51 protein-coding genes, 4 tRNA genes and 1 pseudogene (2 of these 56 cut by a window edge) are annotated in these 55876 nt (G+C 65.8%); 16 read left to right on the forward strand and 40 right to left on the reverse strand.

The window, feature by feature from the left end; all coding sequences use genetic code 11:
- Positions 1-796: the 3' portion of an O-acetylhomoserine aminocarboxypropyltransferase/cysteine synthase family protein gene (locus ACXR2W_RS05985; protein ID WP_458813476.1), read on the forward strand. Its footprint begins 578 nt before the window's first position; the window shows 796 of its 1374 coding nt (coding positions 579-1374); its start codon lies off the left edge, out of view; its stop codon occupies positions 794-796.
- A gap of 17 nt (positions 797-813) precedes the next feature.
- Here the strand turns inward: ACXR2W_RS05985 and panB are convergent, their stop codons facing one another.
- From panB to ACXR2W_RS06015, 6 genes are read right to left on the reverse strand one after another with little or no spacing between them, the layout of a single operon-like run.
- A complete protein-coding gene (gene panB, locus ACXR2W_RS05990; protein WP_458813197.1) occupies positions 814-1659 on the reverse strand; it encodes a 3-methyl-2-oxobutanoate hydroxymethyltransferase in 846 nt (281 codons plus the stop codon).
- Between the two features lie 44 nt (positions 1660-1703).
- Positions 1704-2552: a pantoate--beta-alanine ligase gene (panC, locus tag ACXR2W_RS05995; protein ID WP_458813199.1), complete on the reverse strand. Its 849-nt coding sequence runs from the start codon at positions 2550-2552 to the stop codon at positions 1704-1706.
- Positions 2549-3460, reverse strand: coding sequence for a DUF2520 domain-containing protein (locus ACXR2W_RS06000; protein ID WP_458813201.1), 912 nt, complete (start codon positions 3458-3460; stop codon positions 2549-2551). The genes panC and ACXR2W_RS06000 overlap by 4 nt, the downstream gene beginning before the upstream one ends.
- Before the next feature lie 21 nt (positions 3461-3481).
- On the reverse strand, positions 3482-4627 hold the full coding sequence (locus ACXR2W_RS06005) for a UDP-N-acetylmuramate dehydrogenase (protein WP_458813478.1): 1146 nt from the start codon (positions 4625-4627) through the stop codon (positions 3482-3484).
- Positions 4628-4659: 32 nt separating this feature from the next.
- Positions 4660-5121 carry a MaoC/PaaZ C-terminal domain-containing protein gene (locus tag ACXR2W_RS06010; RefSeq protein ID WP_458813203.1) on the reverse strand — a complete coding sequence of 154 codons (462 nt, stop codon included), beginning with the start codon at positions 5119-5121 and terminating at the stop codon, positions 4660-4662.
- Positions 5122-5129: 8 nt separating this feature from the next.
- Complete coding sequence (locus ACXR2W_RS06015; protein WP_458813205.1) at positions 5130-5576, reverse strand: FAS1-like dehydratase domain-containing protein; 447 nt, start codon at positions 5574-5576, stop codon at positions 5130-5132.
- A gap of 156 nt (positions 5577-5732) precedes the next feature.
- On the opposite strand from ACXR2W_RS06015, the gene ACXR2W_RS06020 reads away from it, so the two are divergent.
- Positions 5733-7508, forward strand: a complete 1776-nt coding sequence (locus ACXR2W_RS06020; protein ID WP_458813207.1) for an acetyl/propionyl/methylcrotonyl-CoA carboxylase subunit alpha — start codon at positions 5733-5735, stop codon at positions 7506-7508.
- Between the two features lie 163 nt (positions 7509-7671).
- Here the strand turns inward: ACXR2W_RS06020 and ACXR2W_RS06025 are convergent, their stop codons facing one another.
- Positions 7672-9027 (reverse strand): GNAT family N-acetyltransferase, encoded by a 1356-nt coding sequence (locus tag ACXR2W_RS06025; protein WP_458813209.1) that lies wholly within the window; start codon positions 9025-9027, stop codon positions 7672-7674.
- 50 nt (positions 9028-9077) lie between these two features.
- Here ACXR2W_RS06025 and ACXR2W_RS06030 point away from each other — a divergent pair, with 50 nt between their 5' ends.
- Positions 9078-10121, forward strand: coding sequence for an LLM class flavin-dependent oxidoreductase (locus ACXR2W_RS06030; RefSeq protein ID WP_458813211.1), 1044 nt, complete (start codon positions 9078-9080; stop codon positions 10119-10121).
- 57 nt (positions 10122-10178) lie between these two features.
- Here the strand turns inward: ACXR2W_RS06030 and ACXR2W_RS06035 are convergent, their stop codons facing one another.
- The 3 genes from ACXR2W_RS06035 to ACXR2W_RS06045 all read right to left on the reverse strand — a co-directional run bounded on the left by ACXR2W_RS06035 (position 10179) and on the right by ACXR2W_RS06045 (position 11131).
- Positions 10179-10871, reverse strand: a complete 693-nt coding sequence (locus ACXR2W_RS06035) for a DUF1345 domain-containing protein (protein ID WP_458813213.1) — start codon at positions 10869-10871, stop codon at positions 10179-10181.
- 86 nt (positions 10872-10957) lie between these two features.
- Positions 10958-11031: transfer RNA gene (locus tag ACXR2W_RS06040), tRNA-Met, on the reverse strand.
- Between the two features lie 28 nt (positions 11032-11059).
- Positions 11060-11131 (reverse strand) — tRNA-Thr (locus tag ACXR2W_RS06045).
- Positions 11132-11285: 154 nt separating this feature from the next.
- On the opposite strand from ACXR2W_RS06045, the gene ACXR2W_RS06050 reads away from it, so the two are divergent.
- Positions 11286-11765: a hypothetical protein gene (locus ACXR2W_RS06050; RefSeq protein WP_458813215.1), complete on the forward strand. Its 480-nt coding sequence runs from the start codon at positions 11286-11288 to the stop codon at positions 11763-11765.
- Between the two features lie 38 nt (positions 11766-11803).
- Here the strand turns inward: ACXR2W_RS06050 and ribA are convergent.
- From ribA to serS, 7 genes and pseudogenes are all read right to left on the reverse strand, one after another.
- Positions 11804-12412 (reverse strand): annotated as a pseudogene (gene ribA, locus ACXR2W_RS06055) (GTP cyclohydrolase II); the annotation flags it as partial.
- Between the two features lie 215 nt (positions 12413-12627).
- Positions 12628-13389 carry a DUF8462 domain-containing protein gene (locus tag ACXR2W_RS06060; protein WP_458813217.1) on the reverse strand — a complete coding sequence of 254 codons (762 nt, stop codon included), beginning with the start codon at positions 13387-13389 and terminating at the stop codon, positions 12628-12630.
- A gap of 57 nt (positions 13390-13446) precedes the next feature.
- A complete protein-coding gene (locus tag ACXR2W_RS06065; RefSeq protein WP_458813219.1) occupies positions 13447-13839 on the reverse strand; it encodes an ATP-binding protein in 393 nt (130 codons plus the stop codon).
- A 187-nt stretch (positions 13840-14026) separates the two neighbouring features.
- Positions 14027-16246, reverse strand: coding sequence for an NADP-dependent isocitrate dehydrogenase (locus ACXR2W_RS06070; RefSeq protein WP_458813221.1), 2220 nt, complete (start codon positions 16244-16246; stop codon positions 14027-14029).
- Positions 16247-17206: 960 nt separating this feature from the next.
- Positions 17207-17292, reverse strand: a tRNA-Ser gene (locus ACXR2W_RS06075).
- Positions 17293-17370: 78 nt separating this feature from the next.
- The gene (locus ACXR2W_RS06080) at positions 17371-18240 is read right to left on the reverse strand and encodes an HAD family hydrolase (RefSeq protein WP_458813223.1); all 870 of its coding nucleotides are present in this window, start codon (positions 18238-18240) and stop codon (positions 17371-17373) included.
- Positions 18240-19511 carry a serine--tRNA ligase gene (gene serS, locus ACXR2W_RS06085; RefSeq protein ID WP_458813225.1) on the reverse strand — a complete coding sequence of 424 codons (1272 nt, stop codon included), beginning with the start codon at positions 19509-19511 and terminating at the stop codon, positions 18240-18242. The genes ACXR2W_RS06080 and serS overlap by 1 nt, the downstream gene beginning before the upstream one ends.
- 73 nt (positions 19512-19584) lie before the next feature.
- Here serS and ACXR2W_RS06090 point away from each other — a divergent pair, with 73 nt between their 5' ends.
- Positions 19585-20583, forward strand: coding sequence for a diacylglycerol/lipid kinase family protein (locus tag ACXR2W_RS06090; protein WP_458813227.1), 999 nt, complete (start codon positions 19585-19587; stop codon positions 20581-20583).
- Positions 20584-20586: 3 nt separating this feature from the next.
- Here the strand turns inward: ACXR2W_RS06090 and pheA are convergent, their stop codons facing one another.
- Positions 20587-21528 carry a prephenate dehydratase gene (gene pheA / locus ACXR2W_RS06095; RefSeq protein ID WP_458813229.1) on the reverse strand — a complete coding sequence of 314 codons (942 nt, stop codon included), beginning with the start codon at positions 21526-21528 and terminating at the stop codon, positions 20587-20589.
- 128 nt (positions 21529-21656) lie between these two features.
- Complete coding sequence (gene pgm, locus ACXR2W_RS06100; RefSeq protein WP_458813231.1) at positions 21657-23309, reverse strand: phosphoglucomutase (alpha-D-glucose-1,6-bisphosphate-dependent); 1653 nt, start codon at positions 23307-23309, stop codon at positions 21657-21659.
- 53 nt (positions 23310-23362) lie between these two features.
- Here pgm and ACXR2W_RS06105 point away from each other — a divergent pair, with 53 nt between their 5' ends.
- Positions 23363-24151 carry an HAD-IIA family hydrolase gene (locus ACXR2W_RS06105; protein ID WP_458813233.1) on the forward strand — a complete coding sequence of 263 codons (789 nt, stop codon included), beginning with the start codon at positions 23363-23365 and terminating at the stop codon, positions 24149-24151.
- Positions 24152-24317: 166 nt separating this feature from the next.
- On the forward strand, positions 24318-24854 hold the full coding sequence (locus ACXR2W_RS06110) for a hypothetical protein (protein ID WP_458813235.1): 537 nt from the start codon (positions 24318-24320) through the stop codon (positions 24852-24854).
- Here the strand turns inward: ACXR2W_RS06110 and ACXR2W_RS06115 are convergent.
- The 4 genes from ACXR2W_RS06115 to pyrE form a co-directional block, all read right to left on the reverse strand.
- Positions 24835-25614: a sulfite exporter TauE/SafE family protein gene (locus tag ACXR2W_RS06115; protein WP_458813237.1), complete on the reverse strand. Its 780-nt coding sequence runs from the start codon at positions 25612-25614 to the stop codon at positions 24835-24837. The two genes, ACXR2W_RS06110 and ACXR2W_RS06115, sit on opposite strands and share 20 nt — an antisense overlap.
- 187 nt (positions 25615-25801) lie before the next feature.
- Positions 25802-27361: a gamma-glutamyltransferase gene (locus ACXR2W_RS06120; RefSeq protein WP_458813239.1), complete on the reverse strand. Its 1560-nt coding sequence runs from the start codon at positions 27359-27361 to the stop codon at positions 25802-25804.
- 46 nt (positions 27362-27407) lie between these two features.
- On the reverse strand, positions 27408-28097 hold the full coding sequence (locus ACXR2W_RS06125; RefSeq protein WP_458838445.1) for a FadR/GntR family transcriptional regulator: 690 nt from the start codon (positions 28095-28097) through the stop codon (positions 27408-27410).
- Positions 28098-28269: 172 nt separating this feature from the next.
- Positions 28270-28824 carry an orotate phosphoribosyltransferase gene (gene pyrE / locus ACXR2W_RS06130; protein ID WP_458813243.1) on the reverse strand — a complete coding sequence of 185 codons (555 nt, stop codon included), beginning with the start codon at positions 28822-28824 and terminating at the stop codon, positions 28270-28272.
- Positions 28825-28884: 60 nt separating this feature from the next.
- Between pyrE and ACXR2W_RS06135 the strand changes: the two genes are divergently transcribed.
- On the forward strand, positions 28885-29712 hold the full coding sequence (locus ACXR2W_RS06135; RefSeq protein WP_458813245.1) for a Sir2 family NAD-dependent protein deacetylase: 828 nt from the start codon (positions 28885-28887) through the stop codon (positions 29710-29712).
- Between the two features lie 15 nt (positions 29713-29727).
- On the opposite strand, the gene ACXR2W_RS06140 is transcribed toward ACXR2W_RS06135, so the two are convergent.
- Entirely contained in the window at positions 29728-31074 is a 1347-nt protein-coding gene (locus ACXR2W_RS06140; RefSeq protein WP_458813247.1) for an APC family permease, read from the reverse strand.
- A 126-nt stretch (positions 31075-31200) separates the two neighbouring features.
- A complete protein-coding gene (locus ACXR2W_RS06145; protein ID WP_458813249.1) occupies positions 31201-32124 on the reverse strand; it encodes a carbon-nitrogen hydrolase family protein in 924 nt (307 codons plus the stop codon).
- Between the two features lie 39 nt (positions 32125-32163).
- Between ACXR2W_RS06145 and ACXR2W_RS06150 the strand changes: the two genes are divergently transcribed.
- Complete coding sequence (locus ACXR2W_RS06150; RefSeq protein ID WP_458813251.1) at positions 32164-32910, forward strand: FadR/GntR family transcriptional regulator; 747 nt, start codon at positions 32164-32166, stop codon at positions 32908-32910.
- 4 nt (positions 32911-32914) lie between these two features.
- Here ACXR2W_RS06150 and ACXR2W_RS06155 read toward each other — a convergent pair whose 3' ends face one another.
- The 3 genes from ACXR2W_RS06155 to ubiE are packed head-to-tail and all read right to left on the reverse strand — an operon-like array spanning position 32915 to position 36176.
- Positions 32915-34288 carry an FAD-dependent oxidoreductase gene (locus tag ACXR2W_RS06155; protein ID WP_458813253.1) on the reverse strand — a complete coding sequence of 458 codons (1374 nt, stop codon included), beginning with the start codon at positions 34286-34288 and terminating at the stop codon, positions 32915-32917.
- A gap of 56 nt (positions 34289-34344) precedes the next feature.
- Complete coding sequence (locus ACXR2W_RS06160) at positions 34345-35358, reverse strand: polyprenyl synthetase family protein (RefSeq protein WP_458813480.1); 1014 nt, start codon at positions 35356-35358, stop codon at positions 34345-34347.
- A 41-nt stretch (positions 35359-35399) separates the two neighbouring features.
- The gene (gene ubiE / locus ACXR2W_RS06165) at positions 35400-36176 is read right to left on the reverse strand and encodes a bifunctional demethylmenaquinone methyltransferase/2-methoxy-6-polyprenyl-1,4-benzoquinol methylase UbiE (RefSeq protein ID WP_458813255.1); all 777 of its coding nucleotides are present in this window, start codon (positions 36174-36176) and stop codon (positions 35400-35402) included.
- A 110-nt stretch (positions 36177-36286) separates the two neighbouring features.
- On the opposite strand from ubiE, the gene ACXR2W_RS06170 reads away from it, so the two are divergent.
- Entirely contained in the window at positions 36287-37612 is a 1326-nt protein-coding gene (locus ACXR2W_RS06170; protein ID WP_458813257.1) for an isochorismate synthase, read from the forward strand.
- Positions 37613-37716: 104 nt separating this feature from the next.
- Here the strand turns inward: ACXR2W_RS06170 and menD are convergent, their stop codons facing one another.
- Together menD and ACXR2W_RS06180 are read right to left on the reverse strand one after the other, a co-directional pair.
- The gene (gene menD, locus ACXR2W_RS06175) at positions 37717-39540 is read right to left on the reverse strand and encodes a 2-succinyl-5-enolpyruvyl-6-hydroxy-3-cyclohexene-1-carboxylic-acid synthase (protein ID WP_458813259.1); all 1824 of its coding nucleotides are present in this window, start codon (positions 39538-39540) and stop codon (positions 37717-37719) included.
- Positions 39537-39983 (reverse strand): PLDc N-terminal domain-containing protein, encoded by a 447-nt coding sequence (locus ACXR2W_RS06180; protein WP_458813261.1) that lies wholly within the window; start codon positions 39981-39983, stop codon positions 39537-39539. Before ACXR2W_RS06180 ends, menD begins: the two co-directional genes overlap by 4 nt.
- Before the next feature lie 82 nt (positions 39984-40065).
- On the opposite strand from ACXR2W_RS06180, the gene ACXR2W_RS06185 reads away from it, so the two are divergent.
- Together ACXR2W_RS06185 and ACXR2W_RS06190 are read left to right on the forward strand one after the other, a co-directional pair.
- Entirely contained in the window at positions 40066-40470 is a 405-nt protein-coding gene (locus tag ACXR2W_RS06185) for a DUF4229 domain-containing protein (protein WP_458813263.1), read from the forward strand.
- A gap of 35 nt (positions 40471-40505) precedes the next feature.
- Positions 40506-41027 carry a GNAT family N-acetyltransferase gene (locus tag ACXR2W_RS06190; protein WP_458813265.1) on the forward strand — a complete coding sequence of 174 codons (522 nt, stop codon included), beginning with the start codon at positions 40506-40508 and terminating at the stop codon, positions 41025-41027.
- Positions 41028-41158: 131 nt separating this feature from the next.
- On the opposite strand, the gene ACXR2W_RS06195 is transcribed toward ACXR2W_RS06190, so the two are convergent.
- The 3 genes from ACXR2W_RS06195 to ACXR2W_RS06205 form a co-directional block, all read right to left on the reverse strand.
- Positions 41159-42133, reverse strand: coding sequence for a 1,4-dihydroxy-2-naphthoate polyprenyltransferase (locus tag ACXR2W_RS06195; protein WP_458813267.1), 975 nt, complete (start codon positions 42131-42133; stop codon positions 41159-41161).
- Positions 42130-43476 (reverse strand): AMP-binding protein, encoded by a 1347-nt coding sequence (locus tag ACXR2W_RS06200; RefSeq protein WP_458813269.1) that lies wholly within the window; start codon positions 43474-43476, stop codon positions 42130-42132. Before ACXR2W_RS06200 ends, ACXR2W_RS06195 begins: the two co-directional genes overlap by 4 nt.
- A gap of 83 nt (positions 43477-43559) precedes the next feature.
- Positions 43560-44303, reverse strand: coding sequence for an IclR family transcriptional regulator (locus tag ACXR2W_RS06205; RefSeq protein WP_458813271.1), 744 nt, complete (start codon positions 44301-44303; stop codon positions 43560-43562).
- Positions 44304-44421: 118 nt separating this feature from the next.
- On the opposite strand from ACXR2W_RS06205, the gene ACXR2W_RS06210 reads away from it, so the two are divergent.
- Positions 44422-46674 carry a malate synthase G gene (locus ACXR2W_RS06210; RefSeq protein ID WP_458813273.1) on the forward strand — a complete coding sequence of 751 codons (2253 nt, stop codon included), beginning with the start codon at positions 44422-44424 and terminating at the stop codon, positions 46672-46674.
- Positions 46675-46726: 52 nt separating this feature from the next.
- On the opposite strand, the gene ACXR2W_RS06215 is transcribed toward ACXR2W_RS06210, so the two are convergent.
- From ACXR2W_RS06215 to ACXR2W_RS06230, 4 genes are all read right to left on the reverse strand, one after another.
- A complete protein-coding gene (locus ACXR2W_RS06215; protein ID WP_458813275.1) occupies positions 46727-47599 on the reverse strand; it encodes a PPK2 family polyphosphate kinase in 873 nt (290 codons plus the stop codon).
- Positions 47600-47693: 94 nt separating this feature from the next.
- Positions 47694-48608, reverse strand: a complete 915-nt coding sequence (locus ACXR2W_RS06220) for a 1,4-dihydroxy-2-naphthoyl-CoA synthase (protein WP_458813277.1) — start codon at positions 48606-48608, stop codon at positions 47694-47696.
- A gap of 82 nt (positions 48609-48690) precedes the next feature.
- A complete protein-coding gene (locus tag ACXR2W_RS06225) occupies positions 48691-49521 on the reverse strand; it encodes a VIT1/CCC1 transporter family protein (RefSeq protein ID WP_458813279.1) in 831 nt (276 codons plus the stop codon).
- A complete protein-coding gene (locus ACXR2W_RS06230) occupies positions 49518-49889 on the reverse strand; it encodes a TfoX/Sxy family protein (RefSeq protein ID WP_458813281.1) in 372 nt (123 codons plus the stop codon). Before ACXR2W_RS06230 ends, ACXR2W_RS06225 begins: the two co-directional genes overlap by 4 nt.
- Before the next feature lie 299 nt (positions 49890-50188).
- On the opposite strand from ACXR2W_RS06230, the gene ACXR2W_RS06235 reads away from it, so the two are divergent.
- Positions 50189-51319 (forward strand): o-succinylbenzoate synthase, encoded by a 1131-nt coding sequence (locus ACXR2W_RS06235; protein WP_458813283.1) that lies wholly within the window; start codon positions 50189-50191, stop codon positions 51317-51319.
- A 235-nt stretch (positions 51320-51554) separates the two neighbouring features.
- Here ACXR2W_RS06235 and ACXR2W_RS06240 read toward each other — a convergent pair whose 3' ends face one another.
- The 3 genes from ACXR2W_RS06240 to ACXR2W_RS06250 form a co-directional block, all read right to left on the reverse strand.
- On the reverse strand, positions 51555-52763 hold the full coding sequence (locus tag ACXR2W_RS06240) for a cobalamin-independent methionine synthase II family protein (protein ID WP_458813285.1): 1209 nt from the start codon (positions 52761-52763) through the stop codon (positions 51555-51557).
- A gap of 83 nt (positions 52764-52846) precedes the next feature.
- The gene (locus ACXR2W_RS06245; RefSeq protein ID WP_458813287.1) at positions 52847-54646 is read right to left on the reverse strand and encodes an AMP-binding protein; all 1800 of its coding nucleotides are present in this window, start codon (positions 54644-54646) and stop codon (positions 52847-52849) included.
- A 75-nt stretch (positions 54647-54721) separates the two neighbouring features.
- Positions 54722-55258: an adenine phosphoribosyltransferase gene (locus ACXR2W_RS06250; RefSeq protein ID WP_458813289.1), complete on the reverse strand. Its 537-nt coding sequence runs from the start codon at positions 55256-55258 to the stop codon at positions 54722-54724.
- Positions 55259-55393: 135 nt separating this feature from the next.
- Between ACXR2W_RS06250 and ACXR2W_RS06255 the strand changes: the two genes are divergently transcribed.
- Positions 55394-55470 (forward strand) — tRNA-Arg (locus ACXR2W_RS06255).
- A 186-nt stretch (positions 55471-55656) separates the two neighbouring features.
- On the forward strand, positions 55657-55876 hold the 5' portion of the coding sequence (locus tag ACXR2W_RS06260; protein WP_458813291.1) for a hypothetical protein. The gene runs 1337 nt beyond the window's last position; the window shows 220 of its 1557 coding nt (coding positions 1-220); its start codon is at positions 55657-55659; its stop codon lies off the right edge, out of view.

A 55876-nucleotide genomic window follows, 5' to 3' on the forward strand; every position in this document is an offset into this window, starting at 1 on the left:
GCGCTACAACCTGCCACTCGTCGTAGACAACACAGTCGGAACACCCGCGTTGATTCGCCCGTTCGAGCACGGCGCCAATATCGTGGTGCACTCGACCACTAAGTTTCTCACCGGGCACGGTGCCACCGTCGGTGGCGCGATTGTCGACGGCGGCAACTTCGACTGGGCGGCGGCGGAGCTTGCTGGCCGCTCATACCCGTTGATCACGCAGTCGTCGCGCCCCGGTCTCGGCTCACTGCTAGAGCGCTTTGGTGACGCGGCATACGCTCGGGCCGCCCGAGAAGCCGTCGTCAACGATATCGGCCCCACGCTGTCACCCTTCAACGGATTTTTGCTGCACCAGGGCATGGAGACGCTGTCGTTGCGTATGGAGCGCCACGTTGATTCGTCAATCGCGATCGCGGCGTGGCTTGAGCAGCAGCCCGAGGTCGAATCAGTCGATTTTGCGGGGCTCCCCTCAAGCCCCCTCTACGCGCTTGCGTGTCGCGACTACGGCATCGACGATAACGGCTTTGCCCGGTCGGGGTCGGTGTTTGGTGTCACCGTGCGCGGCGGCATCGATGGTGCGCGTGCCTTCGTTGATGGGCTCCGCGTGTTCTCACGCATGACCGGCATCGGCGATACCCGCTCGATGGTGTTGCACCCCGCAACCTCGACTCATGCCACTTTCGCGCCCGACATCAACGAGAAGCTCGGCATCACGCCCGGCCTCTTGCGGCTCTCGGTGGGCCTCGAATCGGCCCGCGACCTCATCGCCGATCTGCGCGGGGGCCTCGACCGCGTCGCCGCGCTTTAGCAGATGCCCCAGTCGCCCTAGTCGTCCAGGGCGGAGCGCGCGGCGGCTACCGCCTCTGCGCCCGCGGCGTACTGGTGCTCAGCGCCAGGGAACTCTGCTGCTCTCACCTCTGAAGCGTAAGCCGCAATCGCTGCCACCGTGTCATCACCGATAGCCCCATACCGCTTCACGAACTTGGCGGTGTGCCCCTCGGTCACTCCGAGCAGGTCGTGCAGCACGAGCACCTGCCCGTCGGCCGGGCCCGCCCCAATACCGATGATCGGAATCGTGAGTGCCGCACGCAGCAACTGGGTAATCTCAGACGGCACCGCCTCGATGACCACGCAGAAGGCGCCAGCGGACTGCACGCCGAGCGCCTCGTGCACGAGTCGCTCGGCGCTCTCGCGCGTGCGCCCCTGCGCGCGCAATCCCCCCAGCGCGGTCGCGGTCTGTGGCGTGAGCCCAATGTGGCCGACAACGGGAATCCCCGCGTCGACGATCGCTCGAATGCGGCTGAGGCGTGCTTCAGACCCGCCCTCGAGCTTCACCGAGTCGGCGCCCGCCTCTTTGGCGAAGCGCATAGCTGTGGCGATGGCCTGCGCGTCAGACTCTTCGGTCGAACCAAACGGCACGTCGCACACAATGAACGCATCAGAGGTGCCGCGGCGTACAGCCCCAGCGAGCACCAGCATCTCGTCGGTCGTCACCGACACCGTCGACGAGTAGCCCAGCACCACCTGCGCGCCCGAGTCACCGACGAGCACCATGTCGACGCCAGCGCGATCCGCGGCGCGCGCCCCCGGGTAGTCGTATGCGGTAACCATCACGATCGGCTCGCCTGCGAGCTTCTTCTGCTGCAGCTGCGGAATCGTAATCTGAGGCATCTGTGCGCTCCTAGGTGTTGTGGTCGTCAGGTCAGGCGATCAGGTCAGGCAAATGTCGGGGAGGGCGCCAGCAGCTCGTTGTCGATGAGCCGCACGTCACCCACGCGCACCGCGATCGCGCACAGCACGGGTGTATCCACTGTAACGCGCTCGGCGAGCGTCGAGGGGTCGACGATCGCCACATACTCGGGCACGAGCCCGGCGTCTCCGAGTACGCCCGTCACCACGCCCGCGAGTTCAGGTGCCCGCGTCTCGCCCGCGCGCAGTGCTGCCGCTGCCGCTTCGAGGGCACGGGGCAGCGCGAGCGCCCGGCTACGATCCGGAGCGGACAGACGCACGTTGCGACTCGAGCGCGCAAGCCCGTCGGTCTCGCGCGAGATGGGGCACGCGACGATCTCGGTGGGCAGCCGCAGGTCGCTCACGAGGCGCCGCACGACGAGCAGCTGCTGCGCATCTTTCTGCCCGAAATAGGCGCGCGTGGCGCCCGCCGCGATGAGCAGCTTGGACACCACTGTCGCGACACCGTCGAAGTGCCCGGGCCGCGAGGCGCCCTCGAGCACGTCGGTGAGCGGCCCCGCTACATGCACCGAGGTCATATGCCCCTCGGGGTACATCTCGCTGGCTTCGGGCGCGAACACGAGGTCGGCGCCAGCGCTCGCGGCGAGCTCGGCGTCGCGAGCCTCGGTGCGGGGGTATGCGGCGAGGTCTGCGGGGTCATTGAACTGGGTGGGGTTCACAAACACCGAGACGACGACGAGCTCGTTCGCGGCGCGCGCCGCCCGCACGAGCGACAGGTGCCCCTCGTGCAGCGCGCCCATCGTGGGTACGAGGCCGATGCTCGCGGCCCCTCGCGACGCCTCGCGCAACTCGTCGATCGTGCGAATGATCCTCACGCGGTGGTCTCCTTCGGGTCAGGCCTCGGATCGCGCCCCGCCATCACCCTGGTGGCGGCCGTGAGCGCGTCGAAAAGTTGTAAGTCTGTGGAGCTGAGCGCCCCCGTGGCGAGCGGCTCGGTGGTACTCGGCTGCGTGTTGAGCTCCCCCGGCACGTGCGCCCCCGACACGCGCTCGGCAACGGCCGCGCGCTGCGCCGCGACGGTCGCTTCGTCGCCGCGGGAGATTGGCCCCGTGAGAGCTGCGGCCCCGTCGCGCACCCAGCCATCGAGCGCAGCCTGCGCAAGCGGCACGAGGGCATCGCGCGGCACACCGGCGGTGGCAGCAAGGCGCGCGGCAAAGTCTTCGACGGTGACGAGAAAGTTCGCGGCGACAGAGGCCGCCGCGTGGTACGCCACCCGGTCTGCGCTCGCCACCCGAAACGTGCGCAACTTCAGCATCGCCGCGAGCGCCTCGGCCGCGGCAAGCGCATGCTGGCTAGTGCCATCGACGGCGGCGTACGCCCCCGCAAACGTGGTGCCGGGCCCGGTCACCGCGAGCAGCGGGTGCAGGCTAAACGCTTCGCGTTCGCCGAGCACGTCAAGCCCTGTCGCACCCGATAGGTGCGCCACGATGGGCCCCGGCACGATCAGCTTCGCGGCCGCGGCGATGGCCTGGTCGGGCACCGCGAGCAGCACGAGGTCGGCGTGGATCCTGCGACTCGCTTCGCTCGCGCAGGATGACGAAGAAATTCCCTCGCTCGCGCAGGATGACGAAGAAACTCCCTCGCTCGCGCAGGATGACGAAGCGTCAGCCGCGAGCAGGCCCGTCGCGCCGCGCCCCTCGAGCTGTGCCCCCGGCAGCGCGTGCGCGAGCGCACGACCCATGCGGCCGCCCCCGACAATCAGTATGCGCGTCGTCTCAGACATCGTCGCAGGCATCGCCCCTAGCTAAACCTCGAGCCCATACAGCCGGGGCTCGGGCACCAAGATCACGCCAAACTCCTGCTGCACGCGCTGCACGACAAATCGCGCAAGCTCGGCGACCTGCGCGGCGGTCGCTCCGCCGCAGTTGGTGAGCGCAAGCGTGTGCTTCGACGAAATTGCGGCGCCAGAACCGGGCAGCCGAAACCCGCGGGGTACGCCCGCATGCTCAATCAGCCACGCGGCCGACAGCTTCACCCTGTTGTCGCTCTCGGCGCGCGGCACCCGCAGCGGCACCCCCGCGGCGAGCTCCTCAAAGCTCGTCACGCCCGGCGCGGGCTCGGGCGCGCGCAGCGCAAACCGCGGGGCGTTCTCGGGCAGCCCCGCCGCAAACCGCGACGATACGATCGGGTTCGTAAAGAACGAGCCGGCACTCCACGTGTCGTGGTCGCTCGCGTCGAGCACCATTCCCTTCGACGCACGCAACGCGATCACCGCGTCACGAATACGCTGGATCGGCACGAGCGCGCCCAGCTCTACCTCGAGAGCCTGGGCCAGCTGCCCGTAGCGCACGGGCGCTACGGCCTCTGCATGATCCGGATCGTTGCCAGCGGCCGCGGCCCTGTGCGCGCCGCGGGCGGGCGCGCGATCGGTGAGCAGCAGATCGATCGAGAGCACCACGCCCTCCATGCCCTGCTTGATCGCCGAGTCACGGTAGCCGAGCTCGAGCTCAGCGGCCGTGAGGCGGCGGGGCACCTCGTCGCCGCGCTCGAGAAACTCGATCGAATGCAGCACGTCTTGCAGCTCGCAGCCGTACGCGCCAATGTTTTGCACGGGGGCCGCGCCCGCGAGACCGGGAATACCCGACAGCGCTTCGAGCCCTGCGAGGCCGCGTTCGACGGTGGCCTGCACGAGCTCGTCCCAGTCTTGGCCCGCCTGCACGCGCAGCCGCACTATACCCGCGTCGAGCGTCGGGTCATCGATCGCTTCGATGCCGGTGTTGCGTACGAGCACGACGGTGCCGGGAAACCCCTCGTCGCTGACGACGGTGTTCGAGCCGCCGCCGACCAGTAGCCAGGGCTCGTGTTCGCGCCACAGCGTGACCGCATGCTGCACGAGCTCGGCCGCCGTGTGCGCGACGAGCGTGCGCTCGGCGTGGCCGCCCACCCGCATCGTGGTGAGCTCAGCGAGCGACGGGTTGAACGTCACGCGAACGCCGCCACGAGCTGCGACTTGCCGAGCACGGTCGCGTCGTCAAACACGACCCGCAGGTCGATGCGGGCGGTGCGGGCATCTGTGTCGATCTTGCCAACGGTCGCAGTGATGGTGACCGTTGCGCCCGCCTGCGCGTCGACGGGAACGGGGCGGGTGAAGCGCGACTGAAAGTCCTGCACCCAAGCAGTCGGGTCGAATGCTGCGAGCCAGTCGGTGGCGACGGAGCCCGCCTGGCCCATGGTGAGCATGCCGTGGGCGAGCACGCCGGGGAGACCAACCTGCTGCGCAAAGTCGTCACGGTAGTGAATCGGGTTGAAGTCACCCGAGGCGCCCGCGTAGCGGACCAGGTGGTCGCGGGTGAGCGTCACCTCGCGCTCGGCGACAACCGCACCGGCCTCAAGGGAGTCGAATGCACTTGCCGCCGGTGTTGAAATCGTAGTTTCGGTAGTCATGGGGCTCCTTAACCTTCTTCGCCGCGCACCACGAGGGTGGAGATCGCGGTGACGACGTGCTCGCCAGCGGCATCCGTGATGGCGCTGGAAGCGGTGACCATGGAGTGGCCCCCCAGCTGCTTCACTGCCGCAATCGTGAGGGTTGCCGTGAGCTCGTCGCCCGCGACGATGGGGCGCGAGTACGTGAAACGCTGGTCGCCGTGCACGACGCGGGTAAAGTCAACGCCTGCCTCGTCGTCTGCGAGCAGCTGTGCGAGGGTCGCCTCTTGCACCACCACAGCGAACGTGGGCGGCGCGATAACGTCTGCGTGCCCGGCCGCGCGTGCGGCTTCGGGGTCGAGGTGCAGCGGGGACGTGCTGCCCACGGCGCGCGCAAACTCGCGCACCTTCTCGCGGCCGACAAGGTACGAAGCGGTGGGCGGGTATACCCGGCCCTTAATCTCTGGATTCACCACGCGGGTAAGTCTACCCAGCGCCACTGACGGTGCACGCCAGGTACGCGCGTCTGTGTGCGTCAGGTACGCGCGTCTGTGCGCACCGGCAACGATGAGCCAAAAGGTTTGTGCGATATATCCAAGGTTCAGGCCCCCGCCTGGAATAGGCTGGTTCGCATGTCGCGCATTCGTAAAGTCCTCATCGCCAACCGCGGTGAGATCGCAGTCCGCATTATTCGTGCCGCCGCTGACAGCGGCATCGCCTCGGTGGCGGTATACGCCGATCAAGACAGGGACGCCATGCACGCCCAGCTCGCCGACGAGGCGTATGCGCTGGGCGGCACAACGAGCGCCGAAACCTACCTGGTGATTGACAAGCTACTCGCAGTCGCGCGCCGCTCGGGCGCAGACGCTGTGCACCCCGGCTACGGATTTCTCGCCGAGAACGCACAGTTTGCGCAGGCCGTCATCGATGCGGGCCTCACCTGGATTGGGCCGAGCCCCGAGGCCATCGAGCGGCTTGGCGACAAGGTGTCAGCCCGTCACGTGGCTGAGAAGGTCGGCGCTCCGCTCGCCGCGGGCACCAGCGATCCTGTCAAGAACGCCGACGAGGTGCTCGCGTTCGCAGACGAGGTTGGGCTTCCCATCGCTATCAAGGCAGCGTTTGGCGGCGGTGGCCGCGGCCTAAAAGTCGCGTACGAGCGCGATGAGGTCGCTGAGCTGTTCGAGTCGGCCACCCGCGAGGCCGTCACAGCGTTTGGTCGCGGCGAGTGCTTCGTCGAGAAGTTTCTTGAGAAGCCGCGTCACGTCGAGACCCAGTGCCTCGCCGACGCACATGGCAACGTGGTCGTCATTTCGACGCGTGACTGCTCGCTGCAGCGCCGCCACCAGAAGCTCGTAGAAGAGGCGCCCGCGCCGTTCCTCACCGACGAGCAGGTTGAACGACTCTACTCATCGTCGAAGGCGATCCTGAAAGAGGTTGGCTACGTTGGCGCGGGCACCTGCGAGTTCTTGGTCGCGAAGGACGGCACGGTGTCGTTCCTCGAGGTCAACACCCGCCTGCAGGTGGAGCACTGCGTATCTGAAGAGGTCACCGGCATCGACCTCGTGCGCGAGCAGTTTCGTATCGCTGAGGGCGGCGTGCTCGACTACGCCGACCCGGTCGCGCACGCGCACTCGTTCGAGTTTCGCTTGAACGGTGAAGACGCGGGCAACGGCTTTCTGCCCCAGCCCGGCCCCGTTGCACTGTTCAAGCCGGCGTCTGGCCCCGGCGTGCGCGTCGACACGGGCGTCGCGACCGGCGACGTCGTTTCGGGCGCGTTCGACTCGATGCTCGGCAAGCTGATCGTCACGGGTACGACCCGCGAGGAGGCGCTGCAGCGCGCCCGCCGTGCCCTCGATGAGTTCGAGGTGCAGGGCCTGCCGACCGTGCTGCCCTTTCACCGCAAGATTGTGCGCGACGACGCTTTCACCGCCCCCGAGGGCACGTTTGGTGTCTACACGACCTGGATCGAGTCAGAGTTCGTCAACGACATCGAACCGTGGGAGGGCGAAGTGCCCCCCATCGCACAAGACCCGAAGCGCCGCCAGGTGACCGTTGAGGTCGAGGGCCGTCGTGTTGAGGTTTCGATGCCCGCGACGTTGCTGCCGCTCGTCGACCAAGAGGTAACTCGCGGCCCGGCTCCCCGCCGCGCGAAGGGTGCGGGCGTGCACGCCGCCGCCGGCGACGCCATCACTTCGCCTATGCAGGCGACCGTGGTGAAGGTCACCGTCGAAGACGGCCAGCAGGTCGTCGAGGGTGACCTCGTGCTCGTGCTCGAGGCGATGAAGATGGAGCAGTCGATCTACGCGCACCGCTCGGGCGTTATTGCTGGCCTCGACGCGCCCGTCGGCCAGACCGTCGCGAGCGGCCACGTGCTGCTGTCGATCGTCGACGCGCTCGCGGCCGAGTAGCCGCCCGGCTGCAGTACTGCTCGGGTCTTTTGACCCGGATTCGATTAACTGCCTAGCCCCCAACCCTCGTTTACGAAAAATATGCGCGACTACTTCCGCTTAAGACCGTCCCAAAAGCGGAAGTAGTCGCGCATATTTTCGTTCGCCGCGGAGGGGTGCGGTGCTAGAAGACCCAGTTTGCGCCAGCAGACACCGGCCAGCTCCAGGCGGTCGCCGCTGCGAGTAGCGCACCCTCGCGCAGCTCGCGCACGAGGCCCGCGTGTGCGAGCTGCGCGAGGGTGACCGTGCCCAGGTGCACGGCACCCAGCTCGCGAATGTCGAGTGCGAGGTCGGCGGCTGCATCGCTGCGGGTCACCCGTGTCTCCTCCCCCGGCGCGGCCTGCACCCGCCACGTGCCCGCGTTGTGCGGCAGCAGCTCGTCGGTCACTTCGAGCACCACGTCGACGGCGGTGGCGTAACGGCGCTCACTCAACGCTTGGGGTAGGTCGAGAATGCGCAGCCACTGCAGGTCGTCGGTGACGGGGGCCGCAGCCCGCGCGTCAACGAGCAGCGACATGATCGGGTCGTCTTGCGGCAGCGGCCCCACCTCGACGCGCGCGGTGAGGTCGAAGTCGAGCAGCGCACGCCACAGCCGGTGGGCGGCCGCGGCGTCTAGCGCAACCGCGTCGCGCACGCGCACCGTGCCATCGGCGACGTTGCGCTGCCACGACATGTCACGCCGAAACCGGGCGTAGGCGCGCGCGTTGCCGGCGCTGTCGCGCACGATGGCGAGCCGCTGCGCCTCGGCACCCGCCCTCAGCGCCGGTGCGTCCTCGTCTTGTGCGGCGCGCAGCTCTGGTGTCTCCCACGTGACCCATCCGGGTCGACCGATACCGCGCGGTTCGAGCGCGTATCCCGCGTGCAAGCGCGCCACTTCGTCGCCGTGCTCAGCCGCGTTCCACTCGTGCAGTTCGAGTGCGAGCTCCTCGCTGCCGACCCCGCCGCTGCCCGCCTCACCGCTGCCAGGCACGTCGCGCAGCGCCGCACCGCGCGCAATCGTGAGCGAGACCTGCGGGGCGGCCATACCGTAGCCGAAACGGCCGTAGATCGCTGCTTCGGCCGCGTTGAGCACCGAAATCGCTTCACCCCGTTCGAGGCAGTCGGCGAAGTGGTGGCCGATCATCTGCCGCAGCAGCCCCCGCCTGCGGTGTGCGGGGTGCACGCTCACGCCGGTGAGCCACCCGCAGGCCACCTGCGCGCCCGGCACGGGGTAGGACTTAAGACCAAACGTGCCGTACATGGCCGCCAACTCTGCCGCCGGTGTGGCGCGGCGATCCGGAGCAGTGGGCGAGGGAGCAGCGGGCGACAGCGCGCTCGCCTCGATCGCCCACATGCGCCCCCAGGGCGTCGGGGGCGAGGCGAGCGGCAGCAGCTCGCTGGGCGGGGTGGGCGACGGGAACGTCCAGGACTCGAGGCGCAGCAGCGCGTCCTTGCGCTCGCGTGCCAGCGGAACAATGGGGGTGCCTGGTGCGCGGTTCATGGGTTAAGTATGGCGCGGAATACTCGCGCAGCGCGCGCGTTGCACTGGGCATGGCTTCCTCTGCGCACTCGACCCCGTCCTCGACCCCGCACTCGACCCCACTCGCTGCCCCGTCTTCGACCCCGCTATCGATTTTGGACCTGGCAACCGTTGAGGCTGGCGGCAGCATCGCCGACGCGTTTGCGCACTCGGTGGCGGTCGCGCAGCTCGCCGAGGCGAGCGGCTACTCGCGCATCTGGTACGCCGAGCACCACAACATGCCCTCGATCGCGTCGAGCGCGACCGCCGTGCTCATCGCGCACATTGCGTCGCAGACCGCCTCGATTCGATTGGGCGCCGGCGGTGTGATGCTGCCCAACCACTCCCCGCTCGTGATCGCCGAGCAATTTGGCACGCTTGCCGAGCTGCACCCGGGCCGCATCGACCTGGGGCTCGGGCGCGCTCCCGGCACCGACGGCGCGACGTTTCGGGCGCTGCGCCGGTCGCTGGCCGCGGCCGACGCGTTTCCGCAGGACGTGATCGAGCTGCAGACCTACCTGTCTGATGAACTGCCGCGCACCGCCGTGAACGCGTACCCGGGCCGCGGCACGAAGGTGCCGCTCGTGATCTTGGGCTCGAGCATGTTTGGTGCGTCACTCGCGGCGCAGCTCGGGCTGCCCTACTCGTTCGCGTCGCACTTTGCGCCGCAGCATCTCACCTCTGCCGTCGCGCACTACCGCGCCAGCTACCGCCCCAGCGAGGCCCACCCCGAGCCCTATGTGAGCGCCGGCGTGAACGTGGTCGCCGCCGCCACCGACGCCGAGGCCGAGGCATTGTTTGCCCGCACCGAGGTCGACAGGGTGCGCAGGTTCTTGTCGCGCGGCCGCGACGAGGAGCTCACTGTGGCTGAGGCCACCGCGCTCATGGAGACGCCCGCTGGCCTCGAGATTCGCGGCATGCTGCGGCATACCGCGATCGGTGGTCCGGATCGTGTGCGTGCGGAGCTTGAAGCCTTCGCGCGCTACGCGGGAGCCGACGAGCTGATCACGGTGCACGCCGCGCCGACGCGTGCCGAGCAGCTGGAATCGGTGCGATTGGCGGCGCCTGCGATCTAGCGCGGAGTCGCGCGGTGTCGCGCCTTCCGGCCATCACCCACCAAACCACGAATCGAGCTATGAGCCGATGCTCGTCACGAGGTTGACGATCGTCGCGAGAATCACGGTGGCGAAGAGGAAGGCCAGCACGGTGTGGCCGATGACAATGCGGCGCACCTGATTGCTCGTCACGTTGGTGTCGGCCACCTGGTAGGTCATGCCGAGGCCAATAGCGAAGTAGATGAAGTCGGTGTATTCGGGCGGCTCTTGCTGGTTAAACACGATGCCGCCGGTGACGCCGGTATCGCCGGGTGCGCACCTCGGTTTGGTGTCACCCGCTGCTGGAGCGTAGTAGACCCGGGCGTAGCGCAGCATGTAGTTGAACTGGATGAGCGCCCACGAGGTGGACACGCTGAGCACGGCGATCGCCGCGAGCATGTACTCGTGTTTGGGGTTGTGCGAGGCCTGTGAGTCTGCGATCACGAGCGCTACCGCCGCGAGGCTCACGATGCTACCCACCACTGACACCGTGTCGCTGAGGTTGCGGCCCGGGTCTTCGGCGACAGCGTGCTCTTGCGTTCGCTTCGCATCCATCGGCCAGAGCCGCATGAGCCCCCACACGACGTTCACGAGCGCAAAGACACCCCACCCAGCGACGATGCTGGTCGCGAGGTCTTCGGTGATCGAGACACCGAAGCCTGCAGCGAGGCCAGCAAAGATCGAGATGAGTGCGCGCAGGCGCGCGCGAGACCGAATAGAAAGCTGAGCCATGACCGCATCGTATCGCGCAGCGCGAAGCAAAGGCCACACCTGGTACGCAAAAACCCCCGGGAAACCGGGGGTTTTACGCGACTCCGTAGCTGAGGCGGGACTCGATCCCGCGACCTCACGATTATGAGTCGTGCGCTCTAACCAGCTGAGCTACTCAGCCAAACTTGATCAAAGATCAAAAGAGTCAGAGCCCCGAGCCAGGATTGAACTGGCGACCCCTTCCTTACCATGGAAGTGCTCTACCACTGAGCTATCAGGGCGAAGCCACCTTGCGGCGACAACTTGATTAGCGTAACAGGCATTTCGGCCAGCGCAAAAGTTGGCCGTGCATCGCGGGCGTGTCTCGCACCTTCGCGCCCGCCAATCCCCCAGGCCGTCGCGGCTAACATGGAAGGGAACAAGGGAGCGATTGCAATGGGTCGTGTAGTCATGGTCGCGGGCGTCATCTTGGCGCTGTGGATGTCGGCGGGCCGCTGGCTGTTTGGCACGGGCGGCAGCCTCACATGGTGGTATCTGCCCTCGATTGGGCTGTGCTACGCCGCCACCAGCTTCTGGCTCATGCGCCGCATGTCGGTGACGCGCGCCCGCGGCAAGCGTACGGGACGCGCGACCATCGTCACCCTCGTGGGTTCGTGGGTGTGCGCGATCGGCTTCGGGTTCCTCGTGCCCGACTATGTCGACGGCAGCCTAGAGTCCATCTTGAGCTACGCCGCCGGGTCAGACTTCTCGGGCGAAATGTCGATCGCACTGTGCAATCCGGCCGGCATCATCGCCTTCACGCTGCTCGGCGCGTCGATCGTGTTTGCGTACGCCGACGCCCGCGACAAGATCGCCCCCGAGGACGAAGAATGGGAGGGCGAGGGGCAAATGTCCCCCCATCCCTACACGCTCTAGGCGCCCTGCTGGCTTTTTGATCCGGATCGCCAGCGCGATTAACCCGCGACGGCCGCGGGCAGCTCGTGCCCCATGCGGTCACGCTTGGCTTCGAGATAGCCCACGTTCTCGGGGCGCACGCCCACGAGAAGCGGCTCGCGGCTCTCCACCCGCACCCCGTACTGGCCAAGCTGGGCGATCTTCTCGGGGTTGTTGGTGAGCAGCCGCACGCGATCAATCCCCAGGTCGGTGAGCATTTCTGCCGCGGCGTGATAGTCACGGGCGTCTGCTGGAAACCCGAGGGTGAGGTTTGCATCGAGGGTATCGACGCCGTCCTCCTGCAGGCGGTAGGCGCGCATCTTATTGGCGAGCCCGATCCCCCGCCCCTCCTGCCCGCGCAGGTAAATCACCACACCGCCGCGCTCTTGAATGAGCGCAAGCGCCGCGTCAAGCTGCGGGCCGCACTCACATTTCACGGACCCAAACGCCTCGCCCGTGATGCACTCGGAGTGCACGCGCACGAGCACACCGCCCTCGGGCTCAGCCCCACCCGAAGGCGGAGTAGCCACGAGCGCCATATGATCGACTCCAGCGAGTTCATCACGGTAGGCGACGGCGCGAAACGAGCCGTGCACGGTGGGCAGCGTGGTCTCGGTAACCCGCTCGACCGGCACGACGCGGGCGCCTGCAGCGGAGGCAGCAGCGCCACCGTCTACCGGGGTCGCCTGCAACGAAATGGTGGCCCCCTGAAGCTGTGGAGTTGACACGTTCTGTCTCCCTAAGCAGTGAATGAAACTCTATAATAAAGTTCTACCTCTCTTAGAGTATCACCGTTGGGCCGCTTGTGAAAATGATGGCGCCACGCACATCTCAAACCCCTCGCCTACTCCCGCTTTCGCCGCGGAGGCGGCACGATTAACTGCGGCACCGCACGAAGCATGTACTTATCAAAATCCGGGACTGTAAACGCGGCGTACCCATGTTCAGGCGTGTACAGCAAACCCATATCAATAAGCTCTGCGCGAGTGGGCCCCAATTGCGAGGAATCTCGCCCCATTACCCTCGCCACATCGGCGGCCTTTTGCGGTTCAGGCCCTAGCTGCGCCATTGCTCGCATGTAGGCAGTCTGCAAGGGCGTTGCACGGTCGAGACGCACACGAAAGAACGAGCTATCGAGCTTAGCTTCGTACGCTTCGACTGCGCTTTGAACCGCATCAAGGGTGATCGATTGCCCTTCCGCAAGCTCCCATGACTGAAACCCCAGCTCTTGAATGAAGTAGGGGTATCCCTTCGTGGTCGCTACTGCATATTTCAACGCAAGCGCCTCCCAAGCTACGCCTTCAAGTGCCGCAGGCCCACTAATAGCCTCCTCGGCCTCTCCACTCCCCAACGATCCAATCGCCGGGAACTTGAAGAGCCTCTCGGCGTATGATTTCGCATCACCCGCCAATTCAGCTATCAGAGGGAGCCCCGCCCCAACGAAAGTAATCGGCAAACGGCGCTGCACTGCCTTGTGGATCGCCTGTATTAGCGCTTCCAGCTGCGCACGGCGCAGAAATTGAACTTCGTCGACCGATAGAACAATTCCGCGCGAAGATTCCTTTGCTGCTTCTCCCAGCCCCACGAACAAATCCGTGAGATCCATCGCCAAGTCGCCGTGATCCGCTACGCCTTCGGCTGGAGTAATGTCCCATCCGAGTGTCTATGCACCTACGCTGTCCAATGAGAGCGAGAACGAGGTGAGCGCACCAGCGGCACGTTCAAATCGGTCAGTCCATTTTGAACGCGGGGACAGTCGCAAAAGCGCGGCTTTTAGTTTTGACGCAAGTGTTCTTCGGAAGGAAGCCTCGTCGTATTTACTCGCCTCAATCTCAACCACCTCCCACGACCGACCAGCAGCAATCTCAGCAAGCTCATTAAGCAGCACCGTCTTGCCAACGCCACGCAAACCGGTAATTATGAGGGACTGACTGGTCCGACCCTTTTCAAGACGCTGCAGCAACACCTCAAATGCTCGCGTTTGCTCTTCGCGACCAACGATCACATCTGGCCTAGCCCCCGCGTTTGGTGTATAAGGGTTGTTGACGCTATCCATCACCTCAGATTACATATGTTACCTAGCTTTATCAAGAAGAGATAAAACTACCTAAAACAACTAAAGTGAATAAAAATACTAATTAAATCCGGGCGCGCACGCGAGCCACTCGGTCAAAAAGAAGACCCCGGTGGCGCCGCATGTGAGCGGCGCCACCGGGGCCCAGAGTCCTACGAAGCGTACGGGGTTACGCGATCGAGTCGATGATCTCGTTCAGCGTGGCCGACGGGCGCATCGCCTTCGTGACGAGCGCCGCATCGGGCATGTAGTAGCCGCCGGTCTCGACCGGCTTGCCCTGTACGGCGATGAGCTCTTCAACGATCTGCGCTTCCTTCGAGGTCAGCTGCTCAGCGATCGGCGCAAATGCCGCCTGAAGCTCTGCGTCGTCCGTCTGCGCCGCCAGCTCCTGCGCCCAGTACTGAGCGAGGTAGTAGTGGCTGCCACGGTTATCGATCGTGCCGATCTTGCGGCCGGGCGACCGGTTCTCTTCTAGGAAGGTGCCGGTAGCGCGGTCAAGCGTCACTGCGAGAACGCCCGCCTTCGCGTTGCCCGTGAACTCGCCATAGTGCTCGAGCGAGGCAGCGAGCGCGAAGAACTCGCCGAGCGAATCCCAGCGCAGGTAGTCCTCTTCTTCAAGCTGCTGCACATGCTTGGGGGCAGACCCACCCGCACCAGTCTCGAAGAGGCCACCGCCAGCGAGCAACGGAACGATCGAGAGCATCTTGGCGCTCGTGCCCACCTCAAGAATCGGAAACAGGTCGGTCAGGTAGTCGCGCAACACGTTACCCGTGACCGAAATGGTGTCTTCCCCGCGGCGCATGCGCTCGAGCGAGTAGAACGTCGCATCGGTCGGCTTGAGGATCTTGATCGTGAGACCCTCGGTGTCGTGATCCGCGAGGTACGTGTTGACCTTTGCGATCAGGTTCGCGTCGTGCGCACGGTCCTCGTTGAGCCAGAACACGGCGGGAGCACCGGTTGCGCGGGCACGCGTGACAGCGAGCTTTACCCAGTCGCGAATCGGCAGATCCTTCGTCTGGGTTGCACGCCAGATATCGCCGGCCTCGACCTCGTGCGAGAGCAACACCTCGCCCTCGCTGCCGACAACCTCGACGCGGCCTGCGCTAGCGATCTCGAAGGTCTTATCGTGGCTGCCGTATTCCTCGGCGGCCTGGGCCATCAGGCCCACGTTCGACACACTGCCAATCGTGGCCGGATCGAGCGGACCGTTGGCAATAACGTCCTCGATGGTGGCCTGGTAAACCCCGGCGTATGAGGAGTCAGGAATCACGGCGATGGTGTCATCTTCAGCGCCAGAGGCGTCCCAGAGCTTGCCGCCGTTGCGTACGAGCGCGGGCATCGACGCGTCAACGATCACGTCGCTGGGCACGTGCAAGTTGGTGATGCCCCTGTCGCTGTTGACGTACGACAGGCGTGGGCCGCTGGCAATGCGTTCGGTAATTTCGCTCTTGATCGCTTCGCCGCCGGGCACGCTATCGAGGCCGGCCAGGATCGAGCCGAGGCCATTGCGCGGCGTGAGACCAGCCTGCGCGAGCGCAGCACCGTGCTTCTCGAAGATGTCGGCGAAGTATGCGGTCACGGCGTACCCGAAGAGGATCGGGTCACTGACCTTCATCATGGTGGCCTTCAGGTGCAGTGAGTAGAGCACGTTCTCGGCCTGTGCCTGCGCAATAGTCTCGGCAAGGAATGCCGAGAGCGCCTTAGCCGACATGAAGGTCGCGTCGAGGACCTCACCCCGCAGCACGGTCAGCTCATCCTTCAAGACGGTCTCGGTACCGTCGGCCGCGACGAACCGGATCTTGAGAACGTCTTCGTCGGCGAAGACCATCGACTTCTCGTTCGAGAAGAAGTCGTCGTGCCCCATGGTGGCGACACGCGTCTTTGAACCCTCGCTGAACGGCTTGTTCAGGTGGGGGTGCTTGTGCGCATAGTTCTTGACCGATTTGGGAGCGCGGCGGTCGCTGTTTCCCTCACGCAGCACGGGGTTTACGGCAGAGCCCTTGATCTTGCCGTAACGCGAGAGAATGTAGTGATCTTCGACGCTGCTCGGCTCATCGGGGTAGTTCGGAACGTCGTAACCCTTTGCTTGCAGCTCTGCGATCGCGGCTTTCAGCTGCGGAATCGAGGCCGAGATGTTGGGAAGCTTAATAATGTTCGCTTCGGGCTCGGTGACAAGCGCTCCCAGCTCGGCAAGCGCGTTGCCGGTCTGCTGCTCCTCTGTGAGGTTCTCTGGAAACTCTGCGAGGATACGCGCAGCCAGCGAGATGTCGCGCGTTTCAATTGCGACGTTACCCACACGGGTGAACGACTCGACGATTGGAAGGAACGATGCGGTCGCGAGTGCGGGAGCCTCATCAGTGTGTGTGTAGAGGATTACAGATTCAGTCACGACGATTATTTCTCCAAATCGAAAAACGGGCACGAGTTCTACTGCCAGCTTAGCCGTCTTGTCAAAAAGTATTTCGACATAGAGACAAATCGACCTGCCGGCCGCGCAGCAGAGCAGCCCCTGCCCGCTTTTCGCCTCACACACACGAAAAGAATCGTTAGAGACACAATCAACGGCACAACTTCAACGACTCCGAGAAGCTGAATGGTATCGCTAGTCTGTCTCCTTCGGATGGCTGGGGCTCACCCGCTCCAAATAAACTGTTTGCCCCTCGACATAGAACCAAATCCTCGCACTATTCCCCGTGAAAGCTTATGTTGTCAGCGCTCATGAGCGACGCCGTTTCTTGATCGGCCTATTGACCTGTTGCTCCTTCGCCATATCTACGGACGAGCCACCGAGTCGCCACCATCAAGCCACTCAACAGGATCATTGCGCAGCCCAGCAGCAAGAGCCTCCGCGGTTTCTCGCCACGAGTTCAGCTCTGCGACCACAAGGCGCGGCTGCTCCGTAGCAAAAGACGCCCTCGCAGCGTCCACAAGATCCTTTGCGCACTGCTTCCGGTCAGCTCCAGAAAGTGCAAACATCCAAGGGAAATGGTCGGCCATGCGTTCGGAGAGGGTCCCCCGATCGTCAGTGGTGATCGCAATTAGCTGCGCGGCGAACTCAAACAGTTGCTTGCGCGCGTCAGCTTCCCCTCCAGACATAAGCACCAGGGACTCGGCATCTCGGCGGGTGACAGTGACAGGGCCGCGATCTGCAGCGGCGAAGACCTCACTCGAATTCCGACTCAACTCAGATGACCTAAACTCAGTGCGTTCGACAGTTACGGCTCCTATACCACCTAGCCCAGTTCAGAACACGATCAGAACCCAGGGTGACACCCAGCTTCACAGCGAGAACACACGAAAAAGCCCCCGACCTCGGTAACTAAATACCTGGTCGGGGGCCCTTTCACTCTGGCGGAGGGTAGGGGATTTGAACCCCTGAGGCTTTCACCTGCTAGTTTTCAAGACTAGTTCCTTCGGCCGCTCGGACAACCCTCCGCGCACGAGCTTAGCAAAACCGCGGCCGCATACGAAACTGGCACACGGTGTGCGCAAAAGTTGGCGTGGTTTCGAGCGCTACAGCGCGCCCAGCTCGGGGAATCGATCGCACAGCGCGGTCAAGAGGCCCACCTCAGAGATCGTGCCGGTGACGCGGCCCGCGGCGACCTGCACCTCGGGCGCCGCCTGCCCCATCGCGACCGAGTCGCCGTGGCGGGCCGCCCAGCGCAGCATGTCGATGTCGTTGCGGCCGTCACCAGCAGCAAACACCCGCGAGCGGGGAATGTCGAGGCGCGCAGCGAGCACCTCGAGCGCACTCGCCTTCGTCACGCCGTCGGGCGCAATGTCGAGCCACGACGAGGTGCCCACCGAGTACGACACGTGGGTGAGCCCCAACGACTCGACGACGCTCATGAACCGTTCGAGCCGCTCATCGGGCGAGAACACGATCACGCGGCTCGCCTGCACCCCGAGCAGCTCTTCGAACGCTACGCGTCGTTTCTGCTGCGGCAGCGTGCCCGCGGGAATATCGTCGGTGTACAAGAAGCCACCCGACGCCAGCTCCACCGCATACCGCGCGGTCGCGAGCTGCGTGCGAATCTTCTTCAGCGCACTCGTCGGATCAAACGCTTCAACGTATTCGTGCCGGTACGCGCGCGTCGCCAACGCGTCACGCTTGAGTGTCACTGCGCCATTGGCCGCGATGACCCACTCTGGGCGGATCCGGAGCTGCTCAATGATGGGCAGCGTCGCATCGACCGAGCGCCCGGTGGCCACAATCACCTCGTGGCCCGCCTCGTGCAGCGCACGAATTGCGCGCGCGAGCTCTGGGTCAATGTGCCCAGACTCGGGAATCTCGCCAGCCCCGTGTTCACCGTGCTCGAGCACAGTGCCGTCGAGGTCGAGGGCGATGAGGTGCCGCGCCTGGGCGGTGACCGGGGCGAGCACTACAGGCCCGACTCGGGGGTGAGCACTTCGAGCCCACCGAGGAAGGGGCGCAGCGCCTCGGGCACGGTCACGCTGCCGTCGGCCTGCTGGTGCGTTTCGAGAATGGCGACGAGCCAGCGCGTGGTCGCGAGCGTGCCGTTGAGCGTTGCGACGGGCGCGGTCTTGCCGCTCTCACCGCGGTAGCGGGTCGAGAGGCGGCGCGACTGGTAGGTCGTGCAGTTGCTCGTCGAGGTGAGCTCGCGGTATGCGTCTTGCGTGGGCACCCAAGCCTCGATGTCAAACTTGCGTGCGGCACTCGACCCGAGGTCGCCCGCTGCAACGTCGATCACGCGGTAGTGCAGACCCAGCGCAGTGAGCATTTCTTCCTGCCAGGCAACGAGACGGTCGTGTTCAGCTTCGGCCTCTTCGGGCGTCGTGTAAACGAACATCTCGAGCTTGTTGAACTGGTGCACGCGCAAGATACCGCGGGTGTCCTTGCCGTGCGACCCGGCCTCGCTGCGGTAGCAGGTCGACCAGCCGGCGTAGCGCAGCGGGCCACGCGCGAGGTCGATGATCTCGTCTGAGTGGTAGCCGGCGAGCGCAACCTCGCTCGTGCCGGTGAGGTACAGGTCCTGCTCGGGCAGGTGGTACACCTCGCTCGCGTGCTCGCCGAGAAACCCGGTGCCCTGCATCACCTGGGGCTTCACGAGTGTGGGTGTGATGAGCGGTGTGAAGCCGTGCGCGAGGGCGCGGTCGAGCGCCATGTTCATGAGCGCGAGCTCGAGGCGTGCACCAATGCCGCGCAAGAAGTAGAAGCGCGCACCGCTCACCTTTGCGCCGCGCTCCATGTCGATCGCGCCGAGCATCTCGCCGAGCTCGAGGTGGTCGCGCGGCTCGAAGTCGAACGTGGGCTGCTCGCCCACAGTGCGCAGGGTCACGAAGTTCTCTTCGCCGCCCGCGGGTACGCCGTCGATAACGACGTTTTCGATGCGCAGTGCGATCTCATCAAACTCGGCCTCGGCAGCCTTCGCGCGGGCTTCGGCCGCCTTCACGCCGGCGGCGATCTGCTGGGCCTGCTGAATGAGCGCCTGCTTCTCGTCCTTGGGCGCCTGCTTCACCCTGCCGCCGAACTCTTTCTGTTCGGCGCGCAGCGACTCGAACTCGCTGAGGGCCTGGCGACGCGAGGCGTCGGCGGCGAGCGCCTCGTCGACCACCGCCTCGTCATTTCCTCGGGCGCGCTGTGAGCGCTTGATGGTCTCAGGATCGTTGCGGAGCAGTACTGGATCGATCACAGCCACTAGCTTACCTTGGGGCGGCTGTGCCTTGGGGAGACCGTGGAATGCCTCGGCCGGTACGCTTACACACATGCATGCTTCACCCGCGCATCACCAGCCCAGCGCGGCCGTCGTTTACCACCCGCTCAAGACGAACCTTGCAGCGCTCAAGGCCGCGGTTACGGCGCAAGAGCAACTCGCGGGGTGGGCGCCCACCAGGTGGTACGAGACCGACGAGCACGACGCGGGCCGGGGAGCGACGCGGCGCGCGCTCACAGACGGCGCGAGCGTCGTACTGGCGAGCGGCGGCGACGGCACGATTCGGGCGGTGGCCGAAGCGCTGCGGGGTTCTGGCACCCCGCTCGCGCTCGTGCCGCAGGGCACGGGCAATCTCCTCGCGCGCAACCTGGGGGTGCCGCTCGGCCGCTTCGAAGACTGTGCGCGGGCCGCGTTCTTCGGTCGGGGCCGCGCGATCGACCTGGGAGTCGCGAAGATATTGCGTGAGGGCGACGTCGAAGACGAGCACGTGTTTCTCGTGCTCGCCGGCATGGGGCTCGACGCCCGCACGATCTCGACCACGCAGGCGTCGCTCAAAAAGCGGGTCGGCTGGCTCGCCTACGTCGACGCTGGCGTACGCACGATGCTCAAGGAGCGCCCGCTCGACATTCACTACTCGGTCGACGGCGCACCGGCTTCGCAGCTCGCTGTCTACACCGTCATGATCGGCAACTGCGGGCTGATGCCCGGCGGCGTGCTACTCATTCCCGACGCCAAATTCGACGACGGCAAGCTCGATGTCGTGGCCCTTCGGCCACTCGGTCCCTTCTCTTGGCTCCGGATCTGGAACAAGCTGGGGTGGGAGAACGGTGTGCTTCGTAAAACGAAGGCGGGCCGCAAGATCATCGACCTTGTGAACGACACGAAGAGTGTCACCTACCTGCAGGCGAAACGGTTTGCGCTATCGGTCGCGGAGCCCGAGCCTGTGCAGCTCGACGGCGACGACTTCGGTCTCGCCACCGCCGTGAACGGGTCAGTCGACCCGGGCGCCCTGATCGTGCGGGTGCTGCCCGAGTGGGTCGCACACGGGTAGCGGCTACCCACCAATCATGGTGCGCAACCAGTCGCGCGCCTCACGAAAGGTTTCGTCATCGTGTGAGTCGCGCACGCTCGCGCTCACCCGGTCTGCGCGCGGGTACGACCCCAGAAATACGACCTTGGGACTGAAGCGTTTGACACCGAGCAGGGCGTCAGCGACGCGTTCGTCTTTCACGTGTCCCTCGGCGTCGAGCACGAAGCGGTAGCGGCCCATGCGGTCACCGATGGGACGCGACGCGATGAGCGTGAGGTTCACGCCGCGGGTCGAGAACTGTTCGAGCAGCTCGAGCAGCGCGCCCGCGCGGTCTTCGGGCAGCTCGACGATGAGCGACGTCTTGTCGGCGCCGGTGGGCTCGGCCACGGGGCCCGCTCCGCTCACCAGCACGAACCGTGTCATCGCGTCGGGGTTCTCTGCGAGCTTCTCGCCCAGCACGTCAACGTCGAAGTGTGCGTCGATGCCGGGCGGCGCGATGGCCGCATCGACGCCTTTGGCGGCGTCAAACAGATCGGCGGCGGCCTGCACGTTTGAGGTTGCGACGAGGTGTTTGTGCTGCGGGGCGGCTTCGTCGAGCCACGCCCTGCACTGCGCGTAAGCGACGGGGTGGCCCGAGACGACCCGAATGTCTTCGAGCCGCGTACCGGGGCGTGCGACGAGCACAAAGTTCACCGACACCAGGTATTCGCCAATAATGCGCAGGCCGGGGGTGGTGGCGAGCGCGTCCTGCGCCGCCGTTACCCCGCCGTCGATCGAGTTCTCGATCGCGATCATCGCGGCGTGGCTCGCGCCCGTGACGACGTGCTGCAGCGCCTCGCCGAGGTTATCGACGGGGCACCACTCCTGACCTTCGGCCTCGGTGACCTGCTTCAACGCCGCCTCGGTAAACGTGCCGGCGGGCCCCAGGTAGGAGTAGCGGCGGGCCGGGGCGGGTGCGTGCGTCATGTTCACAGGGTACCGCGGGTGGATCCTGCGACTCGCTACGCTCGCGCAGGATGACGAAAGTAGGCGCTACGCTCGCGCAGGATGACGAAAGCAGACGCTACGCTCGCGCAGGATGACGAAAGTAGGCCCTATGCCCCGAGCACCCGCTCGACGAGGGCCTGCGCTTCTCGCTGCACGAGCGCCAGGTGCGACTCCCCCTTGAAAGACTCCGCATAGATCTTCATCACGTCTTCGGTGCCCGAGGGCCTGGCCGCAAACCAGGCATGCTCGGTCTGCACCTTCAGCCCGCCAATCTTGGCCCCGTTGCCGGGAGCCGTGGTCAAGATCGCCGTGATCGGGTCACCCGCGAGTTCTGTAGCGGTGACGTCTTCTGGCGACAACTGGGCCAAGGCAGCCTTCTGCTCGGGCGTCGCGGCCGCGTCAATGCGCGCATAAGCGGGCTCACCAAAACGGTCAGCAAGCTCCCGGTACCGTTCAGACGGCGTCTGCCCGGTGACCGCGAGAATCTCGGCGGCGAGCAGCGCCAGCAAGATGCCGTCTTTGTCGGTGCTCCAGGCGCTGCCGTCGAAGCGTTGAAACGACGCCCCTGCACTTTCTTCGCCGCCAAACACGACGCTGCCGTCAGACAGCCCCGGCACGAACCATTTAAACCCGACGGGCACCTCGAGCAGAGTGCGACCGTGCGCGGCGACCACCCGGTCGATCAGAGCCGACGACACGAGCGTCTTACCAATGCCCGCGGTGACCGGCCAGTCCGGGCGGTGCTCGAGCAGGTAGTCGATCGCGACAGCGAGGTAGTGGTTCGGGTTCATGAGCCCGCCGTCGCGGGTCATGATGCCGTGCCGGTCGGCGTCGGCATCATTGCCCGTCACGATCGGATAATCGTCGCGGTACCCCTCCACCGTGCTCATCACGTTCGCAGACGACGGATCCATACGGATCTTGCCATCCCAGTCGAGGTGCATGAACCCCCACTGCGGGTCGACACCGGGCCCGAGCACGGTCAGGTCGAGATCAAACCGGTCACGAATGGCCGCCCAGTAAGCGACGCTCGCCCCGCCCAGCGGGTGCGCCGCCATGCGCACGCCCGCCCGGCGAATCGCGTCAACGTCGATGACCTCACCGAGCGACTCAACGTACTCGCCGAGAAAGTCGTAGCGCCCAATCGGCGCACCGTCGACCTCGTCACGCCCGTCGCGCGGCACCCACGCGACACCGTGCTCGAGCAGCTCGTTGGCGCGCTGCGCGATCCAATCGGTCGCGTCTGAGTCGGCGGGCCCGCCGTGCGGCGGGTTGTATTTAATGCCCCCGTCACTCGGTGGGTTGTGGCTCGGAGTCACGATGATGCCGTCGGCGCGCTGCGGGTCGTCGGCGGCGCGGCCCCGGTTGTGGGTGAGAATCGCGTGGCTGAGCGCGGGGGTCGGCACAAACAGTTCGTCTCCTGATCCGGATCTAGCCAGCACGTGGACGCCAGCCCCCGAGAGCACCTCGCGCGCAGTCAGCTCAGCGGGCACCGAAAGCGGGTGGGTGTCGGAGCCAATGAACAGCGGCCCCTCGATGCCCTGCGCCGCACGATACTCGGCGATCGCCGCGCAGATCGCCACGATGTGCGCCTCGTTGAAGGAGCGCTTGAGTGACGATCCCCGGTGCCCCGAAGTGCCAAACGCGACGCGCTGCGCCGCGATCTCGGGGTCTGGCACCTCAGCAAAATACGCCGCAATTAGGGCTTCGACATCGATCAGATCTTCGCCTGTAGCCGGCCGGCCCGCTCGCTCATGCATGTTTCCAGTCTGCCAGTAACCCACGATTCATGCACCGGGACTACGCTAAAGACATGACGCATGCAGAGCAGCACCCCCGCCGCGACGACATTGAATGCTGGTTGACCGACATGGACGGCGTGCTCGTGCACGAGAACCAGGCGATTCCTGGTGCGGCTGAGCTGTTGGGGCACTGGCGCGACACCGAGACGCCCTACCTGGTACTCACGAACAACTCAATCTTCACGGCGCGTGATCTGAGCGCGCGCCTCGCCGCGAGCGGCATCGATGTGCCCGAGGACCGGATCTGGACGAGCGCGCTCGCGACGGCCGCGTTCTTGAAGCAGCAGAAGCCCGACGGTTCGGCGTACGTGGTGGGCGAGGCGGGCCTGCACACCGCGCTGCACGACGCCGGCTACATCATGACCGAAGCAAACCCCGACTTTGTGGTCGTGGGCGAGACACGCAGCTACTCGTTTGAGGCGATCACGAAGGCGATTCGGCTGATCATTGGCGGCGCCCGGTTCATTTCGACGAACCCCGACGCGACCGGCCCCAGCACCGAGGGCGTGCTGCCCGCGACGGGCGCCATCAACGCGCTCATTACGAAGGCGACGGGGCGTGTGCCCTACGTGGTCGGCAAACCCAACCCCATGATGTTTCGCTCGGCGCTCAACAAGATCGGTGCGCACTCGCACAACACGGGCATGATCGGCGACCGCATGGACACCGACATCGTCGCGGGCATGGAGGCGGGTCTGCACACCGTGCTCGTGATGACCGGCATCGCCGACCGCGCCGAGATCGAGCGGTTTCCGTTTCGCCCCGACGAGGTGCTGAACTCGGTCGCCGACCTGCTATAGCGCTCTGGCCCTGCGGCTGCCGCGCCCCTGGGCCGCCGCCGCAAAATATGCGCGAGAAGTTCCGTTTAACGACTGCTCATTAACGGAATTTCTCGCGCATATTTTTGATCCGGATCATTGGGCCCGGCGCTACCGCCGCCGCGGGCCGGTGTGCCACACTCAGTCCATGAATACATCTCTGCGCACGGCTGACCCACAGCATAACCGTGCCCGGGCGGCCGGTCTCGCCCTCATCATCGCCCCGGTGCTCGGCATCGCGATCAAGGTCTTCGCCTTCCCTGGCTGGATGTTGATCGTGTTCCTCTTCGCCCTGCTGCCACTCGCGCTCGGCTATGCGCTGCAGTGCGTGATCGCAGGCACGGGCATGCTGCGGCAGCGCGGTGTGTTGGGCGCGGGCACGAGCGGCGCAGCGCGCGGGCGCGTTGCGGCGTGGATCACCTCGATCGCGTTCGTGCTGTCGGCGTGCTCGCTCGTCGACGGGGGCGACGGCGGTGACTACGGGTCGGCGGTGACTTTTGCACTCGGCATGTCTTCGACCCCGCAGGGGGAACAGCTGTCGACTGTACTACTGTTCATTGCCGCGACGGTCTGGCTCGCGAGCTGGGTGTGGCTCGTCACCGAGTGGATCGTGGCGCTGGTGCGCCGCAGGCGCGCTAGCGCACCCGCGACGACGGCACCGCCCGCTACTTCGCCCGCTTCTTGAACCAGCGCACCATCATCTGGGTGAGAATAAACACGAGGTAGAGCGAGAACGCCACGTTGCCCCAGAACGGGTCGATCCAGCCCGCGAACAGCGAACCGAGCGGCACAAAGAGGCACGCGGCGAGGCCCACGAAAGCGGCAGCCCTAAAGTCGACGTTCTGGCGTCGCAGGTTGCCGAGCGTCGCAGAAATCGATCCGGGGATCATCATGAGCAGCGACGTGCCCTTCGCGATCAGATCGTTCGCGCCGAAGAAGAACATCAGCACCGGCACGACGACGACGCCGCCGCCCACCCCCAGAATGCCCGAGAGAATGCCGGTGATGAAGCCGGTGATCACGAGCATGGAGACGGTCAAGAAGTCCATGTCGATGCTTGCGTCGCGGCTGGGCACCACGAACCACAGGGTCACAATGATCGCCGCGAGGAAGATCATGAACGCCCACTGCACGAAATCGACCGACAGTTTGTGCAGCAGGTAGGCGCCCACCTGCGCGCCGATGATCATGCCGAGCGCGAGGCAGATCGCCGCGACCCAGTCGACGTGCCCCTGCAACGCGTAGGTCGTCGCGCCTACCGCTGCCGTCGGCAAAATCGCGAGCACCGAGGTGCCAGCCGACAGCTTCTGCGGCATCGACAGCCAGATCGCGAGCGCCGGCACGATGATCGTGCCGCCGCCGATGCCGAAGAGCCCCGACAGCAGGCCGCCGGCGATGCCGACGAGAATCAAGAAGTGTGCTTTAGGGCGAATTTCTGGGGCCATAACGGTGAACTACCTAGTTTCTGTTGTTGTGATGAAGTCTTCTGGATCGCGCCGGTGAGTTAATTCGTCATCCTGCGCGAGCGTAGCGAGTCAATTCGTCATCCTGCGCGAGCGTAGCGAGTCGCAGGATCCACGTTGGATTCTGCGACTGCGCGCAGAATGACGAGGGACCTTGTGCTGCGCTGACTTAGGCATGCGCGGGCACGACGATCGCTGAGCCGTCGCTGCGCGGGTCGCTTGCGGCCTCGTAGCCTGCGGCCGTCACGCGAATCAAGTTCGAGTGACCGAGGTCTTCGGTGCGCGGCGGCACGATCTTTATTTCAAATCCGGATCGCGCAAGCGCCGCGCGGGTGACGGCGGGTACGTCTTCTTCGACCAGAATCGTGACGACCCCGTGCGCGTCTGGTTCGCGCACCATCCAGCGTGGGGCGTGGGTCGCCTCGCGCGGGGTGGCACCTGCGAGCGCGTGCAGTAGCAGCTGCGCGTGAATCTGCGGCTGGCCCGAGCCGCCCATGGTGGCGGGCACCCACTCCAGGCTTTCACCGTTCATGACGAGCACCGGCATGAGCGTGTGGCTCGGGCGCTTGCCGGGCGCGAAGGCGTTAGGGGCGGCGGGGTCGAGCGAGAACGAGGTGCCACGGTTTTGAAACAGAATGCCAGTTTCGGGTTCGAGAATGGCCGCGCCAAAGCCGTGGTACACCGAGTTGATGAGCGAGATTGCCCAGCCGTCGTCGCTGATCGCGCTGAGGCCCACCGTGTCGCCGGTTGCCTTCGGCCGCCCCGGAAGCGGGTGCTCGGTCGCCACCATGGTGATGAGCTCATCGCCCGCCTTGCACCCGAACTTCGGGTCACCCAGGTGGCTCGCGCGCACCGCGTTGGCGCGCGCGAAAGCCTGCGCCAGCTCGCCAGCCCCGGCTCCGAGCGGGTCTTCGATGCCCGCCGTGATTTCTTGGAGCGCGCGCAGCAGCATGAACCCCGACGTGTTGGGCGGGCCCGTGATCACGCGCAGGTCGGCGTAGTCGCCCTCGATTGCAGGCTCCCACGCAGCGCTGTAGTCCTTGGCATCATCGAGCGTGAGTTTTGAACCGAGGTCTTGCAGCCCTGCGATCCAGCGCCCAGCCAGCTCGCCCTCGTAGAACTCGTGCGAGCCGCCCGCAGCGAGCGCGTCGAGCGATGCGGCGAGGGCGGGTTGCGTGAGCGTCTCGCCCTCGGCGATCGCGCGGCCTTCGGGGTAGAAGATCTCGCGGGCACCGGGGTCTTGTTCGAGGTGCGCCCTCTCGTCGATGAGCGCCTGTGCAACGGTCTTCGAGTTGGCGAAACCGTCACGCGCGTGTCGTCTGGCCGCTTTGAAGTGGTCGGCCCAGGGCAGTTTCGCGCCGAGCTCGTGCAGCGAGTTCCAGCCGCAAATGCCGCCGGGCAGGTTCACCGTGTCGATGTCGCGCAGTGGCAGCTGCTTGCCGTGTTTGTCGCGCAGAGCTTCAAGCGTCTCGGCCGCGGCGGCGGGGCCGGTGGCGTTCAAGAAGTGGATCTTGCCCGTCGGGTCTTTGACCAGGGCGACCAAGTCGCCGCCGAGCGCGACATTGTTGGGGTACACGACGCAGAGGGTCGCTGCGGCCGCCAGGGCCGCGTCGATCGCGGTGCCACCCGCCTCGAGCGCGGCCGCTCCCGCCTCGGTGGCCAGGTGGTGCGAGGTCGAAATCGCCCCGCGGGGGTGGGCGTGGGTGGTGTCGATCGTGCTGGTGCTCATGGTGCTGCTGGCCCTCCGTTGGGTTGCTGTCGGCTGGTCACCGGGGCTACTTTGCGGCCCGTGCGATTTCATGGCTGATGGAGTGCACGTGGTCGCGCGCTTCCTGCTCGGCGAGCGCGCCGTCGCCCGCCGCGATCGCCTCGTAGATGCGGCGGTGCGCGGCACTTGAGGCGCTGCGTCGTGCCTTGGTTTGGTAGCGCCCTGCTCGGCTCGGCTCGATCTGCTGCGCGATCTGTTCGTTGATGAAGGCGAGCAGCGGGTTGTGCGCGTACTGGGCGATGGCCTGGTGAAATGCGCGGTCGAGCTCGGCGTAGCGCTCGTTCGTGATATCGCCCTCCATCGCTTCGACGAGTTCACGTAGTTGCGCGAGATCTCTCGAAGTCGCCCGCCCCGCGGTGATGCGGGCAATGGGCGGCTCAACTATGGCGCGCAGTTCCATAATGTCGTGTAGTTCGGGGCGCAGCGTTGCAATCGCGTCGAGCATGTCATTGTCGATCTGCGCACGGTCGCCCTGCTGCAGCACAATCGTGCCCCGCCCTGGTTTACGGTCGATGAAGCCACGGTTCTCGAGCTCTCGCAAGGCGTCCCGGATCGAAGCGCGCGAAACCTTGAGGTGCTCGGCCAGTTCGCGCTCTGGGGGTATCTTGTCGCCGGGTTTCAGTGTGCCGTCGAGGATGAGTCGTTCAAAGTCAATCGAGAGACGGTCGGGCACCGACAGCGTCTCAACACGCCCCATCGCCGCCCAGTCCACCTTTGCCTACCCCTGTTCTCCACACCACAACACCGCACAACACGCCATTGGTCAGACCAACGTATCATCATTTGCGCCGGCCCAGCGACGACGGGTGTCGTCCCGAGAACACGTCAGCCCGCGCCATATGGCGCGGGCTGACGTGTCAAACGGATACTTACTGCGGAGCGAGGCCCAGGTCTTCGAGGCCAATCGCGAAGCGGTACTCGTAGCCAGCTTCTTCGATGCGGGCCTTCGCGGGGGCCTGGCGATCGACGACTACAGCGACGGCGGCGATCTCAGCGCCAACCTTCTTCAGCGCCTCGATCGCGGCGAGCGGGGATCCGCCGGTCGTCGAGGTGTCTTCAACGACGACGACGCGCTTGCCGTTAAGGTCGGGGCCCTCAACCTGGCGGCCGCGGCCGTGATCCTTGGGCTCCTTGCGCACGACGAACGAGTCGTACACCTTGCCTGCCGCGACGCCCTGGTGCATGATCGCCGAGGCGATCGGGTCCGCGCCCATGGTGAGGCCGCCCACGGCAACGACACCGTCAATGTCGTCGATGAGGTCGAGCATGACCTGGCCGATCAGTGGAGCCGCACGGTGATCGAGCGACAGCTTGCGCAGGTCAATGTAATACGTGGCCTTCTTGCCACTGGTGAGCGTAAAGTCGCCGTGAAACACGGCCTCGCTCGTAATGAGGTCGATAAGCTGTTCGCGCGCGGTGGTCATGCGTGTAATTCTACCGCCCCGCCTCGCTCTACCTCGCCCGACCCTGCCTGAGAGGATCGCATGTCAGTCACAGCGTCAGAGCTCGATCGCCTCGCCCACATTCTTTCGAGCCGTCAGGCCGCGGTGCTCACCGGCGCGGGAGTCTCGACCGACTCAGGGATCCCCGATTACCGAGGCGCCGGATCCCCTCCCCGCTCCCCCATGCGCATCGGCGAGTTCATGTCTGACGCGGCGTATCGACGCAGGTTCTGGGCTGGCGCCCGGGTCGGAGCAGACCGCATGGCCTCGCTCTCTCCCAATGCGGGCCATCTCGCGCTGGCCCGGCTCGAAATGGGCGGGCAGGTCTCGGGCGTCGCGACCCAGAATGTCGACGGCCTGCATCGCGTCGCCGGATCCCGCACGCTCGTAGAACTGCACGGGCGGGGGGACGTGACCCGTTGCACGAGGTGCAACCGCACGTACGCCCGCACGGCCGTGCTTGCCCGCTTTGATGAGCTGAACCCCGGTTACGCGCTCGCACACGCGGGGGCCGAGATCGCGCCCGACGGTGACGCGGCGGTGAGCGCCCCAGGCGGTGTTGTTGTGCCTGACTGCCCGGCCTGCGGTGGGCTCCTGCGGCCCGACGTGGTGTACTTCGGTGAGATGGTTCCGCTGCCCGTGTTTCGCGCAGCCGCGAGCCTCGTCGAACACGCTGACGCACTGATTCTCGCGGGCACCTCGCTCGCGGTGAACACCGGTCTACGGCTCGTGCACCGTGCCGAGCGGCACGAAATTCCTATCATTGTGATCAACCGTGGGCCAACACAAGTTGATGCACGGGAGTCCATCACGCTGCGCATCGAGGGCGGCACGAGCGAGGTGCTCGAAGCGGTCGCCGAGCTGCTGTAACGTCCTCGCTGCTAGTTATTCGACTTCGTCGACGGCGAGCTCCGGCGGCTGCCGTTTGAATCCACGGGTCACGATAGCCAGGATCCCCACGCCCACCCCGAGCCAGATCAGGCCGAGTGTAATCGCATGGCTATCGAGCTGGGTAAGCAAAAACGCGATCACCACGACGCCGATGGCGGGAAATACTAGGTAGAGCAACACGTTAGGGTGCTCGCCGCGGCGCCGCTTCTTCGCCCAGAACACGATCACCGACACGTTCACCATGATGAACGAAATAAACGCACCGAAGTTAATGAACGACGTCGACGTCGCAACATCCATGAAAATGGCGATCAACCCCACCACCGCGATCGCAAGAATGCTGAAGACCGGCGTGTGAAAGCGGTTGTTAAGCGCACCAAAGAAGCGCTTGGGAAGCACCCCGTCGCGACCCATGGCATACAGCAGTCGGCTGCCCGCGGCTTGGGCTGCGATACCTGAGGTGAATTGGGCGACAACGAGCGCGGCAAGGAACACGGCGCCAAAGAATGACCCGCCAATGCGCACGGCGATCTCAGACGCGGCTGCATCGGCGTTTTCGAACACGCCACCGGGGTGCACAAGCTGCACCGCATACGACACGAGAACAAAAATGCCGCCGCCAATAAGCGCAATCAACATGATCGCTTTGGGAACCGTCTTCGCTGGTTCGATGGTCTCTTCAGTGAGCGTGGTGACCGCGTCGAAGCCGAGAAAGGAGTAGGCCGCGATCGCGGCGCCCGCGGTAATTTCGGTGAGACCGATATTCGTTCCCATGAACGGCGCTGCGCTCACAAGCCCGGCTGCGCCATCAGCGCGAGCAACATCTGCGAAGGCGAGAACGACGAAGAACACGATTACGAGAACTTGAAAAGCCATGAGCACCAGGTTGACACGGTCAGCGACCTTGATACCGATGACGTTCAACGCAGAGGTCAACAGGATAAACGACAAGATCCACACCGGCATTGGCACCCCTGGGAACTGGGCTTGCAGGTAGGAGCCGCCGATCAGCCAGATCACCATCGGCAAAAATAGGTAGTCGAGCATCGTCGCCCAGCCAACGAGAAACCCCACCCGACCGTCAATAGTGCGCCGCACGTAGGTGTAAGACGAGCCCGACTCAGGGTATACCGCCGCCATACGCCCATAGCTGTTCGCGGTGAAGAGCATCGCAACGAGGGCAATCAGGTACGCGCTCGAACTCGCCCCGCCCGTCTCCGAAGCAATGACACCAAAGATGCCCAACACGATAAGCGGGGTGAGGTAGGCCAGCCCAAAGATGACGAGCGACGGCAACCTGAGCGTGCGCGTGAGCGTGACTGGCGATGTGGTTTGTGACATGTGGACTCCGTTGTTTTTCTCTGTCATTCCGGCATTGCACCACTTCGCAGCAGCACTAATTGACGCACTCGCGTCGTGTTGGGACTTTTGTCTGGCGGCAGGCGTCGGCGCCATGCCGCGGTTCTGCTAAAGCTCGTTCGCGCTACGGGGGGCCCAAGTCATCGGGTCGATGCGCCCTTGATACATGGGCAAAGGCACCGGCGCGTCACTGGGTGCAAACTGGCTCCACAGTCGGTTCGACCCTGCCGTTCCTTCAGATCGGATCCGGGCTACTTCAGCGCGGTCGAACGGAACGACGAGAGTTTGCTCCCCGATGCCAGCTTCGGCGAGCACCCACCCCTCCGGCCCGACAGCGATGCTGCGCCCGCGCCCAACGGGGCCGGCGCAGTTAACGCTGATCATATAGTTCTGGTTCACGATTGCATTCGCGCGGGCCAGTACCAGTTCTTGCTCTCGGTCCTCGCTCGTGGTCTTCACGATGTTGAGCACCATGTCTGCCCCCAGCCAGGCCAGTTGTCTGGAGTGTTCGGGAAACCACGCGTCGTAGCAAATGGAGAGCCCAGCGGTTCCGATCTCATCCATCTGTTCGACTACAAACTCGGTGCCGGGCAGATGCGGCTCAAATGGACGCCATGGAAAAATCTTGCGATAGGACGCGCGTAGCACTCCCATCGGGTCAAACAGCAGTTGCGTGTTGTAGAACTCGCCGCCTGGTCCGCGCTCCCCAATACTGCCCGGGCTCAGCCAGATTCCGTGTTCTGCCGCGATGGCACCGAGCGTGTGCACAAACGCTGAATCGAGCCGAACCGCGGCAGCTTCGAGGGCGGCAGGTCGATCTTCTTCGGCGAGATGTTCGGTCCCGTGCAGGTGCATCTCGGGGTACACGAGCAACCCAATCTCGGGGTGTGCATTCAGCGTCTCTGCAACGTCGGCTCGAAAACGATCGAGCGGCGATTCGAAGGCAATCGGGGCCCGCTGGGCAAGCCCGATGAATAGCCGGGATCCTGCGTCGATCTTCCGGTCAGCCGACGGCGCCTGATAACTGTTCATTTTGATCAATCTAGAGCATTCGTTGGATATACTCAAGTTATGGCGTCACAAACTTGGGTTGAGAAGTCGGCGCACAACCCCATGCTGTCCTCGTCACCTGGCTCCGCTGCCCCCACCAGGCTCTCTGCCGTTGACACCGTGCGCGCGCGCATTCTGCTGGCCGTCGAACACGCGCTCCTGGCACCTGGGAGTCAACTGCCACGGATTCAGCTCATCGCTTCAGGGCTTGAAGTTAGCGAGATCACGGCAAGGCGGGCACTCGAAAGTCTCGTTTCAGACGGCGTGCTCGTTCGACGGCGCGGTCGCGGCGGCGGCACATTCGTCGCAGACGCTCCGCCCCACATTGAGGACCCATCGGTCGTCGCATTTCGTGCTGACAAGCATGCGGTGCATCGTCTCATCGACCAGCGCAGCTTGATGGAAAGCGCCATCGTGCATGCGGCGGCACTCGTGGCTACACCCGCACAGTGCGCGATCCTTGAAGGCTTCCTCGACGAATCGGAATCGGCCGAAAGCTGGCTCGAACACCACCTGCCAGATCGACAATTTCATCTATACTGTGCAGAAATCAGCGGGCTCCCCGAGGTGTCAACGTACGTTGAGCACTACGTGGCTCTCACGCGTTACTACATCCCCTACCCATTGGTACAAATGGAGAGCTCTCGCTGCGAACACCGCGCCCTCGTCGCCGCATTTCGCGCTAACGACGCCGCGGCCGCGGTGCATATTGCCCGCGGCCACGTCGATGCGCTCAGGCGAGAAATGTTCGTCAGCCTGAAACGCTAATGCGCTACTCGCCGCGCGAAATGCGGGTCATCTCGTCGCGCGAGACGACCTTAATGCGGGCACGACCCTCGGGCTCGCCCAGCCCGATCTCGTGGTCGTCGAGTCGGTGCCAGCCCTCGAGATCGGTGTAGGGCACCTCGCGGTCGTGCAGCAGCGCGCGCACGGCGTCGCCCGACGGGTTCTCGGGGTTCCACCAGCAGTCGCGGTCGGCCATGAGGCACTCGAGCGTTTCCATCGCATCAGACTTCGTGTGGCCGATGAGGCCGACGGGACCGCGCTTGATCCAGCCGGTCGCGTACACACCGTGCACCTGGTTGCCTTCGAGGTTGTGTACCCGGCCCTGCTTGTTGGGAATCACGCCACGCGCTTCGTCGAAAGGAATCTCGTCGACGGGTGAGCCGAAGTAGCCGACGGCGCGGTACAGCGACTGCATCGGGATCACTTCGAACTCACCGGTGTCGATGACACCGCCCTCACCGTCGGGTGCGGTGCGCTCAATCTTCAGGCCCACAACGCGACCCTCCTCGGTCACCACCTCTACAGGCTTGGACCAGAAGTGGAGGTGCAGCTTACGTGAGGCCACCTCACCTGACGCCTCGCGCTCCCGCTGCTCCGCACGCCACTTGTCCATGATGCGCGTCATGACAAGCACCTGCTTGTTCTTCGCCAGCACCTCGTCGGCGTATGCGTCTTCGCGATCAAAGTCGCGTTCGTCGATCACCATGTCGACATCGCGCAGCTCGCCCAGCTCGCGCAGCTCGAGCGGCGTGAACTTGACATACTTCGGGCCGCGCCTGCCAAACAGGTGCAGCTCTTCGATGGGGTTCTGCTTGAGCCCCTCGTAGACGTTCTGCGGAATCTCGGTGGGCAGCAGGTCGTCGGCGTGCTTGATCAGCATGCGCGATACATCGAGCGCAACGTTACCGTTGCCAATAACGCCGACCTCGCGGGCTTCGAGCGGCCAGGTGCGGGGCACGTCAGGGTGCCCGTCGAACCAGCTCACATAATCGGCGGCGCCGTACGAGCCGTCAGCTTCGATGCCGGGAATGCTGAGTGACGCGTCACGGATCGCGCCGGTCGAGAAGATCACAGCGTGGTAGTGCTTCTTCAGATCATCGAGCGTGATGTCTTGGCCGTAGCGCACGTTACCGAAATACCGCACACTGCCACTGTCGAGCACGTCGCGCAGCGCGTTGATGATGCCCTTGATGCGCGGGTGGTCGGGCGAGACGCCGTAGCGCACCAGCCCGTAGGGGGCAGGTAGTTGCTCGAAGAGGTCAATCTCGACCTCAAAATCGCGCTCCGCCTTCTGCAGCAGGTCTGCGGCGTAGATGCCCGCCGGGCCTGCGCCAACAATCGCCAGTCGCATGGTCTCCATGGTTCTAAAGTCTTCCCTTCCATTCCGCACTCGGAATGTTCAATCTAGGTCGGTGCCTAGCCCTCGCGATTGACAATCGAGTCGGCCATGCGCTCCAGCGCACGCTTCACAGACGACTTCGGCAGCACGTCGAGCGCTGCCACAGCATCGGTCGCCCAGCGACGAGCCGTTTCTTCGGTCTCGCGGGTGACCTCGTGCTCACGCAGCGCAGTCACCTCGGGGTCGAGCACAGCGGGATCCGCGCCCTCAGCGATCGCTGACACACCGGCGTCGATGCGCGCGAGCAGCGCAGCGTCTGCCTCGTTGCCCGCCGCCGCACGCTCGCGCAGCAAGAGCAGTGGCAGCGTAGCAACACCGGCCCGCAGGTCAGTGCCGGCCTTCTTGCCGGTCTGCTCTTTCTTGGGCGACAGGTCAATGACGTCGTCGATGAGCTGAAATGCCACACCGATACGCTCGCCGTACTCCATAACCGCATCGGCATATTCGAGTGGGGCGCCACTGAACATGACGCCCATACGGGCGGCCGTCGCAATCAAAGCGCCGGTCTTGTCGGCGAGCACCTGAATGTAGTGCGGAATCGGTGCCTCGCCCGCCTGCGGCCCGACAGTCTCGTGCAGCTGGCCCAGGCACAGCCGCTCGAACGTGCGCGCCTGCAGCAAAATCGCCTCTTCGCCCATGCCCGAAACGAGCGTCGAAGCGCGCGCAAACAAGAGGTCACCAGCGAGAATCGCCACCGAGTTCGACCACACGGTCTGAGTGGCGGGCACTCCGCGCCTAAGCTTCGCGTCGTCCATGACGTCGTCGTGGTAGAGCGACGCCAGGTGCGTCATCTCAACGGCCTGAGCCGCGCGGCGCACGAGCTCGTTCGGCCCGCTGCCCAGCTCACTCGTCAAGAGCGTAAGCATGGGTCGAATACGCTTGCCACCCGCCTCCATGAGGTAGCGCGCGGGCGCGTCTGCAACCGGCGACGCAAAGTCGAGATGCGTCATCAGTTCGCTCTCGATCAGCTCGAGCTGCTGCTGCAGCTCCTTTGCGTGGCGACGATCTTGCGCTCCCTGAAATAGCCGCATGGGCAGCGCCTGGGTAGCGGTATCGGCGGCGCTAGGTCGGATCACTTGTCGTCTCCGGAGGTTGAGGGCTTTGGGGTGGCAGACTTCTCAGCGGCAGCAGCAGCCTCTTCGCGCGGTACGAAGCCGCGGTGCAGGGCAACGATGCCAAAGGTCAGGTTGCGGTACGCGACGCGCTCGAGCCCGGCTTCGCGCAGCCACGAGGCAAGTTCCTCTTGCGCAGGCCACGCCTCGATCGACTCGTTCAGGTAGCGGTAGGCGCCCGCGGCCTCGCGGTTAATCACGCCGGCGATGCGCGGCAGCACGTGCTTGCCGTACCAGGCATACGGTGCGCGCACCGCAGCAGCGGGCGGCGTCGAAAACTCTGCGATGACCACGCGGCCACCGGGCTTTACCACGCGCCGCATCTCAGCGAGCGCCTTGCGAGGGTCACTCACGTTGCGCAGTCCGTACGAAATCGTTGCCGCATCAAAACTGTTGTCCTCGAACGGCAGCTGCGTCGCGTCGGCCCACACGAACTCGATGAGGTCGTTGCCCGCGTGACGCTTGCGCCCCTCAGCGAGCATGCCCTCCGAGAAGTCGGCGGCCACCACGTGCGCACCGTGAGCCGCGAGCGCAGCCGACGACGTGCCGGTGCCCGCGGCGAGGTCGAGAACCCGCATTCCCTTGCGCGGCCCCACCGCCTTGGTGGTCGCGATGCGCCACAGGCGGTCGTTACCCACCGTTAGCACGTCATTGATGAGGTCGTATCGAGGGGAGACCTCATCGAACATGGCCGAAACCTCGTCGGCGTGCTTTGTGGAGGTGTCTGGGCGAGTCACGTACTCCATGCTATCCCGTGAATCCGCACGCGAGCTGGCCAAGGCGACGCAAAGCCCCCAAACCATCGCACGACCCGACTGCTTTCAGCCCGCCCGGGTAGATTAGTGGGGTGTCAACACCCAGCACACCCCGGCTTCACGCGGTAACGCGCCCGCTCACAAGCGGCGTCGACCTGCTCCCCCTCACTGACCCCGCTGCCCCGCTCGTGTGGTTGCGCGGCGACCGCGGCGCGATCGGCGCGGGCGAGGCTCTGCGCCTCACGTTTCGCGGCCCCTCGCGGTTTCGCGACGCCGCCGCCGCTTGGCAGCGGGTCGTGGCAGACGCCACCATCGATGACCCGGTTGGCGTGCCAGGGTCGGGCCTCGTCGCGTTCGGTGCGTTCAGTTTCGCTGACGGCAGTGAGACCGAAAGCACGCTGATCGTGCCGCGCACGCTCGTCGCGCAGCACCGCGATATCTGGTGGGTCACGACCGTACACGACACCGCTGACACGCCCACGGCCGCTACGACGCACGATCCGGATCAGCCAGCCGCCGACCCGCATGCTCCCGAGCTGCCCGCGGCGATTGCGCCGGGGCCGTGGCCCGGTGTGCAGTTCGCGGATCTCCATTCGCAGACCGCCGCGAGCGTGCGCGATTATCTGGCTGGCGTCGCCGAGGCAGACGCGCGCATTGCTCGCGGCGAGCTCGAGAAAATTGTGATCGCACGGCAGGTGCGTGGTGAGCTCACGGCGGGCGCCGACCTACGCGCGCCCATCGCCCGGCTCGCGGAGCGCTACCTCGACTGCTGGACGTTTGCGGTCGACGGGCTCATCGGGGCGAGTCCCGAGACGCTCGTGCGCTCGACCGGCGGTAGCGTGTCGGCGCGCGTGCTCGCGGGCACCCGCGGCAGGCACACCGAAGACGCGGCGCGCGATGCGCGCGCCCGGGACGAACTGCTCACGAGTTCGAAGGAACAGCACGAGCACGCGTTCGCGGTGCAGAGCGTGGTGACCGCGCTCGCACCCCACGTCACCGGCCTGCGCACGAACGAAGAACCGTTCGCGCTCGAGCTGCCCAACGTGTGGCACCTCGCGACCGACCTAGGCGCGACCCTCGGCGAGGCCGGATCGTCGCTCGCACTCGTCGATGCGTTGCACCCGACGGCGGCGGTCGCGGGAACTCCCACCCGCGACGCAATCGATGCGATCGACGAGCTCGAACCGTTCGACCGGGGGCGCTACTCGGGCGCCGTGGGCTGGATCGACCATGCGGGCGACGGCGAGTGGGCGATCGCACTGCGCTGCGCTCAGCTGAGTGGGCCAGACGCCGTGACCGGCTCTCGCCGGGTGCTCGCGAGCGCCGGCGGCGGCATCGTAGCGGGGTCCGACCCGGCCGGCGAGCTGCGCGAAACCGTCTCAAAGTTTCGACCGGTCACCGAGGCTTTCGCCCGGTAACCCAGTTCGCACATCAATCATTCGTAAAACATCAATATTTCACGCATCGAGGTGCTATTCGCGAGATTGATGCTGTTCGCGGGGCGCTCAGGAGTGCTTCCGGGCTACCGGGCGAGCGGCACCTCGACGATGCAGGGGCCCGTCACCGGTACGGTGAGCAGCTGCTCGAGCTCGCCACGGGTCGTGATGCGCTGGTACTCCCAGCCGTAACCCGCGGCAAGCTGCTCGAGCTGGGCCTCGTGCGGGGTGAACATGACACGGTCGAACGTACCCTCGGGCGCGCTCCCCGCCACCTCCAAACCGTCAAAAATGGATCCGCCGCCGTCGTTGCCCACAAACACCTGAATGCGGGGCTGTGCCTCGCCGGGGCTGCGCAGCAGGGATCCGGCGTCGTACAGAAACGCGAGGTCGCCCGTGAGCACGCGGGTCGTGCCCGCGGCGCGCGCCGTGTCGGCGTCGCCCTGGCTCGCGGCCGCGACGCCAAGCGCGGTCGCGATCGTGCCGTCGATGCCGGCGACCCCGCGGTTCGAGCGCACTTCGATGCGGCGGGCCGGCGCGATCTTGTCGAGCGCGCGTACCAGGCTCGACGCCGCGAGCATCAGCCGGTCGTGCGGCCAGGTCGAACGCCACACGGTCTCGGCGAGCAGGTCGCGGGTGATCGGCTCGCGCATCGTGGCGACTTCGGCGCGCGCGTAGGCGCTGCGCTCTTTGTATCCGTTGGCGAGCGCGGCCTCGAGATCGGGTTCGTGCACCGTGCTGCGCTCCCGCTGCAGCTCACGGTCTGCGAGCACCCAGGCGCCGAGCCAGCGGCGCAGCGCACGCGGATCGTGGTCCTCGCCGACGCGGGCCGCCCGCACGACGCGGGCCGACCGGTGCGGGTCATAGTGCGCGGTGTCAGCGTGCGGGTCGACGACGATCACATCGACGTCGTCGCGGCCCAGCAGCGCCGGAATCTGCCGGTTGAGCGTGGGGTGCCCAAACACGATCGCCTGCTCGATCAGTCCGCCCACCTCGGGGGTGTCGATGAGGGTCTGATAGCCCATGATCGCCTCGCGGCCGAAGCGCGCGCCGCTCACCACCTCGGCGAGCAGCGGCACTCCCGCCGCGTGCGCGAACGCCTCGGCTTCGGGCCCCGCGCCCTCGCCTGCTACGACGACCGCGAGCGTGTCGCCCGCGAACTCGAAGGTCTCGTCTGCGCTCGACCCGAAGGTCGTCGTGTAGCCGTCGCCGTGATCGGTGACGGTCACGCCGGACCGCTGAGCTTGCGCTGCCAGTCGCTCGCGGGCCGCTACCCCTTCGGCCGCTGCAGCGGTGAAGCCCTGCGCAATCATCTGGTCGAATCCGCGAGTGCCCGAAAGCGGCTCGCGCACCTGCACGTTTAGTTGCACGGGCCCGGCGGGAGCGCCGCCCGCGGTACCCAGCGCACGCGCGAGACTGGTGGCCGCGATCCGGCCAGGGTCACGGCCCGCGTCGCGAGCGAGGTCACCGCCCGCGCCAAATTCGGGCGGTTCGATGTCGAGCGAGAAACGCGATGCCTCGCGCAGAATGTCAGCCTGGTGCGTCGTTTGGTTGGTGCGGATCTCGCGCATCTGGGCGGGGCGATCTGCCGTGATGAGCAGCATCGGCACCCGAGCTTCGTGGGCCTCGAGAGCGGCAGGCAGCAGGTTTGCGACCGAGGTGCCGCTCGTCACAATGACGGGCGCGGGCAGCCCCGTTTCACGTGCAACGCCCAGGGCGAAGAAGCCCGCCGAACGCTCGTCGATGCGCACATGCAGCCTGATCGCGCCGGCCTTTTCGGCGGCGGCAGCGGCGAGAGCGAAGGCCTGCGAGCGTGATCCGGGACATACGACGACGTCTTGCACGCCCCGACGCACCAACTCAGCGAGCAGCTCAACCGCAAAGATTGAGGCCGCGGCGGGTGCGCTCACAGCTTGGCGTCGCCGTCGGGGCGCGGGCCCTTCGAACCGTCGCCCTTGGGCTCATCGCCGTTGGGTTTTGCGGGGCCGCTAGATGTTGTGGGGCCGCCAGGCTCACCCTTTTCGCCAGCTTCGCCGGGATACACCTCGTCGTCGAGCTCGCGTAGACGCTTCTCGAGATCGGCCATATGTGTGTTGAGTTCGCTGCTCGATAGTTTGGTGCCGGTGAATCGCGGGTCATCGTCGGGTGCCCGGCGCACCGCATGCGACTCGTCACCCTTGCCGATCACAAACCACAGAATGCCGCCCAGCACGGGCAGCACCACAATGAGCACCACCCACACGGTCTTCGCTACCCCACGGGCACGGTTGTGGTCGGTCATCGCCGCGTCGACGAGCGCATAAAGCGTAAACGCAACGGCGATGACGATCCCAATGATTCCGAATCGCACCATGACTCCATGCTACCCGCCCGGGTGCCCTCGAGCGGCCCCCGCGCTGCGGAGTTGTTCAGGCGTCACAGCTAAACTTGGGCGGGTGAAATCGAGCCGTTCTGCCTGGACCATGTACGTATCGTTGCGCCTGCTGTTTTTCGTGGTGCCCTTTGGCATTGTCTACTGGCTGGGCCTGCAGTTGGGGTTCACTCTTGCGCTCTCGGGCGGCGTGGCGGCAGTGATCGCCGCGCTCATTAGCGTCTCACTGTCGGTGATCTTTTTGTCACGCCCGCGCGCACAGGCGGCGCAGAGTATCGCCGACTGGCGCAGCCGCGACCGCACCGCCGATGACGTTGAGGAAGACGATGCGCTCGACGGCGAGGCCCCATCGGAGGCTTCGGCAGCCGAGGTGGCACCGGCTGGGTCAGCAGGGGTAGCACCGGCTGAATCAGCAGTGGTAGCGCCGGCTGAATCAGCCGGGGACCCCGAGCAGCGCACTGAAGCGTAAGCTTTGCGCTCGCCTGCGTTACCGAGAGTATTACGTTGAGTCAGCTGGAGCTGCGCACCCAGAGCGAGCACGACCGAGCGGCGGTCCGAGAAATCACAGCTCGAGCTTTCGCGGGCACCCAGGGCACCGCACCCCCTGCAGAAGTGCAGTTACTCGATCAGCTCTACCTTTGTGAAGGCTTTATTGGCGACTATGCAGTGGTCGCCGAGATCGACGGCACCGTTGTCGGCCATGTGATCGCTACGCGTGGTTGGGTGGAAAACAGCATTCCGGTGTTGGGCCTTGGACCAATTTCGGTCGACCCGAAGTTTCAACACAGTGGCGTGGGGACAGCGTTACTGAACGAGATTCGAGACAGGGCCACCGAGGCCGGGGAACGCGCGATTGTGCTTCTTGGCAGCACCCAGTATTACCCACGCCACGGGTATGTGCCAGCGATTCCTGCTGGGATCACACCTTCAGATTTAGCCTGGGGTGACCACTTCATGGTGTTGCCCCTCGGCGTACGCCCGTTACCTCAGGGCCAGTTCACTTATGCCAAGCCCTTCGGGGCATGACGAGTAAGCATCGAAATGACGAGTCGGCCCGATAAATACGTACTTATCGGGCCGACTCGTCATTCTGATGCCGTTTCGTGGGTGGTGGCGGGTTAGCGCGGCCACTCAGCGGCCAGCGGCCAGCGCCAAGCCTAGGCCGTCAGACCGCCCGCCAGGCTGAAGCCGACGCCCAGCAGCACGCCGTAGGCGAGGGCCGCGAAGCTCGTGAGCTGCAGCACGAGAATGAGCTCCTTGGGCGTTTTCGCGGTCAGCGCGATGATGGCGCACGGCACCGCGATGAACAGCACAAGCCACACGAACATCATCGCCGGGTAGATCGCCACGTAGATGCCCGGGACGGCGAACGGCAGCAGCACGCACACCACAAACAAGATGCGTGAGGCCCGGTCACCCATGCGCACCGCGAGCGTGCGCTTGCCCGCAAGCGTGTCGGTGGCGATATCGCGCACATTGTTGATCACGAGCACCGCAACAGCAAGCAGCCCCACCCCGGTGCCCGCGAACCACACCTCTTGCGCGTGCAGGTCGGTTTGGAGGTAGACGGTACCCGCCGTCGCAACGAGGCCGAAGAAGATAAACACCATCACTTCGCCCAAACCTGCATAGCCATAGGGCCGCTTACCGCCGGTGTAGAACCAGGCCGCCACGATCGCGAGCACGCCGAGGGCGAGAAACCACCAGCGGCCACTCATTATGACGGCCACAAGCCCTGACGCAGCCGCCAGCCCAAAGAACGCGAACGCGAGTACGAGCACCTTCTTGGGGTTCACGAGCCCCGACCCGGTGAGTCTGGCGGGCCCCACCCGAAACTCGTCGGTGCCGCGCACCCCGTCTGAGTAGTCGTTGGCGTAGTTCACGCCGATCTGCAAGAACACGGCCACGGCGAGAGCGAGCAGTGTGAGCGGCCACGAGAACCCGCGTAGCATCGAGGCGATACCCGCTCCGGCGGCGACGGGTGCGACCGCGAGTGGCAGCGTGCGCAGCCGCGCCCCGCCCACCCAGTTGCGCCACGTGATCGTGGGGCTCAGCCCGGCGTCGACCATCTTGTCGGCCGCCGCCCGCACCGCGGGGTTACCCGACTTGCTTCGGTTCTTCGCGTGGCTCACGCCTGCTCCTTCGTGTGGTTGCTATCTAGTTCTGCCGAGTTCGGTGCTACCGGCACCGCCGATGACACCAGCGCCGCCAGCGCCACCAGGTCGGGCTTCTCGCCCGCCAGTCGAGGGATCACGTCAACCACGGTCTCCCCCACCGGCACGGCGGCAACGCTGAGCGCCGCGCGCAGCGCCTCGCCCACCTCGGCGAAGCTAGCCCCAGCAACACCAACGGCGACACCAACAGCAACACCAACGGCAACACCAACACCAGCACCGCCCGGCTCGCAGGCGCGCACGAGGTGCACGCGCTCACCCCAGTCGCGATCCGGAACACCCAGCGCGATCGTGTCGCCCCAGCCGGGCAGCGCGCGCGCCACGCGCTCGACCTCATCGAGCGAGACGTTGATGCCGCCCGAGATGATCACGCGATCGAGCCGGCCGGTGACGGTGAGCATGCCGCCGAGCAGCTCGCCCGCGTCGCCCGTTCGATACCAGCGTTCGCCCGCGGGCTCGGTGATGAACCGTTCGTTTGTGAGCGCGGCGTCACCGACGTAGCCGAGCGCGAGCGTGGGGCCCGCGAGCTGCACCTCACCTTCGCGAATGCGCACGAGGGTGTCGCCGATCTCGACGCCGTCGTAAACGCATCCGCCGGCGGTCTCGCTCATGCCGTAGCTGCGTTTGAGCGCGATGCCCAGCGCGTGCGCACGGCGGCGCAATTCGAGCGTGACGGCCTGCCCGCCTACGAGCACCGCGTCGAATCGGCGCAGCGCCTCGGCTGCGGCCGCGTCGCGCTCGGCGAGGTCGAGCAGGCGCGCCAACTGCACGGGCACGAGCGACACGTAGCGCCTTGCGCCGGTCATCGCTTCGGCCGCTTCGAGCAGCGCCGCGGGGTCAAACTTGCTGTCAAAAAATACTGGCTGCGTGCCCGCGACCGCGCTGCGTACGAGCATCTGCAGCCCCGAAACGAGCTGCGCGGGCAGCGTCACGAGCCACTGTCCAGGCCCGCCCAGGCGCGCGTGCGTCGCCTCTGCGCTCGCGCGGAGCGCATCCGCTGACAGGGCGACGGCCTTCGGCACGCCGCTCGATCCCGAAGTGCGAATCACGACCGCAGTGCCCTCGGGCAGTTCGGCCCGCTGCAGTTCGGCCGCGAAGTTTGTTGCCGCGTCGGTGCCGGATCCGGAACCAGCCGTAGACGCAGCCGCCGGGGCCGCTGCAGCCGCCGGGGCCGCCGGTTCGTGGGTGGCGCTAGCGACCGGCAGAATCGGTGCGCCGCCAGCGAGCGCATCGCCGAGCGCCGCCATCAGCCAGGCGCGGTCAGAAACGGGAATCACGCGAAGCGAGCTTGGAGAAGTCACTCCCCCAGGGTACCCGCTGCGTGCCGCGGGGTCGCTGTGCCGCGAGGCCGCGGGGTCGCTGTGCCGCGAGGCCTCGGGGTCTTCTAGAACGCAGCGGCCGCCTTGATGAGCTCGGGTACGGCGGTGCCCACAATTTCGTCGGTCATGCGCACGCTGGGGCCCGAGATCGACACGGCCGCGGGCACCCCCTGGCCCGGCACCGCGACTGCGATGCAGCGTACGCCGAGCTCCTGTTCACCGTCGTCGATCGCAAACCCGCGGCGGCGCGTTTCGGCGAGGTCTGTGAGCAGCGCGTCGACGTCGCAGATGGTCGTCTCGGTATACCTGGGCAGCCCCGTGCGCGCGACGATCGCGCGCACCCGCCCCTCGGGCAGGGTCGAGAGCATCGCTTTGCCGACACCGCTCGCGTGTGGCAGCACTCGCCGCCCCACCTCGGTGAACATGCGCATGCGGTGCCGCGACGCGACCTGCGCGACGTAGCTGACGAGATCGCCGTCGAGCATCGCGAGGTTGGCGGTCTCGCTCGACACGTCTTCGAGCCTCGCGAGCACCGAAGCGGCCCGCTCGGCGAGCGGCGGGCGGGCGCGTTCGCCGAGCCCGATGAGGCCGGCGCCCAGCGAGTAGTCTCTGTTCTCGAGCTGGCGCACGTATCCGAGGTCGTGCAGCGTGCGCAGCAGCCGGTGCGCGGTGGGCACGGGCAGCCCGGCCTGCGCTGCCGCGTCGGCGAGCGGCAGTGGCGCTCCTGCTTCAGACAGCGCTTCGAGTAGCGCGAACGCTCTGCTGACCGACTGCACTCCGCCCCGGCCCGCGCCCTGCTGTTCATTCATAGCATCCACCATATCAATTTCACGATGTGAAATGATTACTTCATTTGACCCGGTTTCGTTCTATCGTTGAAGCCATACCTCTTCAACACACCTCAAATGCAGCGCATAGGAGCCCCGCATGACCGCCTACGTCAATCGCGCCGACCTCTCGGTCGCGACCCCCATCGCCGAGTTCGCCGAAGAAGCCCTCAGCGCACACAATCTCGATGCCGCCCAGTTTTGGGCCGGCGTGAGCGATATTGTGCACGACCTCGGCCCCCGCGGCGCCGAGCTGCTGCAGGTGCGCGAAGACCTACAGGCCCAAATCGACAGCTACCACCGCGAGCACCCCGGCCGCCCCGACCCCGCCGCGTACCGCGCATTCTTGACCCGCATCGGGTATCTCACGCCCACCCCCGGCGAGGTGCAGGTCACCACACGAGACGTGGCCCCCGAGGTCGCGCTGCAGGCCGGCCCGCAGCTGGTCGTGCCCATCTTGAACGCCCGGTTTGCGCTCAACGCCGTCAACGCCCGGTGGGGGTCGCTTTACGACGCGCTCTACGGCACCGACGCAATCTCGCGCGAGGGCGATCTCGCGCCCGGCGCGGGATTCAATGCGCGGCGCGGTGCGGCGGTTATTGCGCGAGGCCGCGATCTGCTCGACCAGATCGCCCCGCTGAGCACCGTCTCGGGCGATGCCACCTCAAGCGGCGCTCTCTCTGGCAGTGCCGGATCAGGCCGCACCAGCCACGCCGATGCGGTCGGTTACACCGTAGCGGCGGGTACCCTGCAGGTGGCGCTCGCGGGCGGCGCGGTCGCGCAGCTCGAGGACACAGCCGCGTTCGCTGGTTACGGGGGCGACCCCAACGCCCCCTCGTCAGTGCTACTTATTCATAACGGGCTTCACGTCGAGATTGTCATCGACCCCGAAGGCGCGATCGGTCGCACCGATCAGGCCCACGTGCAAGACATCGTGCTTGAAGCAGCGCTCACCACAATTATTGACCTCGAAGACTCGGTCGCCGCCGTCGACGCCGCAGACAAGTCACTCGGCTACCGCAACTGGCGCGGCCTCATGAATGGCTCCCTCGAAGAGCAGTTCACCAAGGGCGACCGCACCATCACACGTCGCATGAACTCTGACCGCGCCTTCTTGGACCCCGCAGGTGAGGCTTTGACCCTGCCCGGCCGATCGGTGCTGTTTATTCGCAACGTGGGGCACCTCATGACGGGTGACGCCGTGCTCGATCGCACCGGTGCGTGGACGGGCGAGGGCATGATCGACGCGATCATGACGGCACTCGGCTCGCTCGCAGATCTGCGAGGCGCCTCACGCCTCGGCGCACTCGCAAACTCGCGCACCCCCTCGATGTACATCGTGAAGCCCAAGATGCACGGCCCCGACGAGGTCGCCTTTACCGTTGACCTATTCGCCCGCGTTGAACAGCTACTCGGGCTCCCCGCCCGCACGCTGAAGGTGGGCATCATGGACGAAGAGCGTCGCACCTCAGCGAACCTGGCGGCGTGCATCGACGCCGCCAGCGACCGCGTCGTCTTTATCAACACCGGTTTTCTCGACCGCACCGGCGACGAGATCCACACCTCAATGCAGGCCGGCCCGTTTCTTCCTAAAGCAGCCCTGCGCGACCGCGGCTGGCTAGGCGCCTACGAACAACGCAATGTCGGGATCGGTGTGTCGTGCGGCCTGACCGGGCACGCTCAGATCGGCAAGGGAATGTGGGCGATGCCCGACCTGATGCACGACATGCTCGAGCAGAAGGGAGCGCACGTGCAGACGGGCGCCTCAACCGCGTGGGTGCCGTCACCCGTGGCTGCGACCCTGCACACGCTGCACTACCACCAGGTTGACGCGTTCGCGGCGCGTGCCGCACTGCCCGCGTTTGACGCCGCCGCAGACGAGGCCACGCTCGTCGAGCTGCTCGACCCGCCCCTCGCCGCCCCCGGTGACCTCACCTCCGAGGTTGTGGCGCGTGAACTCGACAACAACGCCCAGTCGATTCTCGGCTACGTGGTGCGCTGGATCGATCAGGGCGTGGGCTGCTCAAAGGTGCCCGACATCGACAACATCGCCCTCATGGAAGACCGTGCCACCCTGCGCATTTCGTCGCAGCTGCTCGCCAACTGGCTCGCGCACGGTGTGATCACTGAGGCTGAGGTCGACGCCGCGCTTACGCGCCTCGCCGCCATCGTCGACGAGCAGAATGCGGCCGACCCGCTCTACGAGGCGCTGCTTGGCGCCGACGGCCACACCCCCGGCGTCGCATTCGAGGCGGCCCGCCGCCTCATCATCGAGGGCGCTGCGCAACCGTCGGGTTACACAGAGCCGATCCTGCACGAGCTGCGCAGGGCGAAGAAAGCCGGGGCGAGGTAGCGCGCCTGGGCGGGCCGGCTCAGGGCCGGCTCAGGGCTGGCTCAGGGCCGGCTCAGGGCCACCGCAGTTCGCGGGTGGCCTCGAGCCGTGCCCGCTGCTCCCCAATGTCGTAGTCCACGTCGGGCCAGTCAAGCCCCATCTGCTCGAGCCTGCTCGTCACGATGCGCTGCACCGCGACCCGGGCGTACCACTTGTTATTGGCGGGCACCACGTACCAGGGGGCATGTGGCGCATTGGTGCGCTCGATCGCGGTCTGAAACGCGGCCATGTACTCGGGCCAGCGGGTGCGCTCGGTGACGTCGTCGGGGCTAAACTTCCAGTGCTTGTACGGTTCGTCAAGGCGCGACAGAAGCCGCTCGATCTGCTCGTCGGGCGAGATGTGCAGCATAATCTTGACGATCTCGACCCCGTCGTTCGCAAGCCGCGCCTCGAACTCGCAGATCGCGGCGTATCGGCGCTCGATCTCGTCTGCGGGCGCCCACTCGTGCACCTTCTGAATGAGCACGTCTTCGTAGTGTGAGCGATCAAACAGGCCGATCACGCCCGGCTTGGGCACACGCTTTTCGACCCGCCACAGAAAGTCGTGCTCGCGTTCTTCAGCCGTCGGCGCTTTGAACGGCGACAGCGCCAGCCCGTACGGCTCGAGCGCCCCAAACAGGTGGTTCACGATGCCGCCCTTGCCCGCGGCGTCCATCGCCTGCAGCACGACAAGCACGCGCTTCTTCGAGCCTTCCCAACTGCACGCGAAGAGCTTTTCTTGCAGCTCGCGCAGCGGCTGCTCGGCGCGCTCAAGCTCGGCCGCGCCCTCGTGCTTCGTCGCTTCGGTGCCGGGCGTCGCCCCCGGATCAATGTCGTTCAGCGAGAACCCCTCGCCTACCCGCAGCAGTTCGGTAACGTCGCTCGTCCAGAATTTGTGGTGCCCCATTGCAGCCTTCCCCTGTTGATTGGTCTCGTGAGAAGAGCTTAGCGGCGGGCGATTGGGTTCGAGGGCGCGACCCACCGCCACACGGCGCTACCCGTTAGTAGTAGTACGGAAACGGGCTCCAGTCGGGGTCGCGCTTTTCGAGGAACGAGTCGCGGCCTTCGACGGCCTCGTCGGTGCCGTACGCGAGGCGCGTCGTCTCGCCCGCGAACAACTGCTGCCCCACGATCCCGTCGTCGACAGCGTTCATGGCATACTTCAGCATGCGAATCGCGGTCGGCGACTTGCCGAGAATTGTGCGCGCCCACTCGATACCGGCGGTCTCGAGCTCGGCGTGCGGCACCACTTTGTTCACGGCGCCCATCTCGCGGGCCCGCTCGGCGTCATACGTTTCGGCGAGGAAGAAAATCTCGCGCGCGTTCTTCTGCCCCACCTGGCGGGCGAAGTAGGCGCTGCCGTAGCCGGCGTCAAACGACCCGACGTCGGCGTCAGTCTGTTTGAACATGGCGTGCTCGCGCGACGCGATCGTCAGGTCGCACACCACGTTGAGCGAGTGCCCACCGCCCGCCGCCCAACCGGGTACCAGCGCGATCACTACCTTCGGCATGAACCGAATGAGGCGCTGCACCTCGAGAATGTGCAGCCGTCCAGCGCGAGCGAGCCCCTCGGGCCCCACCGCCGCCTCTTGGTCGGAGTACTTGTACCCGTCACGCCCGCGAATGCGCTGGTCACCGCCCGAGCAGAACGCCCAGCCGCCATCTTTCGCACTCGGTCCGTTGCCGGTGAGCAACACCACGCCCACCCGCGGGTTCACGCGCACCCGCTCCAGCGCGTCAAACAGCTCGTCGACGGTGTGCGGGCGAAACGCATTGCGCACCTCGGGGCGGTTAAACGCGACGCGGGCGATGCGCCCGTCGAGGCTCAGGTGTGCCGTGATGTCGGTGTAGTTCGCGGCGCCCGGGGCGACCTCCCACACACTCGGATCGAAGATCTCAGATACCTGCTGGGTCATGCCCCAAGCCTATTGGGCGCGGCGGCACACCGCACCACGGCCTATCTGGCGCACGGCGCATGTTGATCCGGATCGCGCGTCCCTACCCGACAGCGACCCCAAAGAGCAGGCCGACGCCGTACGTCGCGGCCATGGTCGCCGAACCCATGAGCACGTTGCGCGCGATCGCGCGCCACCTCGGAGCCCCGCCGAGGGCGGCACTGATCCACCCGGTGAGCAGCAGCCCGATCACGACGGCGAGCGCCGCGAGCAAGATGCGGTACTGCCCGAGCGGCAGCAGGATCATGACGAGCGGGATCAGCGCGCCCGCAGTGAACGCGATGAACGACGAGATGGCCGCAGCCCAAGGGCTCGTGAGCTCTTCGGGATCGATGCCGAGCTCGACCTCGGCGTGTGCGGCGAGCGCGTCGTGCGCGGTGAGCTCTTCAGCGACCTGGCGGGCGAGGGCAGGCGAGAGGCCGCGCTTGCGGTAGAGACCGGTGAGTTCGGCGAGCTCAGCCGCCGGCTGTTCTTTGAGTTCGCGCTGCTCTTTGGCGATCATCGCCCGCTCGGTGTCGCGCTGGGTACTCACCGACACGTATTCTCCTCCCGCCATCGAGAACGCGCCCGCAACGAGGGCGGCGAGGCCGGCCGTCGCGATCGCTACCGTGTTGCTGGGAGTGGCGGCGGCGACGCCCACCACGACACCAGCGGTCGACACGATGCCGTCGTTGGCGCCGAGCACTCCGGCGCGCAACCAGTTGAGCCGCTGGCCCACGTTTTCACCGTGCGACTCATGCAGGTGGTGAATGGCCGCTTCGACGTCATCGAGGTTCGCGGGGTTTGCGTGGGCGGCGGGGTTTGCGGGGTTTGCGGGGGCGGCGGGGTTTGCGGGGCTGCCAAAGTTTTCGCGGCTTTCACGGCTTTCGCTCATGGTGTGTCCCTCTTCTGCTTGGGCGCGCGCTGCGGCCTGGCTTTCGGTTTGGGCTTGGGCTTGGGCGCTGGCAGCGCTGCGGCCGTGCGACTGATGAGCTCGGTGAGCCAATCGCGGTCCTCCCAGCGGTCGCCGCTCACCCGAAAGTAGAGCTTGGAACCGGGGTACGCCGGTGCTTCGTCGGGGGTGCCAAGGTAGTTGCGACCAGCATCGGTCGGTTTCACGAAGAGCTCATCGTCGCACACAAACGCGACGGGCTTCTCGTCGTAATACAGGCAGTACTCGCCAAACATCTTGCGTGTGCGCACACCCGGGAGTGCGCTCAGCTGATCGGTGAGAAACTCCATCGTTTCTGCGCGGGTGCTCATGTCGCTAGCGTAGCGCGCACCACCGCCCCGCGCTCCACCACCCTTCACCACACCCCCACCCGCGTTCCACCGCCCTTCACCACCCCCTCCACCAGCGCTCCACCGCCACTTCACCACACCCCGCTCCTCGCCCCTCGACCACTCACCAATCGGCATCGAAATGACGAGCAGGCATGATAAATGCGTATTTTCGATGCCGACTCGTCATTTCGATACCGGTTGGTCATGACTACCGGCTCGTGATCACTACCGGCTGGTCTTCGCTGCTCCTCGACCGCCAGTGGTGGCAAGATCGAAGCATGTTCGACAACGCCCAACAGCTCCCGCCGCTCGCTGACGTGCTCGAACGTGCACGAGTCGTCGCGATCCCCACTCGCACCAGGTTTCGCGGCATCAGTGTGCGCGAGGCGGTCATTATCGATGGCCCGCAGGGTGCGACCGAGTTCTCGCCCTTCCCAGAGTACGGTGATGCCGAGGCCGCACACTGGCTCGCGGCCACCCTCGACTTCGGCTGGAACGAGCAGCCCCCGGCCCTCAGGGACAGCGTCGAGGTGAACGCGACCGTGCCCGCTGTCGCCGCGAGCGACGTGCCCGGCATTCTCGCGCGCTTTCCGGGCTGCACGACCGCCAAGGTGAAGGTCGCCGAGCGCGGGCAAACCCTCGCCGACGACATCGCCCGCGTGCGTGCGGTGCGCGAAGCCTTGGGTCCACACGCAAAGGTGCGCGTCGACGCCAACTGCGGCTGGAGCGTCGCCGAGGCAATCACCGCGCTCACGGCCCTCGCTCAGTTCGACCTCGACTATGCCGAGCAGCCCTGTGCAACCATCGCCGAGCTCGCCGAGGTACGCGCGGCGCTCCATACCGCAAGCGCCCCCGGTGCAGCCGCCCACGCCCCAACTACAAACAGCGCTCACGCCCCAGACACCCCCGGCACAAGCACCAACGCCCCAAGCGCCACTACCATCACCAACACCACAAACACCATCCGCGTGGTGCGCATCGCCGCAGACGAGAGCGTGCGCAAGGCGAGTGACCCGCTCGAGGTGGCGCGATCCGGAGCAGCAGATTTGCTCATCGTCAAGGCACAGCCGCTGGGGGGCGTGCGCCGCGCGCTCGCGATCGTCGAGCAGGCGGGCCTGCCGGTCGTGGTGTCAAGCGCGCTCGACACGTCGGTGGGCGTCGCGATGGGGCTGCAGCTCGCGGCGGCGCTGCCCGAAGGCGCGCTCGCGGGCGCCTGCGGCCTCGGTACGGTCGCGCTGCTCGCGGGCGATGTCACCCGCGACTCGCTCGTGCCCGAGGCCGGGGCAATCGCGGTGCGGCGCCCCGCCCCCGATACAGGGTTGCTTGCGCAGTATGCCGCGGCTCCGGATCGCGAGGCGTGGTGGCGGGAGCGGGTGGCGCGGTGCTACGCGCTGCTTGCTACGCGTTAGTCAGACGTGTTGAGAACAGATGCGGGGGAACGGCGGGCGCTGGTGCCCGATTCACGAGCGCCCCCCAGTGCTCGACGGCCGCCCGTGGCCCAATCCACCTTCACGCACAAATCGACCCTCACGCACACGTTTCAAGCGAAACTTGTGCGTGAAGGTCGATTGTTAGCTGAAGTAGCGCGGCAGGCCGCGGGTGAGCGCGGGCACGGGCACGGCGGCCAGCGCGCGCATGCTCAGGCTAGATGCGCGCGGCGGCCAGGCGTGCGCCCTCGCCGAGCGACTCGAGCTTTGCCCACGCAATCTGCGGGTGCACGCGGCCGCCGAGACCACAGTCAGTCGCAGCGATCACGCGCTCGGGGCCGACCACGTTTGCGAAGCGTTCGATGCGCTGGGCGACGAGCTCGGGGTGCTCGACCAGGTTGGTGGAGTGGCTGATCACGCCGGGCACGAGCACCAGGTCATCAGGGATAATGCTCTTGTTCTCCTCCCACACCGCCCACTCGTGCTCGTGGCGAGCGTTGGCCGCCTCGAATGAAATCTGGCCGACGTTTGCACCCAGCACGGTCTTCAGAATGTGCTTCAGTTCAATGTCGGTGGTGTGCGGGCCGTGCCACGACCCCCAGCACAGGTGCAGGCGCACGAGCTCCTTCGGTAGCCCCTTGATCGCCTCGTTGATCGCGTCGATGCGAATCTGCGTGAACGCGAGGTAATCCTCCACCGACGGCTCGGGATTGATCTGGTCCCAGTTCTCGGCGAGCGAGGGGTCGTCGAGCTGCAGAATCAGCCCCGCATCGGTGACGGCCTTGTACTCTTCACGCAGCGACTCGACCCAGGCGTCAATGTGCGCCTGCCCGGTCGGGTAGAACTCGTTGTCAACGCGTGCGGCAGAGCCCGGTGCGATCGCCGTCAAGAACCCGGTCTCGCCAGGCGCAAGCGCCGCGGCGAGATTCTTCGTGTCGGCCGCGATCGCCGCCTGGCCCGTGTAGCTAATGGGGCCGGTGGTGGCAGGGAACGCGGTTGCGTTCTTGCCCGTCGAGATGCCACTCTCGGGGTCGTTGTACGCCTCGGCGAACGCTGTCCAGTCGCGGCGATCTGGGAACGACGTGAGGCGCACATTGCCGGGCTCTGAGCGCACGGGCTGCTGCGTGAAGATCGTCTGCCCGTTGAGCGAAAGTCCCGCGTTGCGCTGGAACGAGTACGCCCACCACGCGCCGTAATCGACCGCGTTCGACATTGCCTTGCCAAACTCGCCATCGCCCGGCTGCGTGATACCGGCCTCGCGCTGGCGCTCGACAACGTCGCGCACGGCCTCGGCCACGAGCGCTTCGTACTCGGGCGTCGACTTGAGGGTGAAGCCGTCGGCCTCGAACTCGCGCGCCGCATTGGCATCGATGAGGGCCTGCGTGCGGGGCAGACTGCCGGCGGTGGTGGTCTCAATCTTCGTCATGTTTCGACGCTATCGGCGGGCGCAAGACCGCTTCAAACTGCGTGTCTTCAGATGACGACATATGTCGTAGTGTGACGCGCTGACTACCCCTTCAGCCCCGGAAAATCGTCTTCGCGCCACTCTGTCGCAATGCGCTCGCCCGCTGCGTGCGCTGCAATTTCTCGCTGCCGCAGCTCGACGCGCCGGATCTTGCCCGACGCCGTTTTGGGCAGGTCGTAGAACTCTACTCGGCGCACCCGCATGTACGCGGGCAACGCTACGCGCGCGTGCGCCAGCACCGCCCGGGCAGTCTCAGCGTCTGCGGGCACTCCGGCCGCGAGCGCGACGTACGCTTTGGTGATGTTGAGCTTCGTGTCGTCGGGGGCGCCGACGACGGCGGCTTCTGCGACGAAGGGGTGCTCGATGAGCGCGCTCTCGACCTCGAACGGCGAGACCTTGAAGTCGCTCGATTTGAAGATGTCATCTGTGCGGCCCACAAACGTCAAGACACCGTTCTCGCCACGTACCGCCACGTCACCCGTGTGGAAGTATCCGCCCGCTGTGGCGCGCGCTGTCGCCTCGGGGTTACCGAGATACTCGGTCATGAGGTTGACGGGACGGGGCGCGGCCCCTGATCCGGAGCGAGACTCGAGGCCAGAAGCACCCGCACCGAGCGGCAGGCAGATTTCCCCCTCGCTGCCTGCACCGGTCACCGCCTCGCCCGTGAGCGGATCGATGAGCGCAATTTCGACGCCGGGCAGCGGCACGCCCATAGCGCCCGCGACGACCGGGTCGCCGGGCATGTTGCCGATGAGCGCGGTGGTTTCGGTTTGGCCGTAGCCATCGCGAATTTCGAGGCCCCACCACTCTTTGATGCGCGCGATCACCTCGGGGTTGAGCGGCTCGCCCGCTGAGACGACCTCGCGTAGTGCGCGGGGCTTCTCGGTGAGCTCGTGCTGAATGAGCATGCGCCACACGGTAGGCGGCGCGCAGAACGTGTTCACGGCCGCGCGGTCGAGCTCGGCAATGAGGTGCTGCGGGTCGAACCGGGGTGAGTTTGTGACAAAGATCGTGGCGCCCACGTGCCACGGACCAAAGAAGCTCGACCAAGCGTGTTTACCCCAGCCGGGGGCGCTGATGACGAGGTGCGTGTCGCCCGGGCGCACACCGAGCCACGACATCGTGGTGAGGTGGCCGAGCGGGTAGCTCACGTGTGAGTGTTCGACGATCTTGGGCAGACTCGTCGTGCCCGACGTGAAGTAGATGATCGCAGCGTCGGCGCTCGCCGTGCGCTTGACGACCTGCGCGTCAGACGCAGCGCGCGACTCCTCGTATCGGGCCCAGTCCCAGAGCAGCGCGCGCTGATCTTGTGTGCCGTCGTCGAGGCCCACGCCGATGCCGCGGTAATTGCCCGTCACCCCGGGCTCGCCGTTCGTCCCCACGAATTTCACTGCGTCGTTTGGCCCCGCAAACACCCACTTCACGCGGCCGCGATCGACGCGATCGGTGAGCTCTGCCGCCCCCAGCACGATCGAGGTGGGCAGGATCACGACACCGAGCTTCATCGCGGCGAGCATGATCTCCCACAGCTCGACGCGGTTATCGAGCATGAGCATGGCGACGTCGCCGCGGCGCAGGCCGGTGCGGGTCATCCAGTTGGCGACCTGGTCTGAGCGGCGACGCATCTCGTCGAAGGTGAGCTTCGTTTCGCGGCCGTCGCGCTCAGAGATCCACAGCGCGGTCGTGTCGTTGCCGTGCGCGATCGCGTCAAACACGTCGTGCGCCCAGTTGAAGCTGTCACCCACCGCGGGCCAGACGAACTCGCGCCGCGCCCCGTGAGGGTCGCCTGCGAGACTCAAAAGCTGATCTCGTGCCGCAAAGAAGGCCTGTGTCGCATCGGTCATGAGGTCTATTGTCTCGTGACCCCGGCGTTTGGCGGGGCCGCCTCGCGGCTCAGCTCGAGAACCTAGCTCGAGAACCTAGCTCGAGAACACGGTGTGCAGCTCGCGGCCGCCGAGTGCTTCGCGACCGCCCAACCCGTCAATCTCAAACAGCACAGCGGTGCCAGCAACCTCGTACCCCAGCTGCGCCATCAGGTCGTGCGCCGCCACGAGCGTGCCGCCCGTTGCGAGCACGTCGTCAAGAATGAGCACGCGCGCGCCCGGTGCAAAGTCACCGTGAGCTTCAATAACGGCGCTGCCATACTCGAGCGAGTACTCGACGTTCACGATCGGCCTTGGCAGTTTGCCAGCCTTTCGAATAGGCATCAGACCGGCACCACTCGCGTAGGCGGCCGCACTCGCGAAGAGAAACCCGCGCGCTTCGAGCCCGGCGATCACATCGTAGGTGCCCGCGAACGGTGCGATCATCGCGTCTACGGTGGCACGCAGGGCCGCACCGTCGGCGATGAGCGGAGTAATGTCGCGAAACACGATGCCCTCAGTCGGATAATCGGGGATCTCGAGGATGAGGGATTCGGCGCGGACGAGTGCTTGCTGCGTGGTCTTTTCGGTCACGCTCAAGGATACCGCGATCTCGCGACCCGCCCGGGAGTCGCCAGTTTAGGGGGTGCGATTTTTGTTTTGCAGGGGACCCGTGTAATGTTTAACGAGTCGGCAAGCCAAGGCGAAAAGCTAAAGCAGGCAGACAGGGCGCCCGTAGCTCAGCTGGATAGAGCGTCTGACTACGGATCAGAAGGCCAGGGGTTCGAATCCCTTCGGGCGCACCACTTGAAAATCACCCGGTGAGAATTTCTCACCGGGTGATTTTTGTTTTACAGTGCAATACCCACAAATGAATTGTGTATCCCCTTAGGCAGACTTACAATTTTCAATCGGGAGAACTTTTCGCCGAAGCAGTTGTTCGGCTTTTCATCACGCACGCTCGGTGCGATTACTCACAGGGGAATATTCGTATGCCTTCGCTTTCTATCGGCGCGCGCCGAAAACTCGCGTTGCCAGTCGCTGCTCTTGCAGCGGCAACCGCCCTCGTCGGTGCTTTCGTGCCGGCCTCATTTGCCGATGACGGCGGGGCCGCGGCCGCTGCGCCCGCGCCGTTTGCTAGCGCCCCGACAACTCCGGCCGGTGAGTTCTTTGCGGAGCTTTGCTCAACAGGTGGGGGCGTCGATCAGACGA

Source organism: Leucobacter faecis, from assembly GCF_054456695.2.

Bases quoted from the DNA above. Each gene is read 5' to 3' on its own strand.
- ACXR2W_RS06210 (WP_458813273.1), top strand. From the start codon at position 44,422: ATGACCGCCTACGTCAATCGCGCCGACCTCTCGGTCGCGACCCCCATC.
- ACXR2W_RS06245 (WP_458813287.1), bottom strand. From the start codon at position 54,646: ATGACCGATGCGACACAGGCCTTCTTTGCGGCACGAGATCAGCTTTTG.
- ACXR2W_RS06050 (WP_458813215.1), top strand. From the start codon at position 11,286: ATGGGTCGTGTAGTCATGGTCGCGGGCGTCATCTTGGCGCTGTGGATG.
- panB (WP_458813197.1), bottom strand. From the start codon at position 1,659: ATGCCTCAGATTACGATTCCGCAGCTGCAGCAGAAGAAGCTCGCAGGC.
- ACXR2W_RS06020 (WP_458813207.1), top strand. From the start codon at position 5,733: ATGTCGCGCATTCGTAAAGTCCTCATCGCCAACCGCGGTGAGATCGCA.
- ACXR2W_RS06120 (WP_458813239.1), bottom strand. From the start codon at position 27,361: ATGAGCACCAGCACGATCGACACCACCCACGCCCACCCCCGCGGGGCG.
- ACXR2W_RS06205 (WP_458813271.1), bottom strand. From the start codon at position 44,303: ATGAATGAACAGCAGGGCGCGGGCCGGGGCGGAGTGCAGTCGGTCAGC.
- ACXR2W_RS06105 (WP_458813233.1), top strand. From the start codon at position 23,363: ATGACGCATGCAGAGCAGCACCCCCGCCGCGACGACATTGAATGCTGG.
- ACXR2W_RS06065 (WP_458813219.1), bottom strand. From the start codon at position 13,839: ATGGATAGCGTCAACAACCCTTATACACCAAACGCGGGGGCTAGGCCA.
- ACXR2W_RS06235 (WP_458813283.1), top strand. From the start codon at position 50,189: ATGTTCGACAACGCCCAACAGCTCCCGCCGCTCGCTGACGTGCTCGAA.
- pheA (WP_458813229.1), bottom strand. From the start codon at position 21,528: ATGACGCACGCACCCGCCCCGGCCCGCCGCTACTCCTACCTGGGGCCC.
- ACXR2W_RS06220 (WP_458813277.1), bottom strand. From the start codon at position 48,608: ATGACCCAGCAGGTATCTGAGATCTTCGATCCGAGTGTGTGGGAGGTC.
- pyrE (WP_458813243.1), bottom strand. From the start codon at position 28,824: ATGACCACCGCGCGCGAACAGCTTATCGACCTCATTACGAGCGAGGCC.
- ACXR2W_RS06140 (WP_458813247.1), bottom strand. From the start codon at position 31,074: ATGTCACAAACCACATCGCCAGTCACGCTCACGCGCACGCTCAGGTTG.
- ACXR2W_RS06025 (WP_458813209.1), bottom strand. From the start codon at position 9,027: ATGAACCGCGCACCAGGCACCCCCATTGTTCCGCTGGCACGCGAGCGC.
- ACXR2W_RS06145 (WP_458813249.1), bottom strand. From the start codon at position 32,124: ATGAACAGTTATCAGGCGCCGTCGGCTGACCGGAAGATCGACGCAGGA.
- ACXR2W_RS06090 (WP_458813227.1), top strand. From the start codon at position 19,585: ATGCATGCTTCACCCGCGCATCACCAGCCCAGCGCGGCCGTCGTTTAC.
- ACXR2W_RS06225 (WP_458813279.1), bottom strand. From the start codon at position 49,521: ATGAGCGAAAGCCGTGAAAGCCGCGAAAACTTTGGCAGCCCCGCAAAC.
- ACXR2W_RS06230 (WP_458813281.1), bottom strand. From the start codon at position 49,889: ATGAGCACCCGCGCAGAAACGATGGAGTTTCTCACCGATCAGCTGAGC.
- ACXR2W_RS06240 (WP_458813285.1), bottom strand. From the start codon at position 52,763: ATGACGAAGATTGAGACCACCACCGCCGGCAGTCTGCCCCGCACGCAG.
- ACXR2W_RS06115 (WP_458813237.1), bottom strand. From the start codon at position 25,614: ATGGCCCCAGAAATTCGCCCTAAAGCACACTTCTTGATTCTCGTCGGC.
- ACXR2W_RS06035 (WP_458813213.1), bottom strand. From the start codon at position 10,871: ATGGCTCAGCTTTCTATTCGGTCTCGCGCGCGCCTGCGCGCACTCATC.
- ACXR2W_RS06060 (WP_458813217.1), bottom strand. From the start codon at position 13,389: ATGGATCTCACGGATTTGTTCGTGGGGCTGGGAGAAGCAGCAAAGGAA.
- ACXR2W_RS06010 (WP_458813203.1), bottom strand. From the start codon at position 5,121: ATGACTACCGAAACTACGATTTCAACACCGGCGGCAAGTGCATTCGAC.
- ACXR2W_RS06155 (WP_458813253.1), bottom strand. From the start codon at position 34,288: ATGGAGACCATGCGACTGGCGATTGTTGGCGCAGGCCCGGCGGGCATC.
- ACXR2W_RS06110 (WP_458813235.1), top strand. From the start codon at position 24,318: ATGAATACATCTCTGCGCACGGCTGACCCACAGCATAACCGTGCCCGG.
- ACXR2W_RS06215 (WP_458813275.1), bottom strand. From the start codon at position 47,599: ATGGGGCACCACAAATTCTGGACGAGCGACGTTACCGAACTGCTGCGG.
- pgm (WP_458813231.1), bottom strand. From the start codon at position 23,309: ATGCATGAGCGAGCGGGCCGGCCGGCTACAGGCGAAGATCTGATCGAT.
- ACXR2W_RS06000 (WP_458813201.1), bottom strand. From the start codon at position 3,460: ATGTCTGAGACGACGCGCATACTGATTGTCGGGGGCGGCCGCATGGGT.
- ACXR2W_RS06180 (WP_458813261.1), bottom strand. From the start codon at position 39,983: ATGGTGCGATTCGGAATCATTGGGATCGTCATCGCCGTTGCGTTTACG.
- ACXR2W_RS06005 (WP_458813478.1), bottom strand. From the start codon at position 4,627: ATGCGGGTGGGCGGCCACGCCGAGCGCACGCTCGTCGCGCACACGGCG.
- ACXR2W_RS06160 (WP_458813480.1), bottom strand. From the start codon at position 35,358: ATGCGGCTATTTCAGGGAGCGCAAGATCGTCGCCACGCAAAGGAGCTG.
- ACXR2W_RS06125 (WP_458838445.1), bottom strand. From the start codon at position 28,097: ATGGGGCGTGTTGAGACGCTGTCGGTGCCCGACCGTCTCTCGATTGAC.
- ACXR2W_RS06030 (WP_458813211.1), top strand. From the start codon at position 9,078: ATGGCTTCCTCTGCGCACTCGACCCCGTCCTCGACCCCGCACTCGACC.
- ACXR2W_RS06135 (WP_458813245.1), top strand. From the start codon at position 28,885: ATGTCAGTCACAGCGTCAGAGCTCGATCGCCTCGCCCACATTCTTTCG.
- ACXR2W_RS06150 (WP_458813251.1), top strand. From the start codon at position 32,164: ATGGCGTCACAAACTTGGGTTGAGAAGTCGGCGCACAACCCCATGCTG.